The sequence below is a fragment of the Lysinibacillus sp. fkY74-1 genome, assembly GCF_053165895.1.
Genome location: NZ_CP170173.1, coordinates 2074142 through 2131812, shown reverse-complemented (window position 1 = coordinate 2131812; position 57671 = coordinate 2074142). Strand labels below are relative to the sequence as shown.

52 protein-coding genes and 5 pseudogenes (1 of these 57 cut by a window edge) are annotated in these 57671 nt (G+C 35.8%); 20 read left to right on the top strand and 37 right to left on the bottom strand.

The features are described from left to right. The 3 genes from ACE1MS_RS10325 to ACE1MS_RS10315 form a co-directional block, all read left to right on the top strand. On the top strand, positions 1-1239 hold the 3' portion of the coding sequence (locus ACE1MS_RS10325; protein ID WP_447402936.1) for a sensor histidine kinase. 960 nt of this gene lie to the left of the window's left edge; the window shows 1239 of its 2199 coding nt (coding positions 961-2199); its start codon lies beyond the left edge, outside the window; it ends in the stop codon at positions 1237-1239. Beyond that, positions 1214-1840: a response regulator transcription factor gene (locus tag ACE1MS_RS10320; RefSeq protein WP_012294315.1), complete on the top strand. Its 627-nt coding sequence runs from the start codon at positions 1214-1216 to the stop codon at positions 1838-1840. Before ACE1MS_RS10325 ends, ACE1MS_RS10320 begins: the two co-directional genes overlap by 26 nt. Positions 1841-2054: 214 nt before the next feature. After that, positions 2055-2255, top strand: coding sequence for a cold-shock protein (locus ACE1MS_RS10315; protein WP_012294314.1), 201 nt, complete (start codon positions 2055-2057; stop codon positions 2253-2255). A 61-nt stretch (positions 2256-2316) separates the two neighbouring features. On the opposite strand, the gene ACE1MS_RS10310 is transcribed toward ACE1MS_RS10315, so the two are convergent. Next, positions 2317-2727, bottom strand: coding sequence for a hypothetical protein (locus ACE1MS_RS10310; protein WP_031419870.1), 411 nt, complete (start codon positions 2725-2727; stop codon positions 2317-2319). A gap of 122 nt (positions 2728-2849) precedes the next feature. Continuing rightward, positions 2850-4019: a c-type cytochrome biogenesis protein CcsB gene (gene ccsB / locus ACE1MS_RS10305; RefSeq protein ID WP_031419871.1), complete on the bottom strand. Its 1170-nt coding sequence runs from the start codon at positions 4017-4019 to the stop codon at positions 2850-2852. Between the two features lie 902 nt (positions 4020-4921). On the opposite strand from ccsB, the gene ACE1MS_RS10300 reads away from it, so the two are divergent. Together ACE1MS_RS10300 and ACE1MS_RS10295 are read left to right on the top strand one after the other, a co-directional pair. Next, on the top strand, positions 4922-5659 hold the full coding sequence (locus ACE1MS_RS10300; RefSeq protein ID WP_198695972.1) for a class I SAM-dependent methyltransferase: 738 nt from the start codon (positions 4922-4924) through the stop codon (positions 5657-5659). Positions 5660-5960: 301 nt separating this feature from the next. Next, positions 5961-6134, top strand: a pseudogene (locus ACE1MS_RS10295) (transposase); the annotation flags it as partial. A gap of 141 nt (positions 6135-6275) precedes the next feature. Here the strand turns inward: ACE1MS_RS10295 and ACE1MS_RS10290 are convergent. The 3 genes from ACE1MS_RS10290 to ACE1MS_RS10280 are packed head-to-tail and all read right to left on the bottom strand — an operon-like array spanning position 6276 to position 7779. Then, positions 6276-6704, bottom strand: coding sequence for a GNAT family N-acetyltransferase (locus ACE1MS_RS10290; protein WP_036168127.1), 429 nt, complete (start codon positions 6702-6704; stop codon positions 6276-6278). Then, positions 6701-7189, bottom strand: coding sequence for a GNAT family N-acetyltransferase (locus tag ACE1MS_RS10285; RefSeq protein WP_281486495.1), 489 nt, complete (start codon positions 7187-7189; stop codon positions 6701-6703). Before ACE1MS_RS10285 ends, ACE1MS_RS10290 begins: the two co-directional genes overlap by 4 nt. Then, positions 7189-7779, bottom strand: a complete 591-nt coding sequence (locus ACE1MS_RS10280) for an SMI1/KNR4 family protein (RefSeq protein ID WP_241740542.1) — start codon at positions 7777-7779, stop codon at positions 7189-7191. Before ACE1MS_RS10280 ends, ACE1MS_RS10285 begins: the two co-directional genes overlap by 1 nt. Before the next feature lie 173 nt (positions 7780-7952). On the opposite strand from ACE1MS_RS10280, the gene ACE1MS_RS10275 reads away from it, so the two are divergent. Next, positions 7953-8507: a GNAT family N-acetyltransferase gene (locus ACE1MS_RS10275; RefSeq protein ID WP_036168120.1), complete on the top strand. Its 555-nt coding sequence runs from the start codon at positions 7953-7955 to the stop codon at positions 8505-8507. A gap of 167 nt (positions 8508-8674) precedes the next feature. Here ACE1MS_RS10275 and ACE1MS_RS10270 read toward each other — a convergent pair whose 3' ends face one another. Further along, entirely contained in the window at positions 8675-9232 is a 558-nt protein-coding gene (locus ACE1MS_RS10270) for a histidine phosphatase family protein (RefSeq protein ID WP_036168117.1), read from the bottom strand. A gap of 1019 nt (positions 9233-10251) precedes the next feature. On the opposite strand from ACE1MS_RS10270, the gene ACE1MS_RS10265 reads away from it, so the two are divergent. Beyond that, positions 10252-10422 (top strand): aspartyl-phosphate phosphatase Spo0E family protein, encoded by a 171-nt coding sequence (locus ACE1MS_RS10265; protein ID WP_025117185.1) that lies wholly within the window; start codon positions 10252-10254, stop codon positions 10420-10422. Between the two features lie 165 nt (positions 10423-10587). After that, positions 10588-11058: a hypothetical protein gene (locus tag ACE1MS_RS10260; RefSeq protein ID WP_036161549.1), complete on the top strand. Its 471-nt coding sequence runs from the start codon at positions 10588-10590 to the stop codon at positions 11056-11058. A gap of 108 nt (positions 11059-11166) precedes the next feature. On the opposite strand, the gene thrS is transcribed toward ACE1MS_RS10260, so the two are convergent. From thrS to ACE1MS_RS10210, 10 genes are all read right to left on the bottom strand, one after another. Then, on the bottom strand, positions 11167-13080 hold the full coding sequence (gene thrS, locus ACE1MS_RS10255; RefSeq protein WP_012294302.1) for a threonine--tRNA ligase: 1914 nt from the start codon (positions 13078-13080) through the stop codon (positions 11167-11169). Between the two features lie 555 nt (positions 13081-13635). Beyond that, positions 13636-13992: a hypothetical protein gene (locus tag ACE1MS_RS10250; RefSeq protein WP_036161547.1), complete on the bottom strand. Its 357-nt coding sequence runs from the start codon at positions 13990-13992 to the stop codon at positions 13636-13638. 592 nt (positions 13993-14584) lie between these two features. Next, complete coding sequence (locus ACE1MS_RS10245) at positions 14585-15094, bottom strand: hypothetical protein (RefSeq protein WP_036168112.1); 510 nt, start codon at positions 15092-15094, stop codon at positions 14585-14587. Positions 15095-15228: 134 nt separating this feature from the next. Next, a complete protein-coding gene (locus tag ACE1MS_RS10240; RefSeq protein WP_031419691.1) occupies positions 15229-15690 on the bottom strand; it encodes a hypothetical protein in 462 nt (153 codons plus the stop codon). 51 nt (positions 15691-15741) lie between these two features. Further along, complete coding sequence (locus tag ACE1MS_RS10235; RefSeq protein WP_012294297.1) at positions 15742-16224, bottom strand: GNAT family N-acetyltransferase; 483 nt, start codon at positions 16222-16224, stop codon at positions 15742-15744. Between the two features lie 14 nt (positions 16225-16238). Continuing rightward, positions 16239-16586, bottom strand: a complete 348-nt coding sequence (locus ACE1MS_RS10230; RefSeq protein ID WP_012294296.1) for a DUF3147 family protein — start codon at positions 16584-16586, stop codon at positions 16239-16241. Further along, a complete protein-coding gene (locus ACE1MS_RS10225; protein ID WP_447402935.1) occupies positions 16586-16984 on the bottom strand; it encodes a MarR family winged helix-turn-helix transcriptional regulator in 399 nt (132 codons plus the stop codon). The genes ACE1MS_RS10230 and ACE1MS_RS10225 overlap by 1 nt, the downstream gene beginning before the upstream one ends. Before the next feature lie 231 nt (positions 16985-17215). Then, positions 17216-18193 carry an HD domain-containing protein gene (locus ACE1MS_RS10220; protein WP_099805185.1) on the bottom strand — a complete coding sequence of 326 codons (978 nt, stop codon included), beginning with the start codon at positions 18191-18193 and terminating at the stop codon, positions 17216-17218. Continuing rightward, positions 18194-18841 carry a class I SAM-dependent methyltransferase gene (locus ACE1MS_RS10215; RefSeq protein WP_099805186.1) on the bottom strand — a complete coding sequence of 216 codons (648 nt, stop codon included), beginning with the start codon at positions 18839-18841 and terminating at the stop codon, positions 18194-18196. A gap of 257 nt (positions 18842-19098) precedes the next feature. Further along, positions 19099-19314: a hypothetical protein gene (locus ACE1MS_RS10210; protein WP_012294292.1), complete on the bottom strand. Its 216-nt coding sequence runs from the start codon at positions 19312-19314 to the stop codon at positions 19099-19101. Between the two features lie 295 nt (positions 19315-19609). On the opposite strand from ACE1MS_RS10210, the gene ACE1MS_RS10205 reads away from it, so the two are divergent. Together ACE1MS_RS10205 and ACE1MS_RS10200 are read left to right on the top strand one after the other, a co-directional pair. Further along, on the top strand, positions 19610-19897 hold the full coding sequence (locus tag ACE1MS_RS10205) for a hypothetical protein (protein ID WP_031419686.1): 288 nt from the start codon (positions 19610-19612) through the stop codon (positions 19895-19897). A gap of 397 nt (positions 19898-20294) precedes the next feature. Further along, positions 20295-20948, top strand: a complete 654-nt coding sequence (locus ACE1MS_RS10200; protein WP_036168098.1) for a FusB/FusC family EF-G-binding protein — start codon at positions 20295-20297, stop codon at positions 20946-20948. 238 nt (positions 20949-21186) lie between these two features. On the opposite strand, the gene ACE1MS_RS10195 is transcribed toward ACE1MS_RS10200, so the two are convergent. Both ACE1MS_RS10195 and ACE1MS_RS10190 read right to left on the bottom strand, forming a co-directional pair. Next, entirely contained in the window at positions 21187-21396 is a 210-nt protein-coding gene (locus ACE1MS_RS10195) for a hypothetical protein (RefSeq protein WP_031419684.1), read from the bottom strand. A gap of 456 nt (positions 21397-21852) precedes the next feature. Then, complete coding sequence (locus ACE1MS_RS10190; protein ID WP_325881994.1) at positions 21853-22707, bottom strand: leucine-rich repeat domain-containing protein; 855 nt, start codon at positions 22705-22707, stop codon at positions 21853-21855. Between the two features lie 107 nt (positions 22708-22814). Between ACE1MS_RS10190 and ACE1MS_RS10185 the strand changes: the two genes are divergently transcribed. Continuing rightward, the gene (locus ACE1MS_RS10185) at positions 22815-23156 is read left to right on the top strand and encodes a hypothetical protein (RefSeq protein ID WP_031419681.1); all 342 of its coding nucleotides are present in this window, start codon (positions 22815-22817) and stop codon (positions 23154-23156) included. A gap of 61 nt (positions 23157-23217) precedes the next feature. Here the strand turns inward: ACE1MS_RS10185 and ACE1MS_RS10180 are convergent, their stop codons facing one another. Then, positions 23218-24231, bottom strand: a complete 1014-nt coding sequence (locus ACE1MS_RS10180) for a S66 family peptidase (RefSeq protein ID WP_197148355.1) — start codon at positions 24229-24231, stop codon at positions 23218-23220. 940 nt (positions 24232-25171) lie between these two features. Between ACE1MS_RS10180 and ACE1MS_RS10175 the strand changes: the two genes are divergently transcribed. Continuing rightward, the gene (locus ACE1MS_RS10175) at positions 25172-25264 is read left to right on the top strand and encodes a YjcZ family sporulation protein (protein WP_080695193.1); all 93 of its coding nucleotides are present in this window, start codon (positions 25172-25174) and stop codon (positions 25262-25264) included. A gap of 391 nt (positions 25265-25655) precedes the next feature. Here ACE1MS_RS10175 and ACE1MS_RS10170 read toward each other — a convergent pair whose 3' ends face one another. The 9 genes from ACE1MS_RS10170 to ACE1MS_RS10130 all read right to left on the bottom strand — a co-directional run bounded on the left by ACE1MS_RS10170 (position 25656) and on the right by ACE1MS_RS10130 (position 35661). Further along, positions 25656-25892: a hypothetical protein gene (locus ACE1MS_RS10170; RefSeq protein ID WP_012294285.1), complete on the bottom strand. Its 237-nt coding sequence runs from the start codon at positions 25890-25892 to the stop codon at positions 25656-25658. A 215-nt stretch (positions 25893-26107) separates the two neighbouring features. Then, a complete protein-coding gene (locus ACE1MS_RS10165) occupies positions 26108-26725 on the bottom strand; it encodes an FMN-binding negative transcriptional regulator (RefSeq protein WP_197223993.1) in 618 nt (205 codons plus the stop codon). 527 nt (positions 26726-27252) lie between these two features. Then, positions 27253-27525: a DUF3986 family protein gene (locus ACE1MS_RS10160; RefSeq protein WP_031419674.1), complete on the bottom strand. Its 273-nt coding sequence runs from the start codon at positions 27523-27525 to the stop codon at positions 27253-27255. A gap of 17 nt (positions 27526-27542) precedes the next feature. Further along, entirely contained in the window at positions 27543-28106 is a 564-nt protein-coding gene (locus tag ACE1MS_RS10155; RefSeq protein ID WP_281486507.1) for a hypothetical protein, read from the bottom strand. Between the two features lie 22 nt (positions 28107-28128). Next, the gene (locus tag ACE1MS_RS10150) at positions 28129-29040 is read right to left on the bottom strand and encodes a S8 family serine peptidase (RefSeq protein WP_281487140.1); all 912 of its coding nucleotides are present in this window, start codon (positions 29038-29040) and stop codon (positions 28129-28131) included. 392 nt (positions 29041-29432) lie between these two features. Continuing rightward, the gene (locus ACE1MS_RS10145; RefSeq protein WP_416277764.1) at positions 29433-32984 is read right to left on the bottom strand and encodes an S-layer homology domain-containing protein; all 3552 of its coding nucleotides are present in this window, start codon (positions 32982-32984) and stop codon (positions 29433-29435) included. Positions 32985-33574: 590 nt separating this feature from the next. Then, on the bottom strand, positions 33575-34522 hold the full coding sequence (gene trhO, locus ACE1MS_RS10140) for an oxygen-dependent tRNA uridine(34) hydroxylase TrhO (RefSeq protein WP_197148350.1): 948 nt from the start codon (positions 34520-34522) through the stop codon (positions 33575-33577). Positions 34523-34801: 279 nt separating this feature from the next. After that, complete coding sequence (locus ACE1MS_RS10135; RefSeq protein WP_281486509.1) at positions 34802-35224, bottom strand: ester cyclase; 423 nt, start codon at positions 35222-35224, stop codon at positions 34802-34804. A 200-nt stretch (positions 35225-35424) separates the two neighbouring features. Beyond that, positions 35425-35661 (bottom strand): DUF3953 domain-containing protein, encoded by a 237-nt coding sequence (locus ACE1MS_RS10130; protein WP_306796007.1) that lies wholly within the window; start codon positions 35659-35661, stop codon positions 35425-35427. A gap of 218 nt (positions 35662-35879) precedes the next feature. Here ACE1MS_RS10130 and ACE1MS_RS10125 point away from each other — a divergent pair, with 218 nt between their 5' ends. Continuing rightward, positions 35880-36674, top strand: a complete 795-nt coding sequence (locus ACE1MS_RS10125; protein ID WP_447402934.1) for an alpha/beta fold hydrolase — start codon at positions 35880-35882, stop codon at positions 36672-36674. 494 nt (positions 36675-37168) lie between these two features. On the opposite strand, the gene ACE1MS_RS10120 is transcribed toward ACE1MS_RS10125, so the two are convergent. The 3 genes from ACE1MS_RS10120 to ACE1MS_RS10110 form a co-directional block, all read right to left on the bottom strand. Next, positions 37169-37579, bottom strand: a complete 411-nt coding sequence (locus ACE1MS_RS10120; protein WP_036215994.1) for a hypothetical protein — start codon at positions 37577-37579, stop codon at positions 37169-37171. 603 nt (positions 37580-38182) lie between these two features. Beyond that, positions 38183-40267 (bottom strand): serine hydrolase domain-containing protein, encoded by a 2085-nt coding sequence (locus ACE1MS_RS10115; protein ID WP_325881990.1) that lies wholly within the window; start codon positions 40265-40267, stop codon positions 38183-38185. Positions 40268-40658: 391 nt separating this feature from the next. Beyond that, a complete protein-coding gene (locus ACE1MS_RS10110; protein ID WP_012294276.1) occupies positions 40659-40844 on the bottom strand; it encodes a hypothetical protein in 186 nt (61 codons plus the stop codon). 284 nt (positions 40845-41128) lie between these two features. Here ACE1MS_RS10110 and ACE1MS_RS10105 point away from each other — a divergent pair, with 284 nt between their 5' ends. Then, complete coding sequence (locus ACE1MS_RS10105) at positions 41129-41509, top strand: gamma-type small acid-soluble spore protein (RefSeq protein WP_099805195.1); 381 nt, start codon at positions 41129-41131, stop codon at positions 41507-41509. A 554-nt stretch (positions 41510-42063) separates the two neighbouring features. Continuing rightward, positions 42064-42963, top strand: coding sequence for a phosphotransferase enzyme family protein (locus ACE1MS_RS10100; RefSeq protein WP_447402933.1), 900 nt, complete (start codon positions 42064-42066; stop codon positions 42961-42963). A gap of 222 nt (positions 42964-43185) precedes the next feature. Here the strand turns inward: ACE1MS_RS10100 and ACE1MS_RS10095 are convergent, their stop codons facing one another. Then, complete coding sequence (locus ACE1MS_RS10095; RefSeq protein ID WP_012294273.1) at positions 43186-44241, bottom strand: zinc-binding alcohol dehydrogenase family protein; 1056 nt, start codon at positions 44239-44241, stop codon at positions 43186-43188. Between the two features lie 111 nt (positions 44242-44352). Here ACE1MS_RS10095 and ACE1MS_RS10090 point away from each other — a divergent pair, with 111 nt between their 5' ends. After that, the gene (locus ACE1MS_RS10090) at positions 44353-44703 is read left to right on the top strand and encodes a winged helix-turn-helix transcriptional regulator (protein WP_012294272.1); all 351 of its coding nucleotides are present in this window, start codon (positions 44353-44355) and stop codon (positions 44701-44703) included. A 1408-nt stretch (positions 44704-46111) separates the two neighbouring features. Then, positions 46112-47770 carry a methyl-accepting chemotaxis protein gene (locus tag ACE1MS_RS10085; RefSeq protein WP_012294270.1) on the top strand — a complete coding sequence of 553 codons (1659 nt, stop codon included), beginning with the start codon at positions 46112-46114 and terminating at the stop codon, positions 47768-47770. A gap of 711 nt (positions 47771-48481) precedes the next feature. On the opposite strand, the gene pbfA is transcribed toward ACE1MS_RS10085, so the two are convergent. Both pbfA and ACE1MS_RS10075 read right to left on the bottom strand, forming a co-directional pair. Continuing rightward, on the bottom strand, positions 48482-49840 hold the full coding sequence (pbfA, locus tag ACE1MS_RS10080; RefSeq protein WP_036168076.1) for a (R)-1-hydroxy-2-aminoethylphosphonate ammonia-lyase: 1359 nt from the start codon (positions 49838-49840) through the stop codon (positions 48482-48484). 791 nt (positions 49841-50631) lie between these two features. Beyond that, on the bottom strand, positions 50632-51240 hold the full coding sequence (locus tag ACE1MS_RS10075) for a YpjP family protein (RefSeq protein WP_031417167.1): 609 nt from the start codon (positions 51238-51240) through the stop codon (positions 50632-50634). A 533-nt stretch (positions 51241-51773) separates the two neighbouring features. Between ACE1MS_RS10075 and ACE1MS_RS10070 the strand changes: the two are divergent. Continuing rightward, a pseudogene (locus ACE1MS_RS10070) lies at positions 51774-51917 on the top strand (spore coat protein CotJB); the annotation flags it as partial. A 116-nt stretch (positions 51918-52033) separates the two neighbouring features. Beyond that, positions 52034-52690, top strand: a pseudogene (locus ACE1MS_RS10065) (transposase); the annotation flags it as partial. 320 nt (positions 52691-53010) lie between these two features. On the opposite strand, the gene ACE1MS_RS10060 reads toward ACE1MS_RS10065, so the two are convergent. From ACE1MS_RS10060 to ACE1MS_RS10050, 3 genes and pseudogenes are all read right to left on the bottom strand, one after another. Continuing rightward, positions 53011-54723: a methyl-accepting chemotaxis protein gene (locus tag ACE1MS_RS10060; protein WP_447402932.1), complete on the bottom strand. Its 1713-nt coding sequence runs from the start codon at positions 54721-54723 to the stop codon at positions 53011-53013. 1002 nt (positions 54724-55725) lie between these two features. After that, positions 55726-55952: pseudogene (locus tag ACE1MS_RS10055) on the bottom strand (group II intron reverse transcriptase/maturase); the annotation flags it as partial. Between the two features lie 40 nt (positions 55953-55992). Continuing rightward, a pseudogene (locus ACE1MS_RS10050) lies at positions 55993-56175 on the bottom strand (IS3-like element ISBsp3 family transposase); the annotation flags it as partial. A 326-nt stretch (positions 56176-56501) separates the two neighbouring features. Here ACE1MS_RS10050 and ACE1MS_RS10045 point away from each other — a divergent pair. Continuing rightward, entirely contained in the window at positions 56502-57527 is a 1026-nt protein-coding gene (locus tag ACE1MS_RS10045; RefSeq protein ID WP_447402931.1) for an ETX/MTX2 family pore-forming toxin, read from the top strand. The last annotated feature ends 144 nt before the right edge of the window (positions 57528-57671 follow it).

Below are 57671 nucleotides of genomic sequence, written 5' to 3'. Positions count from 1 at the left end.
GAATACCAATTATCTCGATTACGTTATTATTCGACTCTGGCGTTTTTCAGTGCTCTTCTACTGACGACAGGTATTGCTCTTTTGTTTATGGGACAATTATCCATAGTGCATGTTACAAGTATTTTTTTACTAGTTTTCATGGTGATGATGGCTAGTTTTTATATAAAGGAACGTATTGATTTTAAGTATCGAAAAATTATTTTTTCTTCTACTGGAAATTATGTACATAATTTATATGCCGCCGTTCAACGTATGGGGAAGGCTAAAAATCAACAAGATTTACTGGAGCGCTTTAAGTATGAAATCACCGAAAAGCTAGGCACGACAGCCTTCAACATAAGCATAGTCACAGAAGATACACCTGCTCCCCTGCCCGAAACCCACTATACTCAATTGCTGCTACATGATGCAGGTGACGAAAAAATAGTGTTAGAAATTAAGCATGCGCTACAAAAGGAAGAACTGCTGTGGCTCGAGCTACTTGCACTATATGTTTCAATGTCTATTAATAATTTACAGCAAATTGAAGATTTAGTACTTGAAGTTCAACAAATGAAAAATACGAGTGATACACCCCTTCCTTGGCTTGATAAACTATTATGGAATATCATTGAGAAGGAAAAGAGTATTTTAGCACAGGAACTACATGATACGGTTTTGCAGGAGCAGCTACATTTAGCAAGAGAACTTGATGTCCTCGCTGGCACCCCTATAATTCAAAGGGAAACCATTTTGGATATTCGTGAACAGCTCCTGAATGCCACAAAGGATTTACGGGAATATTGTGAGAATTTAAGCCCGCCCCTATTGGATACCTTTGGCTTACAAATGGCCTTAAAAAAATTAATTCAAAAGGTAAAAATACGAGCCAATTTTTTAGTAAGCTCTCAAATTGAACGAGTAGAATTTAAGGATGTCACACTCCATCTAGTCGTCTATCGCCTAGTACAGGAGCTATTAAATAATGCGATTAAACATGCCAATGCCACAGAAGTGTCTTTAATCCTTCAAGCGATACCTCAAGGCTTTATTCTTCAATATGATGATAACGGTGTAGGCTGTAATATAGAGGATTTAATTCAGTCTTCCGCTTCTATGGGCATCAATGGAATTCGTGAGCGTGTCCGTGCCTTTAATGGGGACATTACCATCCAATCTAGCCATAATGAAGGAATGCATATTTTTATTCAAATACAAGAGGACGGGGATTCATATGATGAACATACTTATTATAGATGACCATCCTGTCGTTTTAGATGGTACAAAAACATTGTTACAGGATTTAGTCAATGTCCAGATTGAAACCGAACAGGATAGTACAGCAGTTATACGAAGAATGGATACAGAAGCCTTTCAGTTATTTCTCATTGATATTAACATGAAACCCATCAACGGTATCCAACTTGCCGAAATGATTAAGAAAAAACAACCAGATGCCCTCATTATTTTATATACAGGCTACGAGCTTTCTGATTATTATGAGCTATTAATTGAGAAAAAGATCGACGGTTTATTATCAAAGCTGGCAACCAAAGAGCAAGTCATTCAAACCATTCAAGCTGCCCTTCGTGGTGAAATTTTACTGGCAGCAGACTTCTTAGACTTTGTCCAGCAACGCTCTAACTTGCCGAATAGTCGCCAGGAAGTATTGCTCAGTGATAAAGAACAGGAGATTTTACAGCTCGTGGCTCAAGGCTGTACAAATAAAGCCATTGCATCTGCCATCGGTGTTACCCAAAGAACCGTTGAGAATTATTTATCCAAGCTATTCGTTAAATTAAACGTTGAATCTCGTGCGGAGGCAGTGATTGTTGCAAAGGAAAAGGCATGGATTGACTAATGCTAGAAGATCGTTTCATTACTAATAGATTACAATTGTAAATTTTTTCTTACTAAAAACGGAATTTACTGGATATACAAACAATTCTGTACTATAATAAAACTAATAATTACATTACTTCATTGCTACGATTAAAAACGAGTATTCAAAGGGAATACGCTTTTTATATGTATTGAAGAAATTGATTGTTGAATTTTTTTGGGAGGGTGTTTACATGACACAAGGGACAGTAAAATGGTTTAACGCAGAAAAAGGTTTTGGCTTCATCGCAGTGGAAGGTGGCAATGATGTATTCGTACATTTCTCAGCTATCCAAACAGATGGCTTCAAAACTTTAGAAGAGGGCCAAAAAGTTGAATTCGGCGTAGAAGAAGGCAACCGTGGACCTCAAGCAACGAATGTAGTGAAACTATAATATTCACCTCACATAGACGAGCAAATGAAAAGAGACATCCTTAAATTGGATGTCTCTTTTTTCATGTTCTCGCAGTAAGACTTATGATGGCAATATACAACGGGTACCCCCCAAGCATGACCAACAGGATAAGTCCTTGCACTGGGACTGGCATATCTCCTCGATGGGAAATAGGAAACAGATAGGCAAAAATCATTGTGAACATCACAGTATACGGGAACCATAAAATCATTGTTGCATAAACCCATCGACGATGCCCAAGCCATGTAACTGAGAGCCTATACATAAATATCGTCGCTACAATAAGCCCCACTAATTGAACAATAAGAAGGAAAAGATCCAACTTATCCCCTGCCCAGCCCGTAAGTCGTAGTAGTCGATAATAATTGAGTTGTAAGGCCATAGATAGAAAGAAAATCAAACCATACAGCAGACTAACCATATTCAATTTTAGAAAAAAGGACATCTTCATCGCAATTTTCCTTTCATAAGTATGGCTTAGCTTGAATACTTCGAAGCACGCCATCTATCTGAATGAGTGGCTCCCTCATTCACTTAGGAGCGGGATCCTGTTGCAAATAAGAAAAGGAGTTCCTACGCATAAGAATGCAAGCCTGCAATCACTAGATTAACAAACACTTGGTTAAACACGATGATACCGAAGCCAATAATGGCAAGCCATGCTGTTTTCTCTCCTTCCCAGCCTTTGGATAAACGGAAATGAAGAAAGGCTGCGTAAAATAAAAAAGTAATCAATGCCCAAACTTCTTTAGGGTCCCATCCCCAGTAACGACTCCAAGCTATTTGTGCCCAAATCATGGCAAACAACAGTCCACCTAATGCGAATAACGGGAAGCCTATGACAACTGCTCGATAGGAGATTTCATCCATTAATTGTGGCTGTACGCGACTTGTCCATGGCTTTAATATGGCACTCACCGATTTTCTTGTGACCAGACGAATGGCAGCATAGAGGACCGTACCAATCATAAATGCCCAGACAATTGAATTGAACTTTTTAGCATCTATTTTATTTGTCATTTGGATGAATCCAACCGCATCACCAGTTTCTGTGACCGCTCCTTTATTCACAATCAAGGGTTTCATGGAATAGATTACTTTTTCTGACTGACCTTGAGCATTTTCGAATTGTACCTGTACGTCATCCGCTGCAAGGCTGAAAAAAGTCGAAATGCCGATAAATCCAATTACGACAACCAAGCAATACAAGACGAATTCTAACGAATATGTACTGATGGATTTTTTGGAAACATCCAATGTTTTTAATAAAAATATTAATCCAGTGGCAAAGGACACCGATAAAATAGCACTGGAAAAAGCGACGGTCATCACATGTATAGTTAACCAGTGACTTTGTAAAGACGGAACGAGTGGTGACACTTCTTTTGCGAAAACGCTTCCATAGCCAAGAATGATTAAGGACACAGGAATTGTAAATAAGCCCACAACAAGTTGCTTGTATAAAAAATGGATGATGAGATAACTCCCTGTGAGCATGATGCCAAAGAACGTCATAAATTCGTACATATTGCTGACGGGTGCATGTTCTACAGCTACCCATCTCACCACAAAATAAACGAGCTGTAGGACAAAGGCAACAGAGGTAAGGAGTATACCAAACTGACCAAACATCTTCCCCTTCGATTTGACAGCAAGTCCTAATGGCACAATGGCAATCAGTAATAGGATGAAAGCAAAAAATAAGGCATTACTACTAATGGCTAATAAGGTTTCTTGATTCAACGGAATCCCTCCAACGTCTTTTAATACGGAATTTGCTTCCAAATAATAAGAACGCTTCGGATGACAGGAAGTGCCATAATTTCCTTTTAAATTTTTTTATTTTTAAGAATTGTTACATTTTTATGACGAAACAAATCATAAGATATTTGACAAGGTCTTGTTTATCTGAAGAAACGGTCATATTCTAACCATAAAAGACATTCATCCTTCCATGAAAAATAGCAACAGGCACAATGGATTGACCTCATTCACGAATTATTGAAAGTAAGCAACAAAAAAGCGGCTATCCACACTGCTGGCATAGGATGGGCTTATCTAGTTCAGCTATAGGGGCAGTAAATAAACAGGTACGTTACCTCGACAGTCAATTTCTTCTAGTAAAGCGCGGAGGCTGAACCAATGGTGAACCCTATTAGGTATAACAAAACGAGTTGGAAAAGAGTGATGATGAAAAGAAGTATGATGCGTAAAGTATTAGGAGGTTTAACAAAAAGGATATGAAAATACTGGATAGGAGCCATAATTATATAGGCTTTATGAAGGAAAACATTGTAAAAAAACAGGTCGCTGGGTGAAATTCTTTTAAACATGAATCACCGATAGACATGGGGATCATCATGGTAGCACCAAGTAACGCTCTACCATGCTCCAGGAAAGTTAGAAAATAATACACCAAAGACGTGAGGCTATATAGAAAACTGTGTGATGAGTAGAACCCACTAGCTTTCTTCCGAAAAAATAATTGTTAATAATTGGAACTAAAACACGATTTAATAATGGCATGCCTCTATCTACATCTTACAAAAAATTGTATTATAAGTCTATTTCTTTTTCATTTCCCATGGGAAAATAATAGTGCGCACAAATGACATAACGTTATGTTTCACAAGCTGGAGGTTAAAATGAAACAAAATATTTATGACAATCCTGAATTTTTCAATCAATACAAGGCATTACGTCAAAGACCAACTAATTATAATCGTCTTTTAGAGCAACCTACCATGAAGTCTTTACTGCCACCTTTAACGAATTTACAAGTACTCGATATTGGCTGTGGCATGGGAGAATTCGCCCAATACTGTATCCAACACCACGCCAAGCATGTGACTGCTTTGGACGTATCAAGCAATATGCTATCCATCGCTCAGTCAGAAAATGCACATCCACAAATTGATTATAAACTACAAGCTATTGAGGATTATGAATCATCCGCCAATCGTTTTGATTGTATCACAAGCTCACTTTCGCTTCATTATGTTGAAAATTTTGAGGCAGTCATTGGTCAAATAGCCCGAATGCTACGTCCAGACGGCGTTTTTATTTTCTCAGTGGAGCACCCGATTGCTACCGCTCGTCGAACGACGGAGGATAATTGGATGTATGATGAACAAGGTAAACAGCTACATTATGCAATGGATCACTACCAAGAGGAAGGCATAAGACAGCAAACATGGCTGGTGGAGGGAGTGGTCAAATATCATCGCACGATTGCTACCATCATCAATACATTAATTGATCATGGCTTATCAATTGACAAAATTGTTGAACCTCATCCAAGCGATGAAGCTATTCAACAGCTACCTTCTATTGAAAAGGAGCTTCGCCGACCATCCTTTTTATTCGTAAAAGCAAAAAAATAAATGCAAGCCTCACCCTACTACTGTGGTGAGGCTACAGACTGTAGACAAACTCAAAAAATTTGAGAGTTTGCTTACAGTCTTTTTTCTTTTACAATGAAATAAAGTAAAGCCGTTGATTTCCACTACGGGCGGACGCTTTCCGCGGGCGGGGTCGAGCTGCTTCCCTCGCTTCGCTCAGTCCAGGATCTCGACTTTCCCGCTTTTCCCGCAGGAGTCGCCGCCCTTCGTTCCAATCAACTTCTACATAAAGTACTTACTTTTATCTATATAGGGTGTTGAAAAGTAAATTTTTGAGGTGATAATTTATGCCAAGCGCAAAGAAACGATTGAGCGTGTCTTTGCGGATGCAAAAGAAAAGCATGGTATGCGATGGACAACCTTAAGAGGTCTAAAAAAATGGTCCATGCAGGCGATGCTTCATTTTGCTGCCATGAATTTAAAGAAACTAGCTACTTGGACGTGGCAGACAGCTTAAGAGAGCATCTATGCTCGAAGAGTATGTTGGATACAGCAATGATTTACCAAATATTGAAAATGAAAGAGATAGAAAAATAACAAAAGCCATCGAGAATGAACTTCTCGACGGCTTTTGTCTATAGTCTGAAGCCTCACCCTACTACTGTGGTGAGGCTATTTTTACATAAATAATTTCCGGGTCACCGTCATCAAGGTTTTCAATAACGCCGCTTTTGACAAACCCTAACGTCTGAAATACATTTTGCATCGTTGTATTAGACTGATTCGTAGAGGAAAAAACCTTCAACGTTGTGGACGTTTTTACATAAGCATTAATTAATGCAGAGGCTATACCTTTTCTTCGCTCTGATGGCTTAACCATGACCAAGGAAATGAAATCATAGCCAAAAAAGTCCTGAGTAAAAATTAAGAATCCTGTAATATCATCAGCAAAATGGTGAAGCAGACAACGTTTCTCCTCGATCGCTTGCTGAATTTCATCACTTCTGGATGAATTCCCAATCACCTCATGATCGATTGCACATAGTGCCTCCAAATGCTCCAACCTTGCCACTTTTATATCGCTCAAATCTCCACACCCTCCATATAATAACTCATGACCTTAAGCTCTTCGCCAAAGCCAATCGCCTGTTTACCCTCATCTACAAACCCACATTTTGCATAGAGTGCTTGTGCCGCTACATTTGGAATATTAACGCCTAGTACTAGCTCGTTAATGGATGGAAAATGCTGACGAACAAAGGTTGGTAACAATTGTAGAGCTTCCTTAGCATAGCCCTTGCCCTGTTCATGATAATCGGTAGAAAATGAGCGAATTAATAATGCCTGTTCATTCGAGGAATAAGGCCTCACTCCTTCTTTTTCATGTAACACAAAAAAGCTTACTAGCTTATCTCCATCTAAAGCTAAAACAGCATGTCTACTGTCATCCGCCTTAGCAAGTTCAATGCTATCCTTTGGTGACTTTGTATAACGAAGCTGCTCTTCTGTAATGGTATATTGCTCTACTAACGATTGAGACTTGTCCTCATAAAGCATTAAAGTCAGAGCCATCAAAACTCCTCCTCGTAGAGAGCTGTAAATTCATAATCCCCCTCAACAAGCTGCTGTAAATATTCATCAAACGAAGAGGCAATGACTTCAAAGCCATCGGGATCATGGACATATCGAACCACTTGCCCTATTTGGCCCCTTTCAGTTGGCGAAAAATCAAGATACAAACTAGATGTTCCTCCATTATTCATGCAATCTGCAAAACATAATCGCTCATTCAACGGTACATGCATATTAATCTTATTATCTATGTCCACATACTCTAAAAAGTCCTGATAACGCTCAAAAATTGTGTCACGCTGATGTTGAAAATCTGCTAGGATTTGTTCAACTGACTTTAAATAATACGGGTATTCTCCCAAATCAGAGCCTAGTACAAGCACACTGATAGTTTCTTTTCCATGCTTGCAATGATAAGTGCCGTTGACATCCTGAAGTAGTTCAATTAAGGATTGCGGACTATGAGGAAATATTTCTAGTAAACTTTCAATTTGTGCATCTGAGGCACCTTGTGCCTTCTGTAATTGTTGTTGCTCCTCCTGCGGTAAAAATTGTAGTAAATTTTTAAAATAGGCTGTATGCACTGCCATTCCTTCCTCTCTTAAAAAATATTCCCCGAAATTGGTAGACATGGTACAATTTAAGCATTCTAATTAAAGGAGTAGTGCCTGTGAGTGCGAAAAATGTAGTAGACGCTAACGTTTTGCTATCAATCTAGGGGTTGTAACAATACTTGCAGCCCTTATTAAAGGGAGAATAATACATGGAACATTATGTAAAAACATTTTTAACGGGTCAATTAATTACTTTACAGCAAATGGCCCCCGCTGATTTAGAATCATTTGTAGCCATTGAAAGTGAAACAAAATCTTTACTCCTAGCCAATGATGAAATTCCCTTTCCCCAAACTATGGAGGACCATTCCACATTCTTCCGTTCTATCAGTGGAAAAAAAGATGAATTCTTCTTTGGTATCTATGAAAAAGAGACTCAGCAATTAATTGGTTCCTGCGGTGTTTTCGCCGTTAACTGGCAAAACAGCACTTGCTCTGTAGGTATTTCAATTGGCCAGCAATGGCAAGGAAAGGGCTATGGCACGGATGCTATGAAAACACTTATTGAATTCATTTTCCAATACATGGCTATCCAAAAAATCAAGCTGCAAGTCTTTAGCTTTAATACGGCAGCTATTCGCTCCTATGAAAAATGCGGCTTTACTAAGGAAGGGCATTTACGAAAAGAAATATTCCGCTTCGGCACCTTCCATGACATATTAGTATTTGGTCTATTACGTTCTGAATGGACACAAATCAAATAGTAGCTGTTCCCCAAGGGAGATACATAAATCTTGTCTTCTTTGGGGTTCTCCTAGATTTAACGAATCGGCATAACACGTTGCCCCACAGACACATTGTTGTTTTGCCCAACTGCCTCAGTAATAGTCCTTTACGTTGGCCCTCTCAAAAAACCTTCACTGGTTGTCTGTCAGCCCTTTTGCCATACACGTTCTACCTCTACTAAAGTTAGCCCACGGAAAGATAATCGATACACATCAGGCATAGACAGCCTTTGCCAAAAATCATAACCATATTGGGCATCAAAGGATTGCATCATCAGCACCATAATATTGCCATGCGTACCAATAACTAAGCTGTCATGGGGGTGAGAAAGAATGATGGATTGTAAGCTCTGTATAGCACGCCTCATTGCCTGCTCATTAGATTCCCCACCTGCCCACGCAAAACTTGGTTCTTGCCAAACTCGTTGTATCGCTTCCTGAAAATCTTCCATCGTTCCATTGGCAAGCCGTCGTTCTTTTAGTGCATCCACTATTTTAATTGGCACATCATGATGCTTAGCAATACCCTGTACTGTTTGAATGGCTCTTTTATAAGGGCTCGAATATATCGCATCGATTCGCTGATCGTTCAATAAGGCTGTTACTCGATCCACATCCCTAATCCCTTTTAAGGATAGCGGACGGTGATACTCATCCTCTGAATAATCGGCATGTGCATGTCTCACAAAATATAATTCGGTCATTCCTGTCACCTCTATTCATCATTTGCTGAATCAAGGTAAATGAATCTTCCAAATACGCTCTTGCAATTGTAATGTAAAGGCCTCTATATAGCGTTGGCTACCTACATAAATTTCCAGTTGGGCAATCTGCCTATCGCTTCAGGAATACTATTCGGTCATAAACCTATATAATACATGCGCTTTGAGCAAATCACCTTCAAGGGATTCATCATAGTACTGCTTTTTTTTGGAAATTTTTTTCGCTATATGTAATGGCATATAATGCATCCATACGGACTCCAGCACTCATTCCTATCATTAACAGCATTTCCTCTGATGAAAATGCCTGCTTTCCATCATTTTAAAAATGGAGGGTTGGCTTCTTTTTTGTTAAAGGAAATCTTCTACATAACTAAAATGAATGGAGGTTGACTGGATATACATAATGGATGGTTCCTGTAAAAGGCTCCTCCTACTAGTGAAATAGAAAAGAAACGACAGAAGCTAGCATTTTCAGCATGCACCTCCCCACCTCATTCCACCTTCTATTATTCCATTAATTTCAAAGATTCTCAATAATTCTCCACACACAATGAAATGTCCCCATTTCTAAACAACATCAAAGCTAATTTGATAAAATGTGACAAGATACGGATAACGCCATGAATTGTTAGAAAATTCAATATCAAATAACAACTTTTTTCATAGTATAAATGGTTTAAGCCCCATCTTTTTCACACTTAATTTTTTCTAAATAAAAACATGAAAATAACCCCAATAACTTCTTATTTAGGGTCATAATACTTAGCTAATATTTAATAAATGGTTTTTTATCAGAAACTATTTTACTATTAGGTAAAAATAGTTTGTTTTTTACTTTGCAGGATGAAGGTCCCTATCTGTGACTAAATTACGAATTTGATTTACGATACACAATATGACATTTTTTTTAATATAAGTGATATACAATGAAAAAGTTGAATCGAGGTCATAGGGAATTAATTTTATGAATAAGGATAAAAAATTAGGAGGAAAATATCTTGGTAAACTTATTACTTAAACAATTCTTGAAGGCGGAAATTGAGATCAAACGTAGAATTATGTATAAAAAAGCAAAGGATCTTGGTTTCACTCACCCGGCTGTAGTAGATTACAGTCAAGAATTGGACGTCCTACTAAATAGATATTTAAAACAAGCACAAGCTTCCTAATCATAACGAGGCATATAATAGAAGAAAGTATAGATATGGGTAAAGCCAAACCTACATTATTCTGGCTGGTTTTATCTTTGCATCATGCTAGCACAACCTCTCTTATGTATAGATCCAAAAAAAGTAGGCGATGTTTTGGATAAGAAGACATTTGGAGGTTGAATAATGCATGTATTCATCTTAACTTTTATGGTTGTTTCCAAAATATTATTGCCACCCCAACATTCAGTAGACCTTACGGCACCCACACTTTGCACACCAACTGAAATAAATACACTATATCAATATCCAAACAACCAATTTCAATCGTTTCGTGATGAGGACGAATTTTATCAGCAACTAAATCGTACAATTTACGAGGAATATCCCCATGCTTCATGGAATATTCGGCAAAAAATAGCCTATAGAGATATAGCGGAGGCGATGGAAAGCTTTTATTTAAAAACCAATAGTAAACAAGAAACAATAGACCTCTCTCAACATACTTTTGTTCATCCCAATCGACAAGTTTATTTTTTAGCATCTTTTCAGCACAATACCGATGAGACCTATCGAAAATTTCTAATCATCGACGCTGAAACACAAACCGTTTTACTTGGTCAATCCCAATTCCAAGAGAGGACCAAGGACCTTTAATTCATTGTATGCATCGCATCTAGATTCTAGTAGTCATTTCAAAAAAATAGAAATTATTTTTTTAAAAGCTTGCTCTGAATAGTAAATCTATTCAAAGCAAGCTTTCTTTTATAAGCTCTTTTGTTTGATGGCTTCTGTTATTTCTTTCATTAATTGTGATACTGTATATTCAACAGAGGCTTGTTGTCCGTGTCTACGGACGGAGACGTTTTGATTGGCCGTCTCCCGATCACCGATAACAATGATATAGGGTATTTTATGCAATTGTGCCTCCCGAATCTTTTTACCGAGCTTTTCCTGACGATCGTCAATTTGCACCCTAATTTGCTCATGTTGCAGGGCTTTTACTACTTGTATGGCATAGTCTTGATGTGCATCCGCTACTGCAATGACTTGCACTTGTTGCGGTGCAAGCCAAATGGGGAACGCCCCTCCAAAGTGCTCAATGAGAATACCAAGGAAACGATCAATGGAACCAAACACCGCACGATGGATGACAATCGGTCGAACTTTTTCATTGTGTTCATTAATGTATGTTAAATCGAATTTCTCAGGTAGCTGGAAATCGAGTTGTACTGTGGCACACTGATGACTTCGTTGAATAGCATCTTTAATATGGATGTCGATTTTAGGTCCGTAAAAAGCGCCATCCCCCTCATTAATTGTATAGTCGATGCCTAAATTTAACAGAACATTTTCAAGCGCCTCTTCTGCCTGATCCCATAGCGCCAATTCTCCCATATAGTCATCTGGACGTGTCGATAATTCAACCGTGTATTGGAAACCAAATACGTCGTACACCTCATCAATTATGTTTAGTGCCAATGCAATTTCATCCTCAATTTGCTGAGGTGTAGCAAAGATATGTGCATCATCCTGACAAAATGACCTAACACGTAACAATCCATTCAGCGCTCCGCTAAATTCATGTCGATGCACTTGCCCGAATTCCGCCATTCGTATCGGTAAATCTCTGTAAGAATGTAGGTTATTTTTAAAGATTAGCATATGTCCTGGGCAGTTCATTGGCTTTAAGGCAAAGCTTTGATTATCCACCTGCGTAAAGTACATATTGTCTTTATAATGATCCCAATGACCTGACTGTTCCCATAAACGCTGATTCATCATTAGAGGTGTTCGTACTTCCTGGTAGTCATATTTTGCTTGTAAATTTCGTAAATAGGATTCCAGCTCATTACGTAAAATTTGACCGTTTGCTAAATAAAAGGGCATTCCCGGTGCTTCCTCTGAAAACATAAACAATGACAGCTCTTTGCCCAGTTTACGGTGATTTCGCTTTTCAGCTTCCTCTAAAAACACGAAGTATTTTTGCAGTTCCTCTTTTGTAGCAAAGGCAACCCCATAAATACGTTGTAGCATCTGATTGTTGCTATCGCCTCGCCAGTATGCACCCGAAACATGCATTAATTGGAAGTGTTGTAATTTCCCCGTAGATGGAACATGGGAACCTCGACATAAGTCATAAAATTCCCCCTGCTCATAAATTGTCACGGTTTCATCGGCGGGAATAGACTCCAACAGTTCCAGCTTTAACGCATCATGAGCAAATAGCTTCTTGGCTTCATTCCGTGAAACCTCTCGTCGCTTGATCTGCACATTTTCCCGCACAATTTGTTTCATCGTTTTCTCAATCTGTTGTAAATCACTCGGTGTCAGTGTATCCGCAATGTCAATATCATAATAAAAGCCGTTTTCAATCACGGGTCCTACCCCAAACCGTGCATGGGGGTATAGCCGTTTGACAGCCTGTGCTAACAAATGGGCCGTTGAATGACGAATAACCTCAATCCCTTCCTTAGAGCTTGCATCATACAATGTAATTTGAGCATCTTCCATAATCGGGCGCGTCAAATCAACGATGGTTCCATTAACACTCCCCGCGACTGCCTTTTTGCGAAGCTCAGGACGAATCGCTTGGGCAATTTCGGTAAGTGTCACGCCTTTTGTAAATGCTTGCTGTTGACCATCTGGAAATTGAATGTGAATAACTTGATTTGACATGTTCTCGACTCCTTTAATTTTTATCAATTTTGCTCTGGCGTCATAGAAGTCCTGTTTGTGCTCACACAATTCGAAATTCTATGGACCTACCCGAGACACGATCCTCATTCAGCTTTAGAATGGGAATCAAAATAAAAAAAACACATATCCGCCCCTGCATAGGGACGAGTATGTGTTCATTACCCGTGGTTCCACCCAAATTCCCACTAGTAAATAGACTAGTGGCTCATTGATTTTGCTGTAACGTTGCAAAAGACGGTGCAAGTTTCCAAGCACAGCTCCAAGGTAGTAAGAAGGGATCACAACATTAGGAAGCTTGCAGCGAATGCCTCCCTCTCTGAAAATGGTTAATCGATTCTCTTGTCCTCATCATTGCCCATTTCATTTTTGCATGAAATTGTTAATTACTATAACGAATACAGTTTTTTTTGTCAAACATAGAAATAAATAATTATCCATTTGTTCTGGTCGATTATATACCATGGCACATCATGCACAATAAACCTATGGCATAGGAAACATGCCTGTTAATCAATAGTGTATTATTATTAGTCATTAATGATTTTTTATTTCTAAAGTCTCACTTTCAGATTGCCATTGCATATGAATAATTGGCGTAGCATTCTGCTTAAAAAACCTCTCACTTTCTTTTTTCGTAAAGGAATAATACCCCTCTTTATTCAACTGCACATCCACTATATCTTGGGATTCCTTTTCCCCTTCAATGGTGATTTGTAATGGTCCTAAATCAGCCTTATCTTCAAGATAATATAAGCGTAATCCTTGATCAGAATTACTATGGTAGATCGCTTTCCAATGATCACTTTTGGCGATATAATGAACTTCCTTTTCAGGGCTCTGACAGGCTGTTAACAGAAGTACTAGAATCATTGGCATTATCCATTTTTTCATTTTATATTCCCCCTCACAATGCATGGTAACAGTCAATCCAGTTGGTTTTTTATCCTTGTACTCTGTAAAGATAAAGCTGAGTCCTTGTATGTCATTGACTAATGGAGGGTCACTACATATCTAATACTTTCTTACCCATCTGAGCTAATCGCTCCTGTGTGACAACATTCGTAGGGAGGGTCTAAAAATAGCCCTAAAAAATGGCGATTTAGTCTTTGACGAATAGCTTGATCGGAATCTTGCTACTAATCCCAGTCAATCAATAGCTGTATGAGCGAGCATAGAAAACCGTATAAATTCGGTCTCCCACTTCCTGCGATGTAAAACAGGATTATATTCACGAAATCCTACTGGTTCAACACATAATTGATTGTATTTTTCTGATTTGATCATACTAAAAATCATCTCTAAATAAGTGTCATCGAAGCCCTATTTTTGCACCGATTCCTTACATTTCGTTCACCTATATCCTTCTCCATCCTACAAGGCCCTCTTCTTTTTATACGTTATTCCCATCATATAGTTCCATAATCAGCCTAATTTTACTTTTTAGCACTAAAAAAAGCTACCAAACTGGATAGCTTTTCTCAGGTTAATTAATGACAACATCATTGTTCCAGCTAGTGGAATCTGATAATTGATATGTAATCATATTGGCTGTGACGGCAAGGATAACACCAGCTCTAGATGATCTATGGGAAATTTCAGGATTTTCTAATACGAGAACTGCATACCCCTCACCTCGCCCTTGCTCATCGATTGCATTGGATGCATGAATCTCAAAGGTAGAGTAAGACTGATTTTTTGTTGCATAAAGTAGTCTCTCCTCACGATACATACCATTCTCCTTTAGATTATAGCTAACAGGCATCCATCCTTCAGACCACTCAACACTGCCTAGGATTTGACGTTTCCTACTAGCAAGTTTACCGATAGAATACGTAAAATATATTTTCATTATGGCTTGATCTAATTCATTTTTCCCTTCTGAGGTGGCTGTTACTTCAAGCATAATTTCATTCCTCGAAAACTTCTTCATAAACACTAAAGCCACAGTGATAACACAGATAAATAGTACTATACCCATTATGAGAATTGCCATTAGGTCCCTCCTAGTATCACGATTGCTGTTCCTATAATATTACCATGTTTTAGGAGGAGTAAGTGGTTTTCATCAAACAATCTTAGAAAATGACACACGCATAAGCGATAAGACAAAATTAGCGTTTAATCTATCTATTGGCCTCGGAGTTCCGCTGTTAGGGTAAAAGGTATTTGTAAATATTCATATTGAATCTTTACCTTCTCAATGTCGGCTGCTTTGACTTGAACAGCGTAATACTGTGGCTGCTTGCCAATTGCTTGTTGATCTATGTATGCACGAGGTAAAATTTTTACTTGCGTTAATTTATGAAATGACATATTTGTATTTCCCTCAAGCTTTGTTTCGACCTCAAATGGTTCAGACTTACTAATGATAAGCTCCGCGCTGTCAGGAAGTTTGTCACCGACAAGTAGTTGCTTAAGCTTAATTTCACGTAATCCTTTATTTTCTATCGCAATGACCTTTACCGCTTCGTCGCCCTGTTTACTTGTGTAACTCTGAATGACAAGTGGTGGATTACTCTTAAGATAAATTAGAAATGCTGCGCCAACCAAAAGCACACTTAGAAATAATGCAAATACTATTTTTTTCATACTTTCCCTCTCTTTCCACTTTTTCAGTATAACAAAAAACAACCGGACTTTTTACAAGTCCAGTTGTTTTTGTAGTCGTAGCTCATCTCGTATTGGAATGCCTTCATTGCCGATAAGTGGGATGGAGGATTTATAGGCTCTTGCTTTTTCCACCGCATTAGGTAATACTTCGATAAAGTAATATCCCCGTTTTTGATAGAATTTTAGCGCCGGTAGATTATCATTCGTTGTAATAAGCGTCATGCTTGTACAACCGTGATCCAAAGCTATCTGTTCTACTGCTTGGAGAAGCCCGGAACCGATACCTTTGCCTTCTACTAGACTATCGAGGGAAATGATTTCACAGTCTTGCTTACGAATCACGTAAGTAATAAGCCCTATCACCTCTTGACGGTCATTTACATAAGCAAAGCCCTCTAACTGGCTACAGTCATAAACCCCACTAGAAATGACCATTTCTGTAGTTCCCCAATGTTCCTTAAAAAAATGAAGTACATTTTGTTGTGGTAATTGTTGAATATCAATGATTGTCATGTCTGAATTCCTCGTTAAATGGAAATATGAAAAACCCCTGCAATGGCCTTTTGAATGCCCAAGAAAACCGCCCAGGAAAGTATACCTAAACCAATAGCGAAGACAATATGAATAGAGGATTTCATCGCCATGTAAATAACAAACAGCATGCACATCGTTGCTGGCAAACCAACTATAACACCAACTGTAAAACGCTGAATATGCTCACTCGATTCACTTTGCACCGTCAGCCAAATAATACTTAAAATGCTCACTAAAGGTAATGCCGCAATAATCCCCCCATAGGATGGAAATCTTCGAGCCACTTCTGTGACTACACCAATAATTGCTGCTGAGCTAAGAATTTTAAATAACGTGTACATTATTTCGCCACCTCACTTAAACGTCGGAATGCCTGTAGGATGGCTTGTTGTTCCTGTTCTGATAGCTGATTAAGGGCATGCTTTAGCTTTTCTTCATCTAATTCTGAGTTTTTCTTCAGCACTTGTAAGCCCTCGACTGTCAAATGAAGAATTACCTTACGTTGATCGTAGCTCGCACGTTCTTTCGACACCCAGCCATGTCGCTCTAGTTTTTTCACATGCTCTGACGCTGTATTAGGAGAAATATTCAGTAACCCTGCAATATCGCGTACTGTTACCTCTTCTTCCTTTTGAATCATCTGTAAAATCCGCACGCTTTGGTGAGAAATCACATCTTCATGTGTTGTATGTAGATGATAAAAGATCGTAGTAAAATACTCATTTATATTTGTAATCATATTGGAACCCCTTCTATATATCGTCAAATACGATTATATCGTATGATACGATATAATAAAAGTACTTCCTATAAAGTTTATATTTTCAGATAGTTTGCTAGAGCAAAAATGCCAGTGAAATACGTACGCTTGCTGTCTATGCTGTGTTTGTCGATGTTCGCCTAACAAGCAAAAGGAGCTATCCTATGATAGCCCCTTTTGTATGAATTACCTTAGCCTATCTGTCATAGACTAACCATTGATGATTCTCACATAAACACCCTTCTCAAACTTTTTATTCGCCCAGGTGTTCACTTCTTTTACATAGTCTGATAAATCGCTCGCCTTATACAATTGCTGGTATTGATATACACTTGGATCAATCAAACGTACTTTTTGTCGGCCATGGATATCATAGTTCTCTACATCCTCAATCACTTCTACCTTTTCATGAAGCTGTAGTAATAAACGTTGAATATCTTCATCATTTGATGCTTTCAATTGCTCCCATACTGCTGCATCATCTTTTTGAAAATCGACCATGGATAGAATGCCTTTCGCTACTGCGAGCTGTAGGACATGTGCTAGCTTATTAGTTGCATAAATATTGATTGGTTCCATAAAAAAATCTATAACTTCTTGATAATACGTTTTTACAAACCATTCTGCACTATCGATCGTTTTCACACATAGCTTCCCCTGATATACAAATACATCCTGTAAAAATCGTTGGATATCTTTAAATGAGGCTTGTCCGTAGTGAAACATATCTCGTAATGTATAATCTACTCGATCTGCACATAGTTCTGGTGCTGGCTGCTCAAGCAAAGACCATTTCGTTAGATTACATAAAATTTTCTCCATATTATAACCGTATTTGCTAAGGATTCCTGGAATTGCAGAAGGCTGGATAACATCTAGCAATAACGTATCATGATAATCTTCTTCTGCATTTTCAAGGACCGCATCTACTACATGTGAAAAAGCAGTATGAGAAACATCATGCAACAACCCTGCAATTTGTTCCTCCAGCGTACCTCCAAATCGTCTAATCAGCAGCATAACACCTATTGAATGCTCGTATCTCGTAATGGCCCATTGACGATTCACCAAATAGCCAGCTCCAGCTTGATGAATTCCTTTTAATCGTTGAACAGGCGCTGACTGAATAAGTTCCTCTAGCACACCATCTATTTCGAATTCTCCATATAAAACGTCTTGAATGAGCATTTATCTCTCTACCTCTGCATAGTTCGATATGACAAAAACACCACCACAATGGGAGATTGGGTAAAATTGTAGCTGACAGCAATTCTCCAACCTAGTTTTTAACTCCTCATGAACAAAATAAAACTCATCATCATCCCAATAGCCTTTACTATCCTGACGGCACTGTTCTAGCTGCTCTCTTGTTTGAAAGGCAACATCGCCAATTAAAATTTTACCATCGGGTGTTAGTTGCTGTAATAATTGTGTAATATACGTAACCTTCTGCTCATCAGTAAAATGGTGTAGGGCATACGTACTAACAATTGCATCATATTGATAGTTCATCAATGTTACAGGTAGACCCTTCGATAAATCCCATTCGATTAAGTTAGCCTGTGGCATTTTTGCCTGTGCAATAGCCATCATCTTCGAAGAAAAATCAAGACCATAGATCATGTGCCCATGGTCATAAAGCTTAGCTGTTAAAACACCTGTCCCAAAGCCAATATCTAATACAGTCGAAGCTGGGACTTGCATCACCTCATTAAAAATTTTATTTAAAATATCTTTATAGCCTGCAAATGGGTATTGCTGATTTTCCTCACTAAGTTGAACGGTTTGATCATAACCATCAGCCCATAGATCAAAACCTTGTTGATTTAATAGCATAGTGCCTCCTAAATTGAATAAATTCTCCAAGCATTGTTTCGTTGACGATTCATTTTCTGTGTCATCACAATTCCTCCTTTATAAACCAATTCATTCCATTATAGCAATCATTTATTTACCGAACAATTCAGAAAATAAATAATGCCATTTGCCATATGATAATGGTCAATATTATTATAATTTAATGAAAACAGGAAAAGCCCAGACCATAAATTTAATGGAAGGTCTGGGCTTTCTATTACATAAACTTTTAAAATTTATGATAAATCATAAGTTCTCTTAATAGTACCTGGTAATTTCGCTCCAATGGTAAATCCATTTAAAGTTACACCTAAAGTGTAAAATCCGTCTGTTTCAATCGTTGCAGAAGATGCACTTGGTGTGTTACTTATTGTTGATTTTCCTTTTCCTGATTGAGTCCATGTCCAAGCACTTACTCCATAAATATCAGCTACGATATTAGTTTTCTTCAATATTATTATACTTTTGTTGAGTTTCTCTAAGCCCCTGTTCTGCTGTGCATACTTCTTCCTGTATTACTGGCTCCTGCGCTTTAACACTCTGTGCGGATGTAAAACTTATACTGAAAATGACCCTACTGCTACTAATAATGTTACCATTCTCATTTTCCTTCTATTAACTTGAATTACACATATAAAAATAAGATTTATTGGAAAATACTCCAATTAATATTCCCAAAAAATACCATATTCCAATTTTTTAAGTTATAATTATTAGGTGGTGAAACTATAAAAAGGAGGTGGCTAAATGCAAGTTACAAATAAAAAGGGGTTATTATGGATTAGCATTATCATGACCTTATTGTCCATTTTCTTTGTATCTTATGGTACCAATAAATTTGGAGCCCCTTTTCAATTTATAAGTTACATCGGTGAGAATGAGTTATCATCTGTATTTTCTTTATTTACCAAAAACGGTATTACTTCAATTCAATTTAATATACTTTATTTCTTTATAGATGTTACACTTATTTACTTTATTCTTTTTTATGGTAGAAACATAATTAGTTTATTAAAAATAAGCAAACAATCCTAAATTTCTCTTAAGAAGCTCTAGACTTCAAATCCAACGGGCTGTTATATAGATTATGAGCATAATATGTTAATGAAGTAAGTTTCAAAGGCAATTGGGTCATATATGTTTAAATACTTACCACCACTTCACTGGTCATTTGACTATTGAAAATCAAGCGTAACATTTGATAAAATTAAAAAATCAAGATAATTCACTTGTTAGACTAAAAATAAAAAACTTATATAAATCAAAATCCTTAAGGGAGGGATCGAAATGTCCGCATTCACTTGTAATGCATGCTCTAGAACGGCTTCTGAGGTCCAAGAGGTCTAAATGAAGTTATATCCATAACAGAAATTGAATGATCTCTTAGGCCAAATGCTTTTAAAATTAGCCTATACAACAGGAGAGATTTCAAATGGAAAAACAAACTATTCAGCCGTTCTTAACGGTCGCAAACTATCACTTACTGGAACAGCAATTAAGTAAAATTTTACATGCCCTTACCACAACGAAGGACAAAAGTGTCATTCTTGCAGTACGGGGGCTTGTCGAAACGGAAATTACTACCAAATTAGAGTTATCCACTGAGGAAACACAGCTTGTTGAACAACTTTTCACCGTCACAGATCGTGCGCAGGGCGATGCCTTGTTAGAGCAGTTAAAGGCCTATGTCATACCGTTTAAGCCAGTGACAGCTAGTACGCTCAAATCATTGTTTAAAAAGGAGAAAAAGCTGAAGCTACCTAATTTAGATGAACTTGATTTTCAACAAATTTGTTACCTAGCATGGGATGATGTTGGGACACATCGAAAATACGTTGTCCTCGAACAAGACGACAAACTACAAGGGATTAAAGGTATATTTTCCAACAATACTGTTCGCGGTATTTGCGCCATCTGTAATCGTCATTCAGATGTTGGCTTATTTACGACTTCCATTAAAGGGCAAGTAGTGGGTACATTTACTAACCATAGTAATTATATTTGTGCAGATAGCCAAACATGTAATGAGCATGTATCAGATATGAATAGAACGCGCGAATTTTTCCAACGAATAACCCATAAATAATTGAAACAAGGGCGGGAATGTTGTGTAGGCAACATTTCTGCCTTTTTAATGACTAGCGCAATTTGACTCTTGTATTCCTCTCCCACATCCTGCCTGGAAAAACTTCAGAAATAATTTCAGACACAAAAAATCACCTCCTCTATAAAGGAACTATAGGAGGAAGGTGATTTAAATCAAACTCATATAAAATTATTATACTATAGGTCACATAAAGCTTTATTAAGTATCGACACTACGTTTAGCGTGACTCTTTTGGTGGCTGGCATACATCACATTTTCGTTGATGTTTATTTTTAAATTTAGTAAATGTTTTTTCAAAGTTACTTCCACATGCACATTTGAATAGTAACTTTTGAGAAAATCCGTGATATTCTGTCGTTAGCAACTTACTTTCCGAATTGTTCTCAACAAATTCTTTAATTTTACCAATCGTCCAACGTTTATTCATTTTCTTACACCTCCATACTGTCTCGTTCTGCGGAGGCTTTTCTTGGCATCCGTTCAAGGTCTTAATTAACTTAAGCTCCTCATTATAACATGAGCTGGCATACAAAAAATAGATGGAAGCTATCTTATTCAACGTTCGTATTGGTCTATATGTTCTTTTTTGGACTAGCTAAAATGATTGAAGCTAGATGTAGTGATGGAAGATAGCAAAAAGAATTAACGGATTCGAGCCTTACGGAATCCATCAAATATATTGATGGCTACAGATAAAATAAATATGATGATTCCCCCGCCTAACTACCCATATTTCAAATTGCTTCGTTGTTGTGGTAAATAATTTACTCATATGAGTTATAAACTCTTGGTTCATTACATTCGGATTACTTATGATCACAATATAGACAACGGTTGTTAAAAGTTCAAGAGCAGCATTCACGGAAATCGAACTATCCCCCTTCTACAAATAAACGATACAGCCTCTTGCCTCTAATTCATCTAACCAGCTTGGGATCTTTAATTCATGATTCCACCTTAAATCTAGTCGTTCTAAGCTTTCCATTGCCAATAATGACTCCGGTAATTCCTTTAAATCATTACTTCTTACATCTAATTCCAATAGATTTTTCAAATGACCTATCGATTCAGGTAACGTACTTAATTTATTATGTCTTACATTTAACCGTCTTAATGTTAAACATTTGTGTAAGGAATCAGGCATTTTCTGTAATTGATTGTCTTCTAAATCTAAAACCCGTAATAATGCTAGTTCTCCGATCTTTTCAGGCAATATAGTTATTTTATTTTTTTTCAAATGTAATTCTCTTAAATTCGTTAATCTACTCAAACCTTCTGGCAACTCCGTTAATCGATTATTCATTATTCGCAGTTCTACCAGTTTATTTAAATTCCCTATTTCCTCTGGTAGTTCACTCAACAAATTATCACTTACGTTTAAATATCTTACTTTTGTAAGCTGGCCGATTTCTGGAGGAATCGATTGCAATTGATTATTATGAAAATACAAATAGTCCTCCATATTCACTAAATGACCAATTTCAGGAGGAATGAGGTCAATATGATTATGCCCTGCATCTAACATTCTCAGATTCTTTAAGTTCGTGATTTCTGCTGGCAATTTGTTAATTTTATTGACTGAAATATTCAGTATTTCCATACTCGTCATATCAAATATTTCTGTAGGTATTTTTCTTAAGTCGTTATCAAAAAGATTTAATTCCTTTATTTCTTTTATTTGAGATTCCTCTACAACAGGTAGTTTTTTTAAATTCATCTGTGCTAAGTTAATTTTCATCTTCATCTTCTCCATAATTTAATTTTGAAGCTAATGTAATGAGAGTTTTGGACGATAATAGGATATGTATGGTAAATACTAAAAAATTAGGAAGGTGGAAACATTTTATGATGACATCGAGAAATTCAGCAACTATGCAATATTTAATGACTCGCAGATCTTATAAATATGGTCTCACACAACAAAAACAAAACAACCAAAACAATAACGACATTAACCGTACTTCTAAAGAGAAAGAGAGAATCAATAATGTCAATAAAATTATTGAAGGCAGCAAAACCTCTAAACTCACAACAAAACAAATTGAAACACTTAAAAATGCGGCTAAGGATGGTTTGTTGGGCTCTAGTATAAATAAATTAGGTCCATTAGGGAAACATAATCTCCAAAATATATTATCAAAATCAACGTACATCTCCACACAAAAAGCTTATCGTAATTCCATCTAAGCACCATAACCATACAAACACCCTCTACTCTTTTAGAGGGTGTTTGTACACTGAGGAAAACTTATATAAAGTGTTGGTAAATGGTGCCTTTACCATTATATGAATCTATTTCTGCATAAGCTCCGTTAATCAAAGTGATTTGTGGTGGCACATGACCACAGTCCATGTCATAGATAATAGGAATTTGTAGTTCTTTCGAAAGTTCTTGATACACATCTTCAATTGTGTAATTTCCAACCGATGTATTAGCAGCACTTCTACCAAACATCATACCTGAACAATTAGTAAACCATCCAGCTAATTTCATTTGTACAAGAGACCTGCGTAAATCAGTTGTGGATAATTCACAGTTTTCAAAGAACCATACAATAGATTCACCTTGTATATGCGTTTCTTGAAAGCTTTGAACATTACCGAATTTCGTTCCAATTAGATGTCTGATGGTATCGATACATCCACCAAGTAGCCGCCCTTGTATGTTCACCCTATGATCTGATGTAGTTTGCCATTTCGTTTTTTCGGTAAAATTAAAAACATAAGGCGTGGGGTTATCAAACTGCCATTCCTTTTGATATTGATTGGACGAATGCTGTAGTATGGATTCCCCCTTTTTTAAGGATAAAACTGACTGCCACATAGCGGTTGTATCATCAGAATACTCTCCTCTTAAATCTACTAAGTTCGTACCATGTGCGGTAGCGATACCAGTTGTTAAAGTCATTGCCAACAATAAAAGACTAACATCTGAGTACCCTAATATCCATTTAGTTTGAATATTAGAGAAGTCAATATATTCCAGTATTTCAATAAGAAGCTCCCCACCCCATGGTGGAATAATGATGTCGATCTCATCATTAGACATCATATTATTAAACTCTTCTGCTCGTTTTATAGCAGGGGCAGATTTTGCCTTATCCTGAGTCCAAGCAGTTTCTCCACAAACAACCTTATACCCTTTATTTTCCATACGCATACAGGCTGTTTTCAATAAATCATGAAGTTCAACGGGAACACCAGAGGAAGGTGCTGTCACTCCAATGGTGATGTCCTCTTTTAATAATGGATATTTCATCATATGCCCCCCTTTATTTTGTATCATTTTAACATAAGTGCGAGATTTTCAAAGAAAATTATAGAGATGTACAATCCTTTCATTTCAAATAACACTCATGTAATTCATATCTCCAAAGCCTTGTGCTGAATGTAGTTCACCTTTTAACATCAATATAATTACATCCAGCTATCAATACTCTGCGAACCAGCTATTCTTTATTTTTAATGCTAGCATGATATCCACAGACCAGTGCTTGCGTTTCATTATTATAAATGATGGATTGATTTCAACAGAAAGTGTGCCCGCAAGTGTATTCAAAAAAAGGTAGTATTATCTTCATTAGCGACACTTTCCAGTAAAGCTTTGATGGATACAATAGTAGTATGCCCACAACGTTCAACCTGTGAAGTAGGCGTTTGATTGTCAATTTACTTAATAAATGCTGTTTCTGAGTAACAAACTTCAGTAGCAGATTTCCATATAAACTCTTCGTTTAAATCTTTATGAATTACTATGCTGCTCTATTTTCACCAAACTTTTTATCTATCAAAGCATCAACTATAACAGGTATATTTCCCTTTTTGAATGAATGTTGCCTTTATGTTAGCAATCATATCCCTATAAGATTAGGCTCCATGTACAGTCTTATTTCCTCGGTAATTTGTTTATCCGCCACTATTTCAACATCTAATGATGTATATTTCCCTTATGTATTAGGTTCCTTCCCTAGGAAATAAGAAAAAAATTTCCCGGGTAAGCGCAGAAATTGACATAATCGATTCATATTCCAGCACTAAGCGACCGATTTCAGCAATCTTCTATTTACTTAACATACATACGATCCTAGTCAACATACTATCATGACTAATTTTTTCAAAAAAAAGGGATTGATATTAGATGAATAGCATCTCTCCCATCTCTAGCTTTACATATTCTAGATGATAGAGGGGAGGGATTTATTATGGGTACCAACTATGGCAAACATGATAATTTATCATTCGCACTAATCATTGTCCTATTCATACTTTTAATGATTGTCGGCACAAGGCGCTAGTGATATTCATTAATTTAACGTCTTATGTTGACAATAACAAAAAGTCTCCCAATTACCTTCCTTCTTCGAATTAAAATAACATGCTTATCTACTTCCATTACTACATTTACCATAAAAGGGTCGCCACTAAAAATGGACCCTTTTTTTAATGTTCATTGCTCACAGCTCAACTGTCTGGGAATTCAAATACCTATGACCTGATGTTTCTCTAAAAGGAACTCGCAATTACACTTATAGTATTAGGTCCATCCATCATTGAACTGCTTTGTTTTGTTTGTTTATTTATATACTCCCCAGATTTATGTCGCAAACTTATGAGGTGGCTCATCATTAGAGGATGCTTTAATAAATTAGAATGATTATTTTCACTCTATCTTCTTTCTAAATACTGTTAACCAATTGCTATAAAATGTTCATCTGGCGCATTCTCTTTACTAATTGTTCTCCATAAATGCGGATAGAACCGTTCAACTCCTCTTTCAGTATCACCACTTGCTAAGTTTAGGCAATGGAACGTATTAGTTTCTCTATTAAACGCAATTTCTCCATCCAACTCATCACTTTCGCGACTATACCTGTAAACAATTTGTTGTTCATCATCAATCATTTTTTTAAGTTTCCACCACATACTTACACCCCTTTTGCACTTTATCTTGCCTCTATTCTACATATAAATTAATTTATGAGGTCGCTTTCAATATACAATGGCTCCGTTTTTTAAATCAGCTAAATAATTTTAATAATTAATAGGACAGCCTTTTTGATTATTAATCGATGAAATCACTAATTAAAAGTAATTTTAAAGGCAGGAACGTTCTTAATACCTCGTTTCTGCCCTTTGTTTTAGTCATGTCTGTTTTTCTTCATTGCTTCAGCCACTGCAGAAGCATGTGGGTCGCCTTCTTTATATAGCTCTTTTATAATATTTGCGTAATCCGTATTATTTCGATTTTGACTTAATTTATAGGCAGCCTGAACCTCTTCTACTTTGATTTTAAATCCTTTTATTCCTTTTATTTCTTTTTGTAACATGATAGGAGAAAGCTTTTCCCACAAGACAGGATTCTCACGAAATTTTTCATATTTTTCAAGTAATTTTGTTAAGTCCTGTTCTAATTCCGTTCCATCTATCATACTTGCTTTTCCATAAATATGAACGGATTGATAATTCCATGTGGGGACATTTTCTTGCTCATACCATGACGAAGAAATATAAGCATGTGGACCATTAAATATAGTTAAAATTTGATCCGTATTCTCGAAAGCTTTCCATAAAGGATTGCCGTAGGCTAAGTGACCCGTGAGGTAATAGTCATCCTGATCTTGATTAAGCAGCAATGGGACATGAGATGCAATAGGTCTCCCCTTACTTATCGCCACAATTGTTGCAAATGAATTCATGTTAATAAATTCATTAATTTCTTTCATATCTGTTATTTTATAATATTTTGGAATAAACATATAAACCCCTCCTATTAAAAATCTTTGGACCATCCTACCATTGCCCTCTAGTCCCATTCCTATTAACATTTTCATAATAATTATCCATACTAATTAAATCACAACATCACAGTATAAAGACTTCACCATCACTTATGTTAGGTAGCTCTACTCTATAGTTCATTGACAAATTTCTCTTCAAATTTTATTTTACTAAAGGTAAGTTGCTTTGGGTATGCTCGTACCTAAGTTACCTAAAATAAAAGCCATTATTTCTTTTAACGAAGAAATAATGGCTTTCCTCACCTTTATGTGTATGTAGCAAAGGTTGAGGCAATTTACTGTTTATAATGTATGTTCATTTAACTATCAAAAAACCAATGTTTTCTTATAATCCAAGGCTATAACAATTGTGGCTAAAAAACGACCGATTCTCTTAATGCTGTCACCTCTAGCTGTCCTGTTAAAAAATTCAAAAGACATTAAAGAAGCGTTGGTTTGGAGAACATAACATATCCAAAAAGAAAGCATCCTCCTTAACCAAAATATTAGATTAATCCCTCTTCTAGCAAAAATTCTTTAAATAACTTACTAGATTTCTCATAGGTTAAATCCACTTCTTTGATTTCATATTCCCGAACCATATAGCCAAAGTGAGTATCAAACAAATCATAGTTATTTTTCATTGTCATATTATAAAATGTAGAATTGAAAAATAAACACCATTTATCCAAGTTTTCCACCTTTAAAAATATTCCTTCTAAATCAAAACCATTATCGTAAAATCCTACATGTAAATGTTGATTTTCCTCAAAGTTCATCATATATACCCCTTTATTTAAAATATAACATGATGCTCTTTCATGTCTGGTTCAACATGGTAGTGTAATTTATAATCGCCACCAGTTTTTATAGGGTAGTAATCTAATCTAAAAATCGGCGCTCCACCCTTTTTCTTTCTTACCTGAATAATTCTTCCGCCACCACCTGGACCATCTATTACATAATCATCTGCATAATCTAGCGCTTTTTTTACATATGGTTTCGCAATTGCCCAACCTTTTTGCATGCCTTCTTTACCAACTTTTGAAGTTAATAATCTAAGTGCACCAGCAACCACAGGAACCCACTGTGCTTGAACAGTATATTCTTCAAGATTTACATCTTGTCCTGTTAAAACTAAATATTCTTCCATTTCATTAAAAGTAATGTCATTTACTAAGAAAGAAAAATCATATTCAAAATTTTCCAAACTAACTTCAGATACATCTACCCCTGTATCTTGCTTTACTTTTTCGGCCAATTCTTCAGTATTTTCTTGTGCATAGACATTAGAAAAACTAAAAGTGGAAATGACCAAAGTTAATACTAAAAAACTTGATAGTAACTTTTTAAAATTCAATTTAATTCCCTCCTAATTATTATTACGGGAATAATATATCACTATCAAACGCCTTTAAACAACCATTTTTGGTAAATTTATATAAAATTTCATTAAATTGTAATATTCTTCCCCCTTCATCAGGGTAACCTTCACTATTTAACTTTTCAATATAAAGAGCTAGCATACCTGCCATATAAGCAGATGCCATGGATGTTCCGCTAGAAATAAGAGGTTCCCCTTTTAAAGAAACACTTTTTATAAACTGACCTGGAAGAAGTATGTTAACACCTCTGCCTAAAGTTGTACCTCTCCAAATATCCCCATCTTTAGCTAATGCACCTACACCTATTACGTTTTTATACTTAGCAGGATATAATACTTCCGATTTCTCTTGTAAACCAAAATTTCCTACAGAAGACACAACAAATATTTCTTTTCTTATCGCTTTATTAATAACTTTTTTTAATTCTTCATTACCACTCGGACTCCCTAATGGTAATAAAATTATATCTACATCCTGTTTTATTAACCAATTAATACCCAAAACTATGTTATCAATTTCACCCTCCATTTTATTATCCAGAGCCTTAACAACAAATAATTCCGAATCAGGAATTATACCGAACTCTTTATCTTTTAGTATGCCAGCTATGTGAGTACCGTGACCATGATCATCATAATAATTACTTTTCTTACTAAGAATATTGATTCCATTTGTAACTTCAATAAAATTTGAAACCCCAGTATCAATCAGACCCACCTTTATACCCTTACCATAAACATTATACTTCTCTCTAATATTATCTATTTTTAAATAATTATATGCCCAGTTCTCTTTTAAAAATTGATCACTTCTATATGTAAATTCTTTTTCATTATTACTATGGAATCCAGATAAAAACGAGGCAGATATCAGAAGACTTAGTACCACTAAAAATTTCCTAATTACCATAAAATACAATTCATTCCCATCCTTATAAATATTATCAATGTATATAATATCATATTTTTACATTTTTTATGAATACTATAACAAAGAGAGGGGGTACCATTTATTTGGACGATCATAGATTTTAATGTTCAAAATAGCCAACTATCCAAAAATCAGATAGCCGGCTATTCATCTTTAGTAGGTATAAGGTTTAAAAGTCCGCATACTTACTCTATCTCCCTTTCTGCATTGGAGAAATAAGTATGTTCTATGTAGATTTCTATGAAAGCTTATTCATAATGCTAGAACTCTTCATGTTGTATAACTGATTTTCTACTGGTATGCATGAACAAAAAAAGAAACTACACATGTTACGTCGGCTTTAGCGCATACCGTGCATGTGTAGTTTCTTTTTATGGTTTGATTATTCCTTTTGTAGCAGCTGCTTCAATTTCTTCAATGGCCCAATGTGTAGAAGGGACATCACTAAATGTAGACGTTGTGATTCCTTTTAAAGCCGGTCGTTCAAATAATTGGTTGAGTACTTTTACGGCTTGTGCCCTTGTTAAGGAACCGTTTGGATTAAATGTCGTTTCACTATTCCCCGTCATAATTCCCCATGTACTTACTTGTTCGATTGCATTTGCAGCCCAATGATTGGACAAAACGTCTGTAAATGATTGGCGATTTCCAGAGACATGGCAAATTGCTTTTGATGGATATTGTGCACATAGACTTTCGGTCCAATGCGCCACTACATTAGCCATTTCTGCGCGTGTAATCGTGCCATTTGGATTGAATGTCGTTTCTGTTGCACCTTTAAATAAGCCTACTTGCTTCACAAATTCAATCGCATCTTTTGAAGGATGATTGGCTGTATCCTTAAATGAAATATCAGTCGTTGATGGAATATTACCATTTGTTAAGAAACGCGCTAGCATCATTGCCATTTGTGCACGTGTTACTGATGCATTTGGCATAAATGTGCCATCTGGGTATCCCTGAATATAAGGTGCTAATCGATTCACTTCCATCGCTTCATGAACTTTTGAGGCATAGACTAAGCTAAATGTAGAGAAATGGTCTATTTCAAACTGGAACCCTTTCACGCCTGTTTCAAATTCCACTATACGCCCTTGTTTTACTTCCGTGGTAGCGTCACTATGCTCTATATAAACGACTAATGTAGCCAATTGTTCATTTGTTAGCTTAGCTGAAATTGGTAACGTAATCGTTACGGGGCGATTGTTTAGATTCGTTTCAATTATCATGGGTGTTCCTAATAATGAAACTACTGCTCCGTCGGGCATTGCTTGTTGGATTTGTTTATTTTGTAGTGCATTCGTATGAATCACTTCATGCTGTTGTGCCTTGACGGGCGCAATGCGGAAGAATACATCTTCTGTCACGCCATCGAATGATGTAGATGGCACCTTCAAATGTGCTAGCGCTGTTTGCATGAAAAAATTGGTTTTTTGATTGTTTAAAAATAATCCTGCATGTCTTGAAAGTTTCAAATAAGCCTCTGCCTTAGAAGTTTCTGCTGGGTATATGAGACGAATTGTTTGCGCATCTTGATTCGTCATTTGTTGTACTAGCATTTGCGCATCATCCAATAAAACGTTTGCTCGATACTTCACAATACCTTGTTCAACAGAACGAATAATGTCTATGGTACGTATTGACTTCGGTTCCACAGGATTTACTGGCTGTGGAGTCGTTGGCTCACTTGGTGTAGGTGTAGGCTTTTTCACTGTAATTGTTGCCGTCTCGGATAACGTACCATAGGTTGCTGTTACCGTCACCGTTCCTGGTGCGATGGCTGTGAGTTCGTTATTTTTCATAATGGCGATGGATGGATCGCTTACCGTAAATGCTGTATTTACCGTTTGGTCTTGATTGCTCCCATCTGACAGGTGTTCTACTACCTGGAATTTTTGCGTATCTCCTACTATTAAGTGACCCGTTTTTGGTGATAGAACAAGGCCCGTTGTTGTGACTGGTGATGCATTCACCGTAATCGTTGCCGTCTCGGATGACGTACCATAGGTTGCTGTTACCGTCACCGTTCCTGGTGCGATGGCTGTGAGTTCGTTATTTTTCATCGTGGCGATGGATGGATCGCTTACCGTAAATGCTGTATTTACCGTTTGGTCTTGATTGCTCCCATCTGACAGGTGTTCTACTACCTGGAATTTTTGCGTATCTCCTACTGTTAAGTGACCCGTTTTTGGTGATAGAACAAGGCCCGTTGTTGTAACTGGTGGTATATTCACCGTAATCGTTGCAACGGTTTCATTGCCCGCCGTATCGCGTGCATATACGGAATATATACCACTCTTGATGACTTCGAACGTTAATTCATCAATAATGTCCGCTCCTCCACCTGAAGCAAAGAAAGCAATTGGCAGCTCTCCCTCTGCCCAGCGGACAGCATTCAATGTATTGCCTTGAGTTGTTCCCTCCGTCTCAACTTCAACATCAACTAACACCGTTTTATTGGTAGGTGTTACAAAGGAGGGTGTTAATGTTAATTTGGGTGCTTGCTTGAATATGTTCGACACCTTGATTGTGGATTGATTAAAATTACTTGCAGTATCCTCTACATAAACTGTATATACACCATTTTTAGGAACAAAAAATGTATTCGTGAATGGTGTTCCTTCACCTGCTTGAAAATAAGCAGGACTTTGTAGCCCCTCCGCCCAAAGCTGTTTACTGATTGCCACATTGTCCACTGCTGTAGCATTTATTGCAATATCCTTATTGGTAACAGCGGTTGTACTTGCCGTGAGTGACACATCTGGTTCTAGACGATCAATATTGGAGACAATGACTGATAGGAGTGTCTCATTCCCAGCATGATCTTGAGCATAGACGGTGTATGGGCCATTGACGTTCGCTGTAAAGCTATGAGTAAATTCAGTACCACCAGTAGTGAAATAACTCTCTGCGTGAGTACCGGCTGCCCATTTTAGTACCTTTACTCCACTAATCGTATCTGTTGAATTCACCTGTACTGTTACATTTTGATTGGTTGCTTGGTTAGGCGTCAGTGTATGTAAAAGATTTGGGCTGCTGTTGTCGTATATAACTGATGAGCCATCTGTTGTGGTCGTAAGCTCAGTGCTTGGAATCCCTTTATCTGAGAATACAACAGCAGACACTGATAAATCTCCTTCGTCCACAGCATTCGTTAACTCAAGAGATGCTGTCCAGTCTGTTCCCGCTCCTGAAGGCGTTAACTCTATCCCAGCAATTTTCAAAACAGGGACTGCAATCGGCATATCTGTTTGTAAGAAAACCGTTACCTCATCACCCTTTTTGGCATATACAGGATGGCCATTATTAGATGAAATCTTTAGTGATTTCACTAATGGAGTGACCCGATCAATCGTATACTTGGAAAAGCTATGATTAATCGTCTGTGTCCAACCATCGTTAAAGTCAACAAGGGCGGCCCACTCCGCATTAGATGGAATGTTGACGGCGTTAGTTGTGGTTAGTATATCTACGCCATTAACGGAATACTGAAAAATCGTATTGCCAATTGCGTGTTGATTTGTGCTTTCAACCTGAAAAGAATTTATTGTTGCCCAGGTAGCGGTTGCCGGAATACTCATGGCATTGTTTGTTTGAGTTATTTTACCGAAGTTACTATAGGTAAACTCTTCATTCCAACTATTACGGTTCCAACCGTTATCAAAATAGTTCGAGGGAGTAACCCAATCAGCATTAGTTGGCGGCGTAGAGCTTTGCTGTACTACACCATTAAGGCTAAATGTGTATTCGGTTACAGTACCGGTGTATGTATTATTGGTAACTGTTTGGTAACTACTCATAACTGTCCCCTCGAGGGTAGCTGCACTAACTTGAGTTGGATTGAATAATGTTGCAAACGATCCCATTATTGGCAAAAGGAATAGGACTATTGCTAATGTGGAGAAAACGCCTCTTTTTTTCATGGAATTACCCTTCTTTCTCTCTTTTATTTCTATCTGGCCCCACAGGCTGACTTCATTCGATGCCTTATTGACATCCCCCTTGATAGAAAGATAATGAATATCCTTCCTTTCTATTAATAAATACGTATACTCTCTTAAATGTACTATAAATATTAATAGATCGATACTAACAAATGTTAATATTGAAACGATTAACATGTGAAATAAGGACCCATCATCAATGATTCATGGCAGAAAGCGATAGGTCCTATTTTGTCCTATTCCCCCTTGAAAAGACTCCTCAACACTTTAGATATGTTACATTATAAAATCACCACTATTCAGCGCGGAAGGACGTGGAAAGTTAAACATCAGTAACAAGGCCCATGTTATTACTAATAGTAAACAGCTTCAGCTTTAGCTCTATTCCCCTCTTCCTCAGTCCATTATGATTCCATACAAAAGAAAAAACACACGACGTAAGCGAGCAAACTAGTCCCATTTGAAATGGATAGTTTGAACACTTTCATTCGAGTGTTTTAAATATCTCTATAAGATTTATAGAGATTATGAAAAATATTTCACGAAGTTTTGTATACTTAGACAGCTCTTCATGCTTCTGCTTGTAACGCCTCAATCGTTTGAGCTACTTGCTCTTCTGTTAAATGGTGACGCACGATGTAACGGTTGCGCGCATGCTTGGTACATTCGATTGTACAGCCACCTAAATGCTTTGCTTCATTTTCTTCAGAAGCAATGATTTGCTTGTTACATTCAGGGTTTGCACAGTTAATGTAACGTTCACAGGGTTCACCGTCATAATGATCACGACCAATAATCACATGCTCTACTTGATTAATGGGCACCGTTAAACGCTCATCAAATACATACATTTTTCCGTCCCATAATTGACCTTTTGCTACAGGGTCTTTTCCGTATGTTGCAACACCGCCATGTAATTGACCGACATTGCCAAAGCCTTCACGTTTCATCCAGCCTGAAAACTTCTCACAACGAATCCCACCCGTGCAATAGGTTAAAACATTTTTTCCCTCGAATAACTCGCGGTTTGCACGTACCCATTCCGGTGTATCACGGAAGTTTTCTACTTCTGGTCGAATCGCACCACGAAAATGGCCGACATCGTATTCATAGGTGTTACGCACATCTAATACTACTGTATTTTCATCTTGCATTTCAGCAAGGAATTGTTCTGGTGACAGGTAGCGCCCTGTTAATTCATGTGGGTTTACGTCTTTTTCTAAGCCTAAGTTTACTAACTCAGGTCGTGGGCGTACGTGCATCTTTTTGAATGCATGCCCGTCTGCCGCATCCATCTTGAAGACTATGCCTTCAAATAATGGGTCAGCTTGCATGTTTGCCATGTATTGCTCTGTTTGCTCAATCGTACCTGACACAGTACCGTTAATGCCCTCATTGGCTACTAAAATGCGACCTTTTAAACCAATTTCATTACACATGGCTAAGTGCGTTGCTGAAAATTCAGCAGGATCTTCAATCGTTGTGTAATGGTAATATAATAATACTTGATAATTCATTGTTTTCCACCTATCATTTCAATATTTGCAGGATATTCCTGATAGTGTCTTTTACGACCTATTAACCATAAAGGAAAATCACTTAAAATGCTATCGGTAATTAGACTGAAATGGGTATAACTATATTAATAAAGAATTTGCAAAGTGGACATTAGAATAGTTTTACAAATAAATGTAATTCCACCATTAGGTCCGACTCCGTTTATTAAGATTATTCAACAATACACCTTAGTAAATTTCCCCACTCTTCTGGGCAAAATAAAAACACCCCGAAGGATGTTAAATACTTTGATTTCGTTTGAGTTGGTTTTCAATACCAGCACGATCAATTTGAATCCAATATTCTGCTATTTTTCCATTTTCAATTCTATAAACTGCGCTTGCTATTTCTATCACTGGAAGCTTCGTTGGCTCATATCCATCGACCTCGCCAACATGCTTCCCAACTTGTTTCCAGCGTACATATACTTTATGATTTTGTACAATAAATTCTTGGATTTCTAATGAAAAATTGCCATACGCTTCTACCATTTCTTTTACATGGTCAGCATAATCTTTTGGCGTTCTTTTAACCGTTAATTCTTCTTCTGAAATAACTTGGTGTGCCAGTACTTGGTCTGCCATTAATTCAGTTGCGTAATCTGGATTTTTGCCTGAACGTACTTCTTCAAAAAATTTCTTAACAATATGCTCTGGTGTCATGATAGTCCTCCGTTGCTATATATGATAAAGGGGGTATTAATATCTCCCATACTTCATAATAATGTAAGAGTCATTGAATTGGAATCTAATTCTACCATTTTCACTCTCATAGCCCCACCAAACGTTGCTCTCTTGCTTTTGGATGCAGGTTTCAAAGCAAAAGCAGTAGTACCTTGTCTATGTGCATAGGATATAATAAATCATAAAAAAGTTTGAATGGATACATATTCTATCAATAAAAATACTCCGATAAAAAGCCAACCATAAACTTTTTGCTCTCTTTGAAATTCTTTAATCCCTAAAATTAACATCAATAATCCTAAGAAGAATATCATTAAAAAATTCAACTGGTAATCGTCTGTGATAATTCCGTAAGTTGAGAGTGATACTACTATGATTGAAAAAATAATTTGTAATATAGTTAGCAAAATAATCATCACCTTTTAGTTATTGTATCTTTGATTATACAATACAACTAATAACATGGATATAATTCCCAAAAACCTTTTTGTATCTATACCTAATCTGTAAAACATCTGCTGGTTATGTATGTCTTGCCGCTAACCCATTTATCGGGCGCAGTAAAATGGGATATTTTCTCTGACAATCACTTTTATGTTAACATTTAGTCACGATTATCTTAGATAAATGAGAGGTGTTTTACATTCCAAAATGTACAATTAATAATGTAGATTTGTATTATGAAATAAAAGGACATGGAGAGCCATTAATTTTTACTCATGGTGCATCATGGGACCATCAGCAATGGGATAAACAAGTGGATTATTTTTCTAAATATTATCAAACCATCACCTGGGATGTTCGTGGTCATGGAGCTTCATCTCTTCCGAACGGGAAGGTAGATGCTGAAGATTTCACTAAAGATTTAATTGGTTTGATGCATCATCTAAAAATTAGACGGGCCCATTTATGTGGTTTATCAATGGGTGGACATATTTCTTTACAAGCCGCCATTCACTATCCAGATTACGTAAAATCACTTACATTAATAGGGACCCCCTTCACAAACAAATTTAATTGGTATGAAAAGATACTAGTTCCTGTTAATCGATTTTCTAGCTTATTCATTCCAATGTCACTTCTAGCAAAAATACAGGCACATACACTATCAAAGTTTAACGAAGCAAATAAACACTATATTTATTCCACAGTTGCAGCAATGTCTTATAAAAATTGGATTCGAATTTGGAATGCCGTATCGAGAATGGAAAGTGGCCATGAATTAGGAAAAGTAAATTGTCCTACCTTATTATTACATGGTGACCACGATACGATGATTCAAAGACAACAAGAGTATCTACATATAAAGATTAAAAAGTCACAGTTAAAAATAATTAAAAATGCCCATCACGCAACTAATTTAGATAGACCTGAACAAGTTAATGAGTATATCCACCAACACCTGATTCACACATCAACGACTATTTAATGTTCTATAAGTGTTGCTTGGCAATAAAGTTTGAGCAAAAATACCTCGAAAACCCTTATTTTACGTTAAATAAGTAGAATCCCTTTTGAAAAAGATTAATCAAAAAGGATTTTCTTTAGCAGTTTGAAGTTAGGTTTTTATAAGTTTGATTATTTATTACCTGTGTTGCTCCACATTCGCGCACGATTGTTGAAGATCGTTTCACTTAAACCACCAGCAATTGTAATAATGGATTGAGAAGAATACAGATTTAGAAAGTCTCCATATACAGGTTTTTATTCATATAACACCCCTACAATGTTTTCTGCAAAATTTTGAAAAGTTTTATTGTAAACTCTCTTTATATACCTTTGTATAAAAAATGTATAAACAATATCCAATGAAAAAGCCAAGTAACGTTTGTTTTACAGCGTTTCTTGGCTTATGTGTCTACCCAAACTTTTATTTGGGAACGTTATTTCGTTATTGGATGTACAGATATACAGCTCAACTTCTTAACATTCATCTTGATAAATTTGAACTGTTTTAGGTTTTAAATTAACTATATTTTTAAATACTTTAAGATTTTCTATATGTCTAAAAAATTCATCTAAGCTTTCAAAATCCATTGACCATTCTGTAACTTGTAATTTTTTAAATTCATCAATAGGAGTAAATAATAGTTTGCAATGAAGCTGGCTCATTCCTAAATATTCATCATCTTCGTATTCAGTAAACTGGCGTACAAACGAAAAATGAAACATTTCTTTACGGTAAGTACCACATTCGAATAAAATTTCCTTTTCATCTTCTCCTACAATATCTTCCTCACAAAATTCTTTAAATGTTGTCCAAATAGACGCTACTGAATCTGTATCAACATTTATTTTTCCTTTCAAATAACCTTCTACTTCTTGAATCCTCACTATTTATCGCCCCTCTTGTTACTTGTTTAACCTTTATTAAGAATAAAGAGCCAAGTCTAAATAAGCAAATAAAGTTTCAAAGCGTCGTTTGGAAATATATCTTTAAAAATTGTTATTCAATAATATGACCCGTTTATTGAACAAAAAAATCGTGCATATCAGCATAGGATTTTTAATCAACCTTTATTATGAACGATCAATCTTTTTTATAAAACTACACTATGCAGTAAGAATTATTTTTTGTAGATTTTTACTGCATCTTATGTTTCAATTCTTTACTTAGCCGACCTACGCAAATGCCTAATTTGCTCTAGCTCTCTCCCACGTACCCTATAAACTTTGCATCCTCCGCATTACTTACTAGAATCATCAGCCTCTGTGCATAATGGGAAAATGTCCGAAGCAACAATTGGAGCCAATCTAATGCGAGTAACCCCGTTGTACGACATAAGATGAGCCTATTATTCTTCCTATGTATAGACAGTTAAAAATCATTAAAAAGGAAAGAGACTCGCCATTTTTTGGCGAATCCCTACATTTTATCTTTCATTTGAGTATGATTTATAATCTTCTACATAGTTTATGGCACACATAATGGAGTAGTTAATTCAACGTAATTGCCATTTCCGCGTTCGGCGCACCAGCAAATACAACCGTTCCGTTTTTCGGCAGCTTTACTTTGTTATTGCCGCTCACAATTGTAAAGTTGACGCATTGTCCGGCCTCATCATACACGGCAAACGAACTCTTTGCTGGCAGCTCCACAGTCATTGTTTTCCCTGCTGCTGCTTGAGGGATCGTAAACCATTCCGCATGCCCATTTGCTTGCAGCTTAACTTTAGATGATTGGCCTGCATGCAGTGATTTCAAGTTGGATCCACTGACATATATTAATCCGGACATCTCCATATATTCATTACCGCCTTCTGTATAGAAACGAGATTCTGTTGTATCACGGCCTGCCATCACAGGGATCTGAAGCTGATGCGCGGCTGTATTTGGACCTGTAATTTTTCTGCCATTCCAATAGCCCTTTAGTTCTTCATCGCGAGTAATTTGTGTGGTAAGCATCATTGGTAAGAGATATTGAGCAGAACTAAATTTCTCGTTGACGAGATAGAACTTAACGCCTTCCCTCTTGGCCCATGCGGCAGCGGTTTCCTTCGATAACACATTGTCTTCTAGTTTCTCGGCTAAATATTGAGTAACCGCTACTTGACCTAAACCTGGTAAAGTTATAAATGTGCTTTCCACTAAATATGTTCGACCATTCTTCTCTGTGACGAAGTTGAACTTGGAGGTACCTGTTTCATTAATAAAGCTTCCATTCGCAGTATATACATATTTTTCTTCAGAAATAGCTGGTAAAAGTAGTTCTCCATTGTTCGTAATTTTTATTTTAAAATGACTGAAGCTATTGCCATAAAAACCTGCTTTCTTTACTATGTCTTGAGGCATCTTGGCCTTGACTGGCTTGCCAAAGGATTTGTTCGGCTTAATCTCCTTAATCGTGCCCTTCTCCTTAAGCGCAGCGAGCAATATTTCTGTCGCCATCATTTGATTTGTAGAGCTGCTACCGCCCGATGACAATACAGCCACAGCCATCTTCTGTTCAGGAAGTACGACCAATGAAGCATGTTGCAGTCCTGTATCGCCACCTTTAGCTAAGCCCTTTATCCCGTACTCACTGAATGGATATAGTTTCACACTATCCCAGCCAAGACCATAGTTGATGATATTGGCTCCATCCTCTGGCCACATTCCTTTTTTATATTCTTCTTGCTCCATCGCCTTGACTGCCTTATCAGAGAGAATTCCTTGTCCCTGTCCCATAAATATTTGTGCGAATCGTACCATATCTTCTGCTGTGGAAGAGATCCCTCCCGTACCAATCACATTCACCGATTCAGCAGGAAGTTGCCCATGGTACGTAGGAAAATAAAGTCCAGCTCGCTTATCGTTTTCCTCTTTGTCCTGCGGTGTTTTCGTATGATTTAGCTTTAAGGGTTTTGTAAACCGTTCATGTATAAATTCAGTAAAGCTCATACCGCTTACTTTTTCCACCATAATCTCAGCCAACGTAAAGCCGTTGTTGCAGTATACCGAGAATGCACCTGGGTCCGCCTTTAAGCTTTGGGTGGACAATTGTTGCAACAAGTTGTCATGGGCGAAGGTATCATTATCGTCAAATAAAAAACTATTACCATACCCAGTACCTTGCAAGCCGGATGAGTGGTTCAGCAGCATACGTGGCGTAATGCGTTTGTAACGCTCATCTTTCATCTTGAAATCAGGAACATAGTGAACGACAGGAACATCTAAATCAACTTTTCCTTCATCGACCAATTTCATCACAGCCGCCGTTGCATACATTTTACTGACTGAACCAATTCCATATAGGGTATCTTTAGTCAACGGCTGTTTTCCTTTCATATCGTTCTTCCCAGTCTGACCCGACACAATAATATGACCATTATCAATTAGCGCATACTGTACACTTGTTGTCTCATAAGACTTAATGAGTAGATTAGCCTTCTCTGCCGCAATTTTTTGCAGAGCTTGGCTAGCAACTTCCTGGCTAACCAAAACCGTAGACTGATTGTTGCCAGAAGCCGCCAGAGCTCCTGTTGGTAGGCTAATCGTTAACGCTAATGTAGCAGCTAACACCCCAGATAATTTTTTCTTCATGAAAAATTTCCCTCCTTAGATAGGTGTGATTGATTTTAAGATTTTCATTTCCCAAAACCAAGAAACATTTCCTATAAATAGAATATCTTAGTTTTATAAGGCTCGTAAATACATTGATAGGCTTATACCATATCAGTCTTAAGACTTATATTTGACTAAATTAGCTTTGTTGGTCACCCTCTATTATGTATGACACTAAACTGTTCGAAAGTTCAGTTGTTCTCATTCCTTATGACGCCTACAAAAAAAAGACAAAAACAAAAAAGCCATCCATATTGAATGACTTGTTATAATAAAGTACCTATTCTCCTTTATATGAGAACAAATCTAAAGAGCATGTTTTGAAAATAATAATTGTCCAAAACATGCTTTTTAGTGGTACCGCCTTTTATTATAATCGCTCTAAATCCTGGTATTCTTTCATATAAGGGCCATCTTCTGCCACATATGAATGATACAAAGCTTTTACTGCGAAATTTTTCTCTAATCCCATTTCAGATTTTAGCTTTTTTAGTTCATCATGCAACGCTCGATGTTCATTGATAAGCTTTAGCATAATTGTTTTATTATATTTCATTACATCCGTCCTTTTTTATAACTTGAATGATTACAACTTTAAAAATAGTTACATTCCGGGGAATCCCGTGCTATTCTACAGGCATCTGAAAAAGTTGTATCTGCCTCTTTAAGGCTTTTTCAATATACGTTTTAAATTTCACCTTGTCAATCTCGTGTAATTTGCTGAAGCTTTATCATACCATTGAAGTGGACCTGATATACCACCATAATATTTTTTTAACACACTAAAAAACGGATACTAATTCACCTTCTGTACAAACTAAACTCAGGAGGTGATTTTTAATGGCAAACAACAATCAAAACTTTAACTCAAAAATTCCAAACGCAACTCCCAACGCAATGAACGTTGAATTTGGAAATGAAACGGATGTTAATCAAATTAAACAGCAAATCCAACAAGCTGAGGCTAACAAAATACAAGCTTCTGGTTCAACGAACTCGATGAGCCAAGAATTTGGTATGGAGACGAATGTTAATCAAATTAAACAACAAATCCAACAAGCTGAAGCTAACAAAAACCAAGCTTCTGGTTCAACGAACTCGATGAGCCAAGAATTTGGTATGGAGACGGATGTTAATCAAATCAGACAGCAAATCCAACAAGCTGAAGCTAACAAAAAATTTGCTTCTGGCCGATTTGCAAATGAAAACAACTCAAAATAATACGCATCAACAACAGCCTGCAGCCTCTGCTGGCTGTTGTTTTTTTAACTTGCCATGGTAAGTTAAGTATTTAACACCAGTAACCATTTCTAAGCACAACACCTTCGCAATCAATAAATACTGTATGGTTCCTATATAGAAGTCCTACATCCTATAACTCAGAAAATTCAGCAGTCAAAGTATTACTAGGTCAAGAAAATCTATTATCTTATTTAGTCAAAAGGATAAGGCAACCTTAAGATATTTTCATCATCGTTTACTATTTCATTGGTGTTACCCGTATGTAAAAGCATTGGTTTAATTGAAGGAAATACCATCACCTATCCCCCCTCCTATACTACCGAAGTCTGTCGGTACTCTTCACTCGAAATTCTATTTCTTCAATTTAATTAACATTTTATTAAATAGGAAAGATAAAAAAGGATATTTATCGTACATTATTATTATGACGCATAATTTATTATTTAATACGAAAGAAGTGACAAAGAAGTTACTAGGTTAATGTTAAATAAAAAATGTTCTCGTAAATTGATAGTTAAAAAGGAGGAAACAAAATGCAAGAAAACCGTGTGAGGTTGAATGGAGGATTTAATAACGACGTTTTTTATATCAAAGACAAAGAAAAGATCGCTAGAATTTCTGAAAAGAACAAAACAAAGAAGATGGTTTTACAGGAAATAGCGTGGATGAATTTTTTATATGAAAAAGGTGTTCTTGTACCCAAGCCAATAACTCCTTTAGAATATGAGGAAGAACGGGTAAAAACATATTTTGAATTTATGAAGGGAGATCACATTGATGTTACAAATAAATCCCACTGGAATGAAAAAACGTTTAAAAAAATTGGTAAAATTTTGGGGAGAATGCATGCACTATCCAAAGATTTCAAATTACAAACGATAGAACGTCCTGAATGGAAAGTTGAAAACCCTGATGTATTTAATATTAGAGGCAAGTTAGAACCATGGATTAGCGAGAAATATAAAAAGCTGGTGCACAGTCTCACTTCATACACGATTACTCCTGATACTTTCGGGCTTATTCATAATGATTATCATCAAGGAAACTTCATTATTAATGAGGAAGGTAGTATAACTATCATTGATTTTGATGACTGCTCTTTTAATTGGTATGCTCAAGATATTGCAGTAGCTTTCTATCATGCTTATTGGCAACATAGCTCATACAATGACAGTACAAATTCTTTTTGTGAACTCTTTATGAGTAATTTTTTTGCAGGCTATAGAACAGAAAATATGCTTCATAAGGATATAATTATACAAATTCCTATTTTCTTAAAAATAAGAGAGATTTATTTATATCAATTATTTAAAGAAAAATGGAATACAGGTAATTTAGAAGAATGGCAAGGATATACTTTACAGAATTTAGAAGACAAAATCAGAAATCAAGAACCATATGCCGGTATTAATGATTTTTCCATTTTTTTATAAGTTGTTTCAACATGTACATACTCCTATATCTACAGTTGCGGTTTAGTTGGAGATACTCCTCAGACGATTTATAAAGTTTATGCACATTCATTTTAAAAAGATAAGGTACATGCATTCTAATCCCATGGATGAAATCATCACTTATAAAAAATTGGGGATACATGCTTTTCCCTACCTCCATATTAGTTGAATAAGCAAATTGACTGCCTCAGTCACAATTGCTTATTTAAAACCCTCAAGCACAATTTTCCCAATGGTTTTTCCATTTTCTAGAATAGAGTGCGCCTTTCTCAAATTGTCTGCATTAATGGGATATAGAATTTTAGTTATTGTGGTTTTTAAAATATTACTATCCACTAGAATTGCTATTCTATTTAATAATTTATGTTGTTCATTCATATCTTCAGTCTGATACATAGATCGTGTAAACATAAACTCCCACACAAATGTTGCGCTTTTATTTTTAAGTAATGTCAAATTCATTGGCTCATCTGTTTCTACAATAGAACAAATTGTTCCTTGTGGAGCGATAGCCTCCGCCATATTGACCCAATATTCTTGTGTCGAATTCAAACATAGAATATAATCAACTGCTTCAAAACCTATTTTTTTTAGCTGTGGAATAAATTCCTCATAGTGATTGATCATAAAGTCTGCACCTAGTTCAGTAGCCCAAATGCGTGACTCTTGTCTAGAAGCTGTACCTATAACGGTTAATCCAGCCCATTTAGCTAGTTGGATTGCAATAGAACCTACCCCACCAGCTGCACCAATAATTAAAATTGTTTTATTTTTATTTTCGTTTGAAAAATGACTAACTTTCATTCTATCAAAAATGGCCTCATATGCAGTAATTGAAGTCAATGGTAATGCGGCAGATTCTGCAAAATTTAATGACTTTGGCTTATGACCTACAATTCTCTCATCGACAAGATGAAATTCGCTATTACAGCCTTGGCGAGTTATATCACCAGCATAATATACCTCATCACCAGGTTTAAACAATGTACATAGAGGACCAGCCTCGACGACAATGCCTGCCACATCCCACCCTAAAATTTTAGGAATTTCTTCATATTTTTCTTTCGGAGATCTAACTTTATAATCAACAGGGTTCACTGAAACAGCCTTTACTTGAATTAATAAGTCCCTATCCTTAGCTACCGGCTTTTCTATTTGTATATCTAATAAACTCTTTGCATCATCAACAGGTAAGTATTGATGTAGACCTACAGCTTTCATTTTTTCCATCATTAAAATTGCTCCTTTTCCATTCATTTTTTAATTCTTTATATCAGCTATAATAATACGATGATATATTTAATGTAAGTACGCACATTTTTGTTGGATAGTATCAATTTGTATACTAAATATTTTGGAGGTTATCTTATGACAGATAATAGTAATTTAACTTTATATACTGCTTGTCCGGATGCCTATGGATGTCCAGTTGAAGCAACACTCGCAGTAATTGGTGGTAAATGGAAAGGTGTGATTTTATATCACCTTATGTCAGGGACGAAGCGTTTCAATGAATTTAGACGTTTAATGCCCGATATTACTCAAAGAATGCTAACGTTACAACTTCGTGAATTAGAAAAGGATGGCATAATCCATAGAGAAATCTTTAAAGAAGTACCACCCAAAGTAGAATATTCATTAACTGAATTCGGTCGAACACTCGAACCAATAATCAAACTGATGAGAGATTGGGGGGAGCAGTATAATTTAAAAAAATAATATCTTCTTCGAGTAACAAAATATTTAAATATTAAAAATAGGATGCAGCCGTAAAATGAACAAGAGCCGTTAATGCTCTTAATTCATCCCAAATTTAAATCAGTGACCATTTGTTTTATAAAAAGCACACTCATGTTGAGGGTGCTTTTTTCCGTTTAACCACCCTATTTTTCAGAATTATAATTATGAATTTTTAAGAAAGACTTCCTTTAATAGTAAATACCCTATTAAGAATAATAAAGTTACTATGCCAATTTCATAAATTATTCTTATCATATCAAGCTCATAAATTGGATAATAATCATCAACTTGGAATTCCTGCGTGTGTAATTGCCATAAAGGAACATACCTTTTATCATAAAATTCAAGATGTGGCCCCCACTTTAATGACACAGGTACGTACAATATACCTACACAAAAAATTATACTGAAATAGCCAGAAAGCAAAATTTTCTTCAAGATACCAATCCCTTTCTTATATATGTAATTATTAGTTCCAACATCTTTAGCTTGTACCTCTCCATCGAAAGGTAGGTGGAACAAAAATCGGAAGTGAAGAATTAAAAAAATACCCATTATGGAGAATGACTTAGGGTCTTGCTGGTATAACGAAAATTCCCCCTATAAAACCTTCTTTATAGATGGTCCTGATACCTTTAAATTATCAGAAACTGTTAGATAGATTGATGGAACTTTTGGCGCCTCTAAAATCGGGTTCTATTTAAAGTTAGAATATTCTGTTAATTGAGTATGTATTTTTTACAACTCCACAAAGTTGCTGTAGATACTGGTTCTATACCAAACACAACACAAAAAATCCCACGGAAAAGCAGACTTCTTTTCCGTAGGATTCTTTTATCATTAATTGAATATCATGTTGTACTTATAGTAGTGATTACCCACCCTATTATTATAAAAAATGAACGAATGTGCTCCAAAGATGTCAAGGTCATAGAATAGTTAACGAAACTCCTGGCGCTAACACTTTAATAAGCGGATACATTTTGCAATGGTTCCTGTCCAACTGGACGTTTCTATGGAAGATTAGAATGTGCTTTTTTTTACATTAAAGATAAACGGCTAAAATCGATAAAATGTATCTTCACTATCTGCCATTGGCGGCCTAACGCTTCACTCTTTAATATATTCTAGAATAATGTTTTTTAGACAGAATTCGTCTTTATTCTACACAAATTGTATTGACTTTATATTTCCCTTATATAATACTATTTTTAAGTATGATAAATCTACCAAAGTTTTAGTATGTTATCCAGTAATAAAGCCTCTATCCATTATATTTCGATTAACTTTATTCCAGATTTTTGAGCTTGCTTGAATTCATTAGAGATTTTACATTTAACTATCAAAGAGGCTAAACCACTGAAACTTTGGTATAGGGGGAAAAAACATGAAGAGCATTAAAAAGCGGTTACTTTTTTTCACACTGGGATTACTATTAGTAGCCTCCATTGTTAATGCGGGCTTAGCTGTATGGATTGTTAATAAAAAGAGCCAAGAAGTACTAATAGAAAAGGCTCAAGAGCAAGTTTTTGAAATGGCTAAACAAGCCGAAACAATTTTAAATGCTGAAACAGATCCAATACCTGAACTACAAAAATTAGTTGATACAAAAGTACAACAGGACAATGTAACATACGCCATTATTATTGATAAAAATGTCAAAGCTGTTGCACATAGTGACTCAAATAAGTTAAATAAAGTCTATGAGGATGACTACACAATAGAAGGGGCCACTAAAGGGGTAAAACAATTTACAAGATGGTATGCCGAAGTTCAAGGTATATGGACGTATGATATTATGGAACCTATTTACCGTAATGGTGAGCTTTATGGTGTTATGGACATCGGAGTCCCTGAAAGTGGAATCAAATCCATTATTGAACCTGTTCTAATGTTTCAAATCATTATTGGCATTGCTAGTTTTTTAATTATTGGTAGCTTAATGTGGTGGATTATTGATCGTATCGTTAGAGCACTAAAAAGTTTAGAAAATACGCTACAGCAAACCGCAAATTTAGATTTCCATGAAAGTGTGGAATTAGTAAAGCTATCGAATCACAAAGATGAAATTGGACAAATGGCTCAAGGCATCACAGCCATGCGTTCCGCCCTTAGAGATATAACGGTTAATATTCAAAGTACAAGCAATGAGTTAGTAGAATCATCTACAACACTTTTACAGATTGCAGATGATACTGTACAAACAACGGATGAAATTGGTATAGCGATTAGCGAAATTGCTAAATCCACTGAGGAGCAGGCATACGATACCGAAAAAGGAGCCGAACAATTAGAACAGCTTTCAAGCAATATTGACCGTGTATTTGAGCATACTGAAAAAATTGCAACAATGACAGCTCAAATTGATGATTTAAGCAATCAAGGTGTAGATACAGTTCAGCAGCTTTCTATATGGTCGGAAAAAAATCGCGATTCATCACAGCAAGTTAGTACAATTGTTCAAGAAGTTGATAAAACATCTTCAGACATTTCGAGTATTGTTAATACAATTACAGAAATTGCTTCCCAAACAAATTTACTTGCTCTTAACGCTTCGATTGAATCTGCTCGTGTTGGCGAAGCTGGTAAAGGCTTTGCAGTTGTTGCTGATGAAATTCGGAAGCTATCTGAGCAAACATCTAACGCAACAGAAATTATTAAAAGTAAAATTACAGCCATTCAAGCGATTTCGAAAAGTGCTGTAACGGAAATCAAAACTAGCATTGAAATCGTTGAACAAAATGCAAAGGCAGCTACAGACACTAGCAATATTTTCAATACAATTAAAGAGGCTTTAGATCAAACAATTGAAGTTGCTCGTGATGTTCAGCAGCTTTCATCTGAAATGAATCAGAGCAAGGAGAAAATTATTAGCTCTATTCACAATATTTCTGGGTCGGCAGTGGAAACATCTGCTGGAACAGAGCAAGTCTCCGCATCTGCACAAGAACAATTAAAGAGTATCAACATCGTATCAGAAAAAGCTCGTGACCTGAATTTATTCGCGGAGCAACTAAGAAAAGAAATAGATAAATTTTCACTGTAAAACAGTATTCAAATAAAGGTATTGTAGCTCGAATCATTGCGCAAGGCACATATTGAAGTGTCTTGCCAATGTTCGGGCTTTATTTTTATGTCGCTCACTTACAGCAGGTTATGTATATTATGATTTCTAAAACTTTGTTCAATTTTGCTTTAAGTAGGCTAACAGTGCGATTGCCCATCCCCTACGGCAAAATATTAACTGACGTAATGAACAACCTAATAAACCCCAATTTTTAATTTTTTTATTTTTTAATCGATGCTGTCATGCCACTTAATTTATGGAAATGCACTATCAATAACATTCATTCGAAAAAGATGAGATACATGTATCTACCCTCATGGATAAAATCATCACCTTAAATTCATTTGAAAAATCTTATGAAATCAAATCATGATGATTTTGGGGTACATACTATTCCTTACCTCTCCCCTCAACCTTTCATGTTATATTTAATAACTTAATGCACTACAACAAACATTGATATATCAACGTTCCCCCACAAAAAAACACCCGTTTTGTAAACGAGTGTTTCGAATCTTTTATGACAACTGTTTTTTTCAAAATAACAATTAGGTTGCCCAATGCCATCTAACATAACCACCACCGACATCATTTGTTTGTTTTGGAATACTACATCAAATTTCTTTATTTCATAAAAACACCTCATATGAGATGTTTAGTTTCTTCAGTCTAATAAATCGTAAATCTATATTACTGCTCTAAAACCTCTTGGATAGATTGTTCTAAAATATCCATTGCCAGTTCTAATTCATGTTCCTTAATGATAAGTGGTGGAGTGAGAGTAAGCACATTTCCTTGGGATACTTTAAAACTTAATCCCTTTTCCATACATTTATACATAACTTGCTCTGCTTCAGATATAGCTTTTTCTTTCGAATTGCGATTTAATACTAATTCTATTCCGTATAAAAGACCGATTCCTCGAACATCACCTATAATTTCATAGTGCTCTTGCATCTTTTTAAGACGTATTCTCATATAATTTCCTAATTGATTAGCTTTATCAATTAATTTAAAATCCTCGATATAATTAAGAGTAGCCAATGCTGCTGCACAACCTAATGAACTTTTTTCATGAGTGTAATGACCGAGTGCAATATCTTGGGCAACATCAAGTTCTCCTTTTACAAGCATCGCTGCCATTGGAAATACGCCTCCACCCAATCCTTTTCCCAATAAAACAATATCTGGAATAACTCCAAAGTTTTCAAAAGTGAACATTTTACCTGTTCGCCCTAAAGCTGTTGGAATTTCATCAAAAATCAATAATATATTGTTCCTATCACAAATATTACGTAAACGTTGATAGTACTCTTTTGGTGGGATATGTACGTCTGTACAACGAACAGGCTCTAAAATAATTGCACCGATTTCATTTTCTCTTTCAAGTACATATTCTAGATAGTCAAGGGATTTAAATCTACCATTGACATCATCAAACAAACCACGATATGAATTGTAAGGAGCTATATGCAGACTCCCTGGCATTAGAGGGCCCATACCGTTACGGAAAAGTGCTTCTCCTCCAACTGAAATAGCGTCTAAAGATGCACCATGAAATGAATCCCACATAGATATAGTTTTAAATTTACCTGTTACCTTTCTAACAAGTTTTAAAGCCATTCCAACAGCTGAAGTTCCCCCAGGAGTCAACAGTACTTTATTTAAACTTTCTGGTGCAATATCAACTAATTTTTTTGCCAACTGGATCGCAACTTTATTTGTATAACGTCTTGGTGAGAATGGAAGAATATCCAACTGCTCTTTTACTGCTTGGATAACATATTCATTACCATAGCCTATTTGATGAACATTATTTCCATGAAAATCCATATACTTCCTTCCATCTATATCCTCTATGTAAATTCCATAGCTTTTTTCAATAATATTTAAACAAGGAGTAGAAAGAGATTGATGTAAATAATACTTAGAGTCATCGTTTAAAAACTCAAAAGATTCTTTGCTCAAATGTTTTTCTTGCCATAAAGAACGAGTTTTTGTTAAATTAATGTCCCCCTCTGTTCTTAACACTTCAATGTTTTCTTCCATTATTTCTTCTCCTCCATTATAGGTAATTAATTCTTTTACCTAAACAAAATAACATTTGTTTTTTAATTAGATATTAATATCTTGTAAATCTTTTCACCTAATCACATTTATACGTAGTTGTTGGTTGTGAATCAAGGGTGAGGAACTGCCCTATACTTACTTATCAGGGCAAAATAAAAAACCACTCAATGGAGTGGTTAAAAATTTTTAATATGCGTTTTTGCCTAAATGAAATAAGCGTTAAATTTCTAAATTAAAATTGAAGCTTTTTTTCGTAAAATGACTATTTTTATCTTTTCCATAGTCAATTTTATATATTTGGTATAAAACAGCTTTTGCATCTATTATTTTATTGAGGTGAATCGATAAAATAAATATATTAGTAGAACTATATACCATAGGTACGTACTAACATGCCATTTAATACTTTTTATCTAGCTATAGCTAAATTTAACTCGAACAATTATTATCCTATCATTTCTAGCAACGCCATTTCAAGGGAGGATTACTGCCAAATCCTTGGTGGTCATATTCTAATTATATGGCGTGCAATTCTTATCACGCCAATTATTTCGTCATTCACTGGCGTGAATTGGCGTTGTTTTATCCCTTCATAAGCCAAAAGATACATTTTTGCTAAATCCAAAGTAAAAACTTAAAATTATTTCTCCTACTTGTCCCTCTCCCTATTACATTCAGCATTAATAAATTAATGAACTAACACAAACATTGATATATCAACGTTTTCCCACAAAAAAACACCCGTTTTGTAAACGAGTGTTTCGAATCTTTTATGACAACCACTTCGGTGGTGTGTTTTTTTCCCAATAAATATCGCCTAGGTTATAATGTGCCATGAAGTTGTCCTCGACACTGTGATAATGGAAGTTGTAATAATAGCCTTCCTGTGGTCTTTTTTCTGTACGTACATGGAAGCGGATTACATCAGCTCCTGTGTCGGTGTTGATCACGTTAAAAATTTTCTCACCATAATTACCACTTGGCTTTTCTGAGATGGTTAAAGATGCTAAAGCTTGCTCGTCCAAACTAGCGACAGTCATTGCAATCGCCTCCTCCATTTTTGGGAAGATGATGTTGTCGAATTCATGGCTAATTTTTGGACCAATTTTAGTACCAAACTTTATGTATGATTGCTCTCTCGCTGCATCCATAAGCAAGGCATTATAATCAATTTCTTCCTCTTGGATATGAACCTGCTCGTCCCTACTAAGATCAGGCTCAGCAGCTAGAGCCGTGCTTGTCCCTGATGCAGGACCAATAGATGCACGATTCGAAGGATTTTGATCAAATGCTTCCCATATTTCATGCGTTGGCGTAATTAAACCAAATGTTAAAAACGCAACCATTATGACAATACTTTTTTTAACCCACGTTTTCATTCAGTATCACCTACTCTTTATGTACAAATTGGTAATTCTCCTATTATTATATACGTTCTCGCCATTAAAAGGTTTCATATTTCTATAATTCATTGTACAATATTTATGAATAATGTGTCGTTTTTTAAAGGAGGTACAAAGCATGAGCATCGCAATGGGTATTGGTCTTTTATTAATGTTAGGTTATTTATCATCTTTATGTTTCACGGACTAATTTTTTTATTTTGTAATATGTACCCTACAAAGCCCTCAAAAGCCTGTTCTATGCAGCTTTTGGGGTTTTTCATTTATTCTTTACAATGCATTTTAACGCAAAATAATGCACACAGTTGGGGCTTGTTTTGGGACTATGTTGGGGCTTGTTGGGGCTAACATAATATTAATAATTTTTGGCGGCGTGTAAGCAAAATTTCAAATTTAGTAATAAGTATTACCCAATTTTTTAAAAAATTGAGTTAATACTATGATGAGAAATTTTAAGAATAGAACTTAGCGTTTAGTCCCTTCCCGCTTCCAGTAAGGAGGAAAGCAGAGTGAGTAAAATGATGCCACCCGAATTTTATACCCTATTGGAAGAAATACAAGCCATTGATTTTGTCATATACTTGGATACTCATACCAATGATTATGATGCAATTCAGCAATTTAAAGAAAATACTGAAAAAAGTATGAAACTTATAGTCAGACTGTAGACAAACTCAAAAAATTTGAGAGTTTGCCTACAGTCTTTTTTCTTGAAATAAAGTAAAGTCGTTGATTTCCACTACGGGCGGACGCTTTCCGCGGGCGGGGTCCCACAGATGAAAAGGGCTTTGTCTTAGGTGCCATGGTGACTCCGGGAAATGTGCACGAGAGCCATGTATTGCAGCCACTTGTGGAAAGGGTCATTCAAAACGTTCAAAAACCATTAGCTGTTGCGGCAGACGCAGCCTATAAAACACCAGCGATTACGAACTTTTTGTTAGAGAATCAAATGTTGCCTGTTCTTCCATATACACGTCCTAAAACGAAAGATGGATTCTTCCGAAAGCATGAATATGTATATGACGAGCACTATAATTGTTATCTTTGCCCACAAGGGCAGATATTGAAGTATGCGACAACGACGAAGGAAGGATATCGCCAATATAAATCGAATCCTTTGATTTGTGCGAAGTGTCCAAGCCTTTCCCAATGTACAGAAAGTAAGCATTATCAAAAACTCATTCAACGTCATATTTAGGCGTCGTATGTGGAGGAAGCTGAACATTTACGCCATTCCTATGACATCAAACAAATTTATGCCAAGCTCAAAGAAACGATTGAGCGTGTCTTTGCGGATGCAAAAGAAAAGCATGGTATGCGATGGACAACCTTAAGAGGTCTAAAAAAATGGTCCATGCAGGCGATGCTTACTTTTGCTGCCATGAATTTAAAGAAACTAGCTACTTGGACGTGGCAGACAGCTTAAGAGAGCATCTATGCTCGAAGAGTATGTTAGATACAGAAATTATTTACCGAATATTGAAAATGAAAGAGAAAGGAAAATGACAAAAGCCATCGAGAATGAACTTCTCGACGGCTTTGTCTACAGTCTGACTTATAGTTAATTTTGAGCATAAATTTGGTCCTTTAATGAATTTTGGAAGAAGTTATTCGGACTATCCTTTCAAGTGGATTGATATGCCTTGGCCATTGAAGTGCAACCAACCTCATAATTTCAATACTATTTAATAGGAATTATTTTATAGACTTGATCAGTATTTGATGAACGTCTGCCCCTATTTTGCCCTATCTAAACTTAAACATATTTGTTTTTTCATGTAAGTCTTCCGCCATTTTAGAAAGCTCTGTAGTAGATGCAGTAATTTCCTGCATAGAGGCTAATTGTTCTTCAGTAGCAGCTGATATATTTTGAGTCCCGCTTGCATTGTTTTGAGAAATTTCATTAATTTGTTCCATAGTTTTGGACATTTGATCTGCACCAACTACCATCTGCTCTACAGAACTAGACACTTCATGTATTTGAACAGATACCTCATTAATAGCATGTTGAATCTTTTCAAATGAGTCACCCGCTGTATTCACATTATGAATGCCTGTTTTCACTTCATTCGTTGTGAACTGCATGGAGTCTACCAGTTTGTTAGTTTCACTTTGAATCCTTTTAATTAGCTCAGAAATTCTTAGAGACGAAGTAGATGATTCTTCTGCCAATTTTCGTACTTCTTCCGAAACGATCGCAAAGCCTTTTCCGTGCTCTCCTGCTCTTGCAGCTTCTATCGCTGCATTTAATGCTAGTAAATTAGTTTGGGTAGCAATACTTGTAATTACTTCAACGATGTCTCCAATCTCAGACGAACGTTCACCTAAATCACTAATAATAACACTTAAACTACCAATAGTTGTCTCAATCGTATTCATTTGTACAACTGCATTTTGAATAATATTATTTCCATCTAAAGATAATTTTTTTGCTTGTGTAGCCGCCTCTGTCACGTTAGTAGAATTTCTAGCTATTATTCCGACATTTTGCACCATATGATTTACAATATCTGATGTTTTTGTAATAGTTCTGACTTGTTCGTCTGAGCCACTTGCTACCTCTAGCGTAACCGATGCTATGTGCTCACTTGCCTCACTTGTTTGTTCAGCACTTGACGATAGCTCAAGCGAAAATGCTGCCAACTGCTCAGATGAATGTTTCATTTGACCAATAAGATTTCGTAATTGAGCGGTCATTTGGCTAAATGAAGATGTTAGTACTCCTATTTCATCTTTTGAATTATAATCCACATTAAAATCTAATTCTCCAGCTTCGGCTCGTTGGACAGCAAATATTAATTTATTTATAGGAGCAATTAAATATTTCCTTACAATTATTAAGCCAATTACCACATATAGAATACCTAATACAATTGAAATAATTAGAGAAAACGTTATACCTTTACTTGCAGCAGCTTCACTTTCAATATGCAATTTATTTGCATATTTCTTATTCAAATCTATCAATTCTATCCCTTTTGATAAAATAGTGTCGTATATAGGCTTGGCATTTGAATTAAAGAAGCTAATAGCTTCTTCATTCTTGTTGGCAAGACTTAGTTGAAATACTTTCTCCATATTTTCTTTGAAGCTTGGTAGTTGCTCAATTAATTCGCTTAATATTTTATCCTCATCCGGGTACAAATAAGTATCCTTTAGTAATTGAAGGTTCTTTTCATTATCTTCAAATGCATTCTGCACTTCATCATTAATTTCCTTAATTGTTGCTTCATCTGTAAAGAGGAAAGAACGATACATATCTGAAACAATAATTTGATTGTTAAGACTATAATCACCTAGAATTATACTTGGTTCTAGCCGGTCTTTAAAAATACTTTCTGTAATATTCTCCAGAGATTTCATTGTGTTATATCCAATCATTAGGATAATTCCAACAGTTATAATTGCTATAGACATTAATAGAACTAACTTTTTAAATATGGATAGATTACGAACCAAGGTTAATACCCTCCGTTTTGAATTAAATTAGTTGCGCACTAAATGCAAAGAATATTCAAAAAAATTTTTGAATTTCTAACATTATTAAACAGAGTTCACCCACCTCCTATAAATATGTGAACAACTTCTACAAAATATAGCGTAGCTATTGAAATTGCTACATCTATAAATGTAGAGAAACTAGAGAATTATACTTGCCTGAAGAGTCTTAAAAGTGTTGCAATAGAATATTAAAAAAATATGTAAAATTCAGAATTACACTTAAATAAGTTTTTTCATAATTAGACTATGAAGTATTAATTTAATTTTCAATAGCTAAACATAATTCTATAGCATATATTGTCCCAATAGATGTACTAGCAACTTTAGCTAAAGTTTTTTTGTACTAATTTTCTTCTTTTTCTATACATATATTCTCCTTTTGAGTTTATTTTTTATAAAAAAAGAATAGTTCTTTTCACACGTTTTAGCAAATATAGTGTAAATGTAGCCAAATTCATAATAAAATGCATATATATTAATGTATAATTATATATATAACTTAATAATTACGTAATATTAATGGCATTATACTATTTTGTTTGCTCTTAAGAGCTTAATAGACTTATAATGTGTCAAAAAAAATTAATATAAAAAATACCGAAAATATCTAAATAGCACAAGGATTTTTGTTTGTCACTTTTATCAGACTGAACGTTTGCATTAAGTGATTCAATTTTATAAATAGTATATTTCACTAACACTAACAGTTATTTCTAACTGACACGTCTTCTTTTGAAATGCTGGATAAGAAATTTTTGCAGTTTCAGGGAAAGCGATTATTTAACAGATTCTTTCGTGTATTCTCTTTTAAAATCTTTCCTAGTTATCGTTTTGAACGGTCTAATTTTTTATCTGGATATTGCAAGCATATGAATCAGGTTTAGTATAGCGTCCTCGAGATCGTAGCTATAAATTTTAAGGTCGCAGTTCCTTTTCATGTAGATTTTAATCGGAGCTAGTTTTAATATTTTCCCATTGATTGCTTATATACCAATCTAAATCGTTCCTTACAATATTGGAACAATGAGGTGAGAAAATCCGTCCTTGCGGAGTTCCTTTGGTTGGAATACCAATACTAACTTACACTGAACACCCTTCTATCACAGATTCCTATAATGTACTTTTGTTTTAGCAGATTTGACTGATTGAAATTATCAAAGAAACCTTTGAATATCTATGTCTACTATATGGTGATATGGTGATTTATTGCAATATTATCAAGTCCTTTTCATAAATCGTTTTTAATAGCACGTAGTCCTGAAAATTTGCTTCTTCACGTATCACTTGTTCTTTACTATTTTGGAGCCCTATATTAATAACTACTGGGACTTACATTTGTAAATAACATAAATAACGTGTCATATTTTTCAACTGATACAACCGATAAATATCTTTAATAGCTTGATACTTTTAACTTGGTAATTAGTTGTTTCTTCGCCTTCCTTTTCATCCCGTATAGCCTTTAAAAATGGAAATTGTAAATTCAGCTTCAAGTAAATAAGTACGTGCCTCCTTTTCTGTGACAATTAAAAAATCTTATGACCTCTTTTAAGTGAATAAATTAGTATATTGTCTTTGGAATTACGTACTTATTATCATTAAAATTCAAAATACGCGTCAACAAAATGTACTATTAGATATGGACTTTGCTTAATTTACAGAATATTTGCTCATTTTTGTGAAAAAAACTATTCTTTTTAGTGTGACAGAAAAAAATCAAAAAGGAGAAGATATGTATGAAAAAGAGGAAATATTTAGTACAAAGAACTTTAACTATAGCTGCAATTGCATCTATGGGAACAACACTTACTTTAGTATCTCCAAGTTTAGCTAGTGCAAATCAAATTAGTACTTCTGGAGAACAAGGTGTTCTAGCAGAAAATACGCCTCCTAGTATTATTGAACAAACAAACGCAGTAGGTATTACAGATGTTAAATCGGAATTAGATAAAATAGGAAAACACTATTATACTAATGAATTTGCTGGAACAAAATACTATTCAAAAGGGCTTCCACTAACTTTTAAACCCAATCCAGAAAGTGTTGTGACAGAGCTTAACTTTAGTATAACGAGTAATACTTTGAATAATCTGAACTATGATACTACAACAATTAGTTACGTAACAGTAGGCGAACTTGATAACACAAAAACTCCTTTAGAACAAACGCTTACAACAGTGAGTTACAGTGAGAGTGTACAAGAAACAACATCGACAGCGACACAAAATGGTTTTAAAGTTGGAGGGTCCGGTGACCTACTATTTGGAGTTCCACTATTAGTAGAAGGTTTAAAAATTAATGCAGAATTTAATTCTTCTACTACAAGCACAACAGCAAAAAGCGTGACAAGAACATTAACGTCACCTTCTCAAAATATAAGAGTGCCATCGGGTAAAAAATATAGAGCAGTTGCCGTTTTAAAACAATTAAATTTTTGGGGTGATGTTTCATTTACTGGTGAAGGAATCAATCCGATGACTACAATAAAAGGGAGGGCAATATATACCGCACCAAATGGTAGTTATTGGGAAGACCATACTTGGAGAAAATATACGGCCCAATTTTGGAATGAATTAACTAATGCTCAGAAAAATGATTTAAAGGGAATCGAATTTATTTACTACCCAAGTACTGGGGGAGTTAAAGTAAAAGCACAAGGGACTGCTAAATTCGAAGGTGTAATGGGTAGTAAACTAGAAGTAGATATTTTAGATGTTACAAATCCTGCAAACCCCATTTTAGTGGAATCAAGAAGTTATTAACTGAATCAATTTCATAAACTATATTTTTCTAGAGCCTGGACTACTCCGATTAAGCAAGCTTATGTTTATAAAATTATGTTGCAAAACCTAATTGGTGACCTGATGTACATCGACAAAGACAAGTAGATCAGTTGTATGACGAAA

Excerpts from the sequence above, each read along its gene's own strand:
- ACE1MS_RS10250 (WP_036161547.1), bottom strand. The coding sequence starts at position 13,992 with ATGAAAAAATGGATAATGCCAATGATTCTAGTACTTCTGTTAACAGCC.
- ACE1MS_RS10225 (WP_447402935.1), bottom strand. The coding sequence starts at position 16,984 with ATGATTACAAATATAAATGAGTATTTTACTACGATCTTTTATCATCTA.
- ACE1MS_RS10245 (WP_036168112.1), bottom strand. The coding sequence starts at position 15,094 with ATGGCAATTCTCATAATGGGTATAGTACTATTTATCTGTGTTATCACT.
- ACE1MS_RS10280 (WP_241740542.1), bottom strand. The coding sequence starts at position 7,779 with ATGGCAGTGCATACAGCCTATTTTAAAAATTTACTACAATTTTTACCG.
- ACE1MS_RS10115 (WP_325881990.1), bottom strand. The coding sequence starts at position 40,267 with ATGAAGAAAAAATTATCTGGGGTGTTAGCTGCTACATTAGCGTTAACG.
- ACE1MS_RS10190 (WP_325881994.1), bottom strand. The coding sequence starts at position 22,707 with ATGAAAATTAACTTAGCACAGATGAATTTAAAAAAACTACCTGTTGTA.
- ACE1MS_RS10230 (WP_012294296.1), bottom strand. The coding sequence starts at position 16,586 with ATGTACACGTTATTTAAAATTCTTAGCTCAGCAGCAATTATTGGTGTA.
- ACE1MS_RS10205 (WP_031419686.1), top strand. The coding sequence starts at position 19,610 with ATGCAAGTTACAAATAAAAAGGGGTTATTATGGATTAGCATTATCATG.
- ACE1MS_RS10130 (WP_306796007.1), bottom strand. The coding sequence starts at position 35,661 with ATGATTATTTTGCTAACTATATTACAAATTATTTTTTCAATCATAGTA.
- ACE1MS_RS10105 (WP_099805195.1), top strand. The coding sequence starts at position 41,129 with ATGGCAAACAACAATCAAAACTTTAACTCAAAAATTCCAAACGCAACT.
- ACE1MS_RS10310 (WP_031419870.1), bottom strand. The coding sequence starts at position 2,727 with ATGAAGATGTCCTTTTTTCTAAAATTGAATATGGTTAGTCTGCTGTAT.
- ACE1MS_RS10300 (WP_198695972.1), top strand. The coding sequence starts at position 4,922 with ATGAAACAAAATATTTATGACAATCCTGAATTTTTCAATCAATACAAG.
- pbfA (WP_036168076.1), bottom strand. The coding sequence starts at position 49,840 with ATGGAAGAAAACATTGAAGTGTTAAGAACAGAGGGGGACATTAATTTA.
- ACE1MS_RS10150 (WP_281487140.1), bottom strand. The coding sequence starts at position 29,040 with ATGGTAATTAGGAAATTTTTAGTGGTACTAAGTCTTCTGATATCTGCC.
- ACE1MS_RS10165 (WP_197223993.1), bottom strand. The coding sequence starts at position 26,725 with ATGTTTATTCCAAAATATTATAAAATAACAGATATGAAAGAAATTAAT.
- ACE1MS_RS10240 (WP_031419691.1), bottom strand. The coding sequence starts at position 15,690 with ATGAAAAAAATAGTATTTGCATTATTTCTAAGTGTGCTTTTGGTTGGC.
- ACE1MS_RS10175 (WP_080695193.1), top strand. The coding sequence starts at position 25,172 with ATGGGTACCAACTATGGCAAACATGATAATTTATCATTCGCACTAATC.
- ACE1MS_RS10180 (WP_197148355.1), bottom strand. The coding sequence starts at position 24,231 with ATGATGAAATATCCATTATTAAAAGAGGACATCACCATTGGAGTGACA.
- ACE1MS_RS10135 (WP_281486509.1), bottom strand. The coding sequence starts at position 35,224 with ATGACACCAGAGCATATTGTTAAGAAATTTTTTGAAGAAGTACGTTCA.
- ACE1MS_RS10075 (WP_031417167.1), bottom strand. The coding sequence starts at position 51,240 with ATGAAAACGTGGGTTAAAAAAAGTATTGTCATAATGGTTGCGTTTTTA.
- ACE1MS_RS10195 (WP_031419684.1), bottom strand. The coding sequence starts at position 21,396 with ATGAATAAACGTTGGACGATTGGTAAAATTAAAGAATTTGTTGAGAAC.
- ACE1MS_RS10200 (WP_036168098.1), top strand. The coding sequence starts at position 20,295 with ATGGAAAAACAAACTATTCAGCCGTTCTTAACGGTCGCAAACTATCAC.
- ACE1MS_RS10320 (WP_012294315.1), top strand. The coding sequence starts at position 1,214 with ATGATGAACATACTTATTATAGATGACCATCCTGTCGTTTTAGATGGT.
- ACE1MS_RS10090 (WP_012294272.1), top strand. The coding sequence starts at position 44,353 with ATGACAGATAATAGTAATTTAACTTTATATACTGCTTGTCCGGATGCC.
- ACE1MS_RS10100 (WP_447402933.1), top strand. The coding sequence starts at position 42,064 with ATGCAAGAAAACCGTGTGAGGTTGAATGGAGGATTTAATAACGACGTT.
- ACE1MS_RS10145 (WP_416277764.1), bottom strand. The coding sequence starts at position 32,984 with ATGAAAAAAAGAGGCGTTTTCTCCACATTAGCAATAGTCCTATTCCTT.
- ACE1MS_RS10215 (WP_099805186.1), bottom strand. The coding sequence starts at position 18,841 with ATGCTATTAAATCAACAAGGTTTTGATCTATGGGCTGATGGTTATGAT.
- ACE1MS_RS10170 (WP_012294285.1), bottom strand. The coding sequence starts at position 25,892 with ATGTGGTGGAAACTTAAAAAAATGATTGATGATGAACAACAAATTGTT.
- ACE1MS_RS10285 (WP_281486495.1), bottom strand. The coding sequence starts at position 7,189 with ATGGCTCTGACTTTAATGCTTTATGAGGACAAGTCTCAATCGTTAGTA.
- ACE1MS_RS10235 (WP_012294297.1), bottom strand. The coding sequence starts at position 16,224 with ATGACAATCATTGATATTCAACAATTACCACAACAAAATGTACTTCAT.
- ACE1MS_RS10095 (WP_012294273.1), bottom strand. The coding sequence starts at position 44,241 with ATGAATGGAAAAGGAGCAATTTTAATGATGGAAAAAATGAAAGCTGTA.
- ACE1MS_RS10160 (WP_031419674.1), bottom strand. The coding sequence starts at position 27,525 with ATGAACTTTGAGGAAAATCAACATTTACATGTAGGATTTTACGATAAT.
- trhO (WP_197148350.1), bottom strand. The coding sequence starts at position 34,522 with ATGAATTATCAAGTATTATTATATTACCATTACACAACGATTGAAGAT.
- ACE1MS_RS10275 (WP_036168120.1), top strand. The coding sequence starts at position 7,953 with ATGGAACATTATGTAAAAACATTTTTAACGGGTCAATTAATTACTTTA.
- ACE1MS_RS10110 (WP_012294276.1), bottom strand. The coding sequence starts at position 40,844 with ATGAAATATAATAAAACAATTATGCTAAAGCTTATCAATGAACATCGA.
- ACE1MS_RS10085 (WP_012294270.1), top strand. The coding sequence starts at position 46,112 with ATGAAGAGCATTAAAAAGCGGTTACTTTTTTTCACACTGGGATTACTA.
- ACE1MS_RS10045 (WP_447402931.1), top strand. The coding sequence starts at position 56,502 with ATGAAAAAGAGGAAATATTTAGTACAAAGAACTTTAACTATAGCTGCA.
- ACE1MS_RS10220 (WP_099805185.1), bottom strand. The coding sequence starts at position 18,193 with ATGCTCATTCAAGACGTTTTATATGGAGAATTCGAAATAGATGGTGTG.
- ACE1MS_RS10315 (WP_012294314.1), top strand. The coding sequence starts at position 2,055 with ATGACACAAGGGACAGTAAAATGGTTTAACGCAGAAAAAGGTTTTGGC.
- thrS (WP_012294302.1), bottom strand. The coding sequence starts at position 13,080 with ATGTCAAATCAAGTTATTCACATTCAATTTCCAGATGGTCAACAGCAA.
- ACE1MS_RS10260 (WP_036161549.1), top strand. The coding sequence starts at position 10,588 with ATGCATGTATTCATCTTAACTTTTATGGTTGTTTCCAAAATATTATTG.
- ACE1MS_RS10270 (WP_036168117.1), bottom strand. The coding sequence starts at position 9,232 with ATGACCGAATTATATTTTGTGAGACATGCACATGCCGATTATTCAGAG.
- ACE1MS_RS10185 (WP_031419681.1), top strand. The coding sequence starts at position 22,815 with ATGATGACATCGAGAAATTCAGCAACTATGCAATATTTAATGACTCGC.